Below are 56,191 nucleotides of genomic sequence, written 5' to 3' on the forward strand. Positions count from 1 at the left end.
AGGTCTCAATCCCCACAATTATCTCGCCGACGTCATCGCCAGAATCAACGACCACAAGGTCAATCGTCTGCACGAACTGTTGCCGTGGAATTGGCAGCCTATGGCAACACTTCACAAACAGGCAGCTTGATCAAGGGCGGTCTCAAGCGGCCGGTTACTCACGCGGAGGCCCCGCCATAAATCATTCCCGCCGCGACGGTCAAGGGCGGGGCGACCCGGCGTTGCTGACTTCTTGATCGTTGATCTCGTGTGGAAACAGGACATGTCATTACCTTCCACCATTAAAGGGGCGCCTTACGGGTCGTGTACGAGCGATGCGTCAGCCGAAAAAATCGATCGGACATGGCAATGTTTATGTTTTTATATCGAAATAATATCTGTCAATTTCCAATTGTGACATTCCCCATAGACTCCGGTTAAGTGGTTATGCGGGATGGTCTTGATATTGTTGCATTCTGTTGGTTCTCGCGCTGAACTCGGCGCAGGACGTGCTCGACGGGAGACGCAACAAAAGTCTATTGAACCGAATTCGGATCGTTCCGATATTGGTGTAATGCTCCGTCGGGCCGAACATGCGACGGCGAGCGCTCCGACGAGGATCGGCCGGGAGAAAGGACGAAGACCGCGACATCGACCGTGAAGATGGAGAGGATTGCGGCCGCCGAATGGCGGATCGGGACGAGATCGAGGACGGCTCTGCCGATCGTCGCGTCGTTAAGCGCCGGGAGTCGGGAAAATTGCTTCACATCGCTCCCTTCCGCCGCTCAATGTGTCAAAAACTGATAGGCGCGGCGAATATCGAAGAAATCGCGTGCCTCGAAGGCAATCGCGCAGGGACCGGCCGGGCGCGCGCCGGGATACCATTGGACGCGATAGGCATCCGCCGCCGAGCAGAACGTGATGACGATCTCATACATGTCGCGTCGCTGCGGCAGACAGGACGCGAAGGGGTGCGAGAGCGCCTCGGTGACGCCGTCGCGGATCGCGCGCGTCGCATCGACGGGCGCGCGCGAAAGGGTGGCTGGGCCGAAGCCGGTCAACGTCCCGACGGTGCCGATCCCCGGGACGAGGGTCGACGCATCGGCGCAAATGGTGGCGTCGCCGCTGAGGAAGACGGACGGCACGCCGTAGGATTCGGCGCAAAGCGCGTTGAGCGTGAACTCCGAAGCGGGCGCGCCGTTGAGCGTCACCAGCGCGATCCGCCGCGAGGTCGTGTGGGCGAGAGGGTTGCCCGCATCGCCCGCCCTGGCGTGGTAGCCCGTATAGAGTGCGGCGGTGAAGCTCTCGTCGAGGCCGAACATCATGCCGTCTGGATGGCCTGACCAGCCGCGCAGGATCGTCACATAGGCGGGCAGTCGATCGAGGAGGATGTTGCGCCCGCTTTCATGCGCGTCCTTCACCAGGATCTCGGACGCGCCCGCCTGATGCGCGCCTTCGCAGGCGGCGACGACCTCGTCAGTCATCAGAGCGCGGAAGGCAGGATAGTCGGCATGGAGGCGGTCCACCTCCGGCCATGCGGCTATTCCGGCGGTGCCTTCCATGTCGGCGCTGATGAAAATCTTCATGAGGGGACGCTTTCCTGTAACCAGTCGGCGAGGGAGGGGAAGAAGCGGTCGCGGCCCTGCATCGCCGGGGCGGCGCACAGCGCGTTCAGCACGGCTTCCTCCGTCGCCTCGGCAGCGGCGCGGAACGGCAGGTCGATCAGCGGCTCCGCGATCCGCGTGACGGTGACGAAGGGCGGGTCGGGATCGTGCGACACCCGGTCGGCGGTGGTAAAGCACAGCGCGATGTCGCCGCTGCCGTGTCCCCAGAACGAGCCGAGCCGCGCCAGCCCGGCGGCGGCACGCCGGGCCGTGCGGGCGAGCTGGCGGTCGTCCAGCGGCAGGTCTGTGCCCAGGATGACGATGACCGAGCCTTTCTCCCCCTCGCGGTCGCGGCGGACGGATGGCCGCCTGCCGCAGGGCAGGACGAGGTCGCCCGGCACGCCGAAATTGGCGAGCACGAGCGCACCAAGCGTGAAGGTCCGCGCGCCGAGCGTCAGCACGCGCGAGGCCGTCCCGATCCCCGCCTTGAACCCGAAGGCCGTCATCCCGGTCCCGGCTCCGACTGCCCCTTGCGCAACCGGGCCGCCTGACGCCGCGTCAAGCGCCGCAACCGCGTCCTCCCGCGTGACGGCGAAGGACTGGATGTCGTTGAGTGCGCCGTCATTGCATTCCAGGACGAGCGGATTGACGGTCGAGGTCGTCCGGCCGATGCTGGGATTCGCGGCGATGGCCCGGCGGATCAGCGCCTCGGCGCAGGCAGGCACGCCGAAGGTATTGGTCAGAAGGATCGGCGTCTCGATCGTGCCGAGTTCGCGAAGCTGGAGCAATCCGACGGATTTGCCGAATCCGTTGATGACGTCCACGCTTGCGCGAATCTTTTCGCGGAACGGGTCGCCAGGGGCGGCCATGATCGCCGTCACACCCGTCGCCGTGCCGTCGCCGCGCAGGGTGCGGTGCCCGACCGCGACGCCCGGCACGTCGGTGAGCGCGTTGAGCGGGCCGGGGGGGAGATGATCCGCCGGAATGAGCGCGAAATCGCGTGCCGGGCGCGGCTGCGCGCTCACAGCCGCCCGGCCTTGACGAGGTCGCGCAGGAAGGCGCGTGTCTTCTCCTTCTGCGGGTCGCCGAAGATCGCGTCCGGCGTGCCCTCCTCGTGGACCTGCCCCTGCCACAGAAAGCAGACGCGATCCGAGACCTCGCGCGCGAAGCCCATCTCGTGCGTGGCGAGGATCATGGTCATGCCGTCCGCCGCCAGCGTGCGCACGATGTCGAGCACCTCAGCGACCAGTTCCGGGTCGAGCGCGGAGGTGATCTCGTCGAGCAGGAGCAGTTTCGGGTTCATCATCAGCGCACGAACGATGGCCACGCGTTGCTGCTGTCCGCCCGAGAGACGGTCCGGATGCTCGGCCGCCTTGTGGGCGAGCCCCACGCGCTTGAGCAGCGTCATGGCGCGTGCTTCCGCCTCGTCGCGCCGCTGTCCGAGCAGGGCCATGGGGGCGAGTGTCGCGTTGCGCAGCACGGTCATGTGCGGGAAGAGGTTGTAGGCCTGGAAGACGATGCCGATCTCGCGCCGGAGCCGGTCGAGATCGACGCCCTTGCCGGTGATCCGCTCGCCATGGACGCGGATTTCGCCCGAGTCGGTGTCCTCCAGCCGGTTGATGCAGCGCAGGAGCGAGGATTTCCCGCAGCCGGACGGGCCGATGAGACAGACGACCTCGTGCTCGTCCACCTGGAGGGACAGGCCGGAGAGAACCTCCAGCGCCCCGTAGCGTTTGGTGATCCGGTCGATTTCGAGAAGCGCCATCATGCGCCTCCCGCCGCGCGTCGGCCTGCCATGTCGCGGGTCAGCCGGTCGACGAGCCGTGCCTGCGGGATGGTGAGCGCCACGAAGAGGATGGCGACCGTCGTGACGGCGGACAGGTTGAAATCGTTGGCCGCGATGATCTTCGACTGGTTGAAGGCGTCGATCGTGCCGATGACGGAGACGAGTGCGGTGTCCTTCTGGAGGCTGATGCAGTCGTTCATCAGCGGCGGCGCGATAGTGCGCAGCGCCAGCGGGATGACGACGTGGCGCAGCGTCATGGCATGGCTGAAGCCCAGCGAGCGGGCGGCGGAGACGAGGCTGTGATGCACGCTCTCGATGCCCGCGCGATAGACCTCGGATGTATAGGCGCCATAGGTCAGCGTCAGCGCGATGACCGCGTAGGCCGTCGAGGAAAGAGAGGAAAGGACCGGCAGGTTGGTCAGCGGCAGGCCGAAGCCGATGAGATAGAGTGTGATGACGGCGGGCAGGCCGCGGAACAGGTCGCAATAGGCCGTCGCCATCACGCGCAGGGGGCGTCCGGCCTCGCCCGGCAGCGTGCGCGCGATGGCGACGACGAGCGCCCAGACGAGGATCAGCCCGAAGGAGAGGACGAAGATCGCGATATTGACCGTGAAGGCGGAGAGGATCGCGCCTGCCGAACGGCGGATCAGGCCGAGATCGAAGAAGGTCCGGCTCACCGCCGCGTCGTTGAGCGCCAGGAGCCAGGCGAGCCCCAGGAGGATCGCCAGCGCGCTGCTCCAGGCCAGCGCGTTCCACGCGCGCAGCGAGGCGCGCGCGCCGAATTCCCGCGCCTCATGGATTTCCGCCGCCTTCTTCCCTGCGCGGGAGAAGAGGACCGCGAGAACCCCCAGCCGCGCGACGAAGACGCAGGCCGCCAGAAGAGGCAGGGCGGCAAGCGCGACGAGGACGGGGGCGATGCCCTGCGCCATGGCGTAACCGCCGATCCGCCAGGCCGTGAGCGCGGTCAGACCGCCCATCCCCAGCGCGGCGAGGAGCGCCAGGACGGAGCGCGCGCGATGGAGGCGCGCGGGAGTCGGGCCGCCGGTTTCTGCCGCCGTCATCGCCATAGGGGGATCTCCGTCGGGTCGATGCCATGCCAGCTCGGCGCAAGATAGGCGGTCTCCAGCGCGGCCAGCGTGCCGTCGTCGCGCATGGCGTCGAGGAGCCGGTCGATCTCCGGCGCCTCGGCCGAGCCGAGCGGCAGGATGGCGGCCAGCGGACGGCCGTCCGCGAACCGCCCGGCGACGACGAAGCGCCCGTGCGCGGCCCCTACCTGTCCGAGGATGACCGAAAGGCTCGTGACGACGGCATCCACATTGCCCGCCGCGAGCGCCGTGAACATCGTGCCCGTGTCGTCGAAGGCCGAGAGCCGCCGGATATGCAACGTGTCGCGCAGCCAATCCGGGACGTTCGCCTCGATCTGCGTCGCAACGCGCATCGAGCGGAGGCGCGTCGGATCGGCCGGTCTACCCGCGCGCACGGCGACGCCGTAGCTGTCGCGCGCATAGGGCACCGAGAAGGTGACGACGTCGCGCTTGCGGTGCCGGACAGACAGCAGCGCGAGCGCGAGGTCGTAGCCGCGGTTCCGCCCGGCGATCAGCGAATCGAGCGTCGTATTGCGCAGTACGACGCGGTCGAGCCCCAGCCGGTAGGCGAGATTCACCGCCATGCAGAATTCGCGGCCGGATCGGATCGTCTCAGGCGTTTCGCCGTCGAACTCGCCGACGGCGGGGAGGTTGACGAGCACGGTCAGCTGGCCGGGGATCGCGGGCTCGATATGGCCGGTCGCGCGATGCCCGAAGAGAGCGCACCGGCCGTATCCATCGGCGGCGCTGGCCGGATGGAGGGTGAGCGCCGCACAAAGGGAGGCAAGAAGAAAGGGAGTTCGCGCAGCTCTCATCGGTCGTCAGTGCCCAGCACGGCGTCCAGATAATAGCGCTGGAGATGGCGCGTCAGCCGCCCCGGATTCCCGTCGCCGATAATGGTGTCTGCGATCCGCACGACGGGCGTGATCAGCGAGCCGGCGCTCGTCAGGAACGCCTCCGCCGCGTCCGCCGCCTCCTGCGGGGTAAAAGCGCGCTCGACGAAGACCAGGCCGTGGCGTGCGCAGAGGTCCAGCACGGCCCGGCGCGTGCAGCCCGGCAGTGTCGCGCGCGAGTTCGGCCGGGTGACGACCGCGCCGTCGCGCGTGATGAGAAAGGCGGTCGAGGACGCGCCCTCGGTGATCATGCCGTCCTCGACGAACCAGACCTCCGCGCAGCCTGCGTCGCGCGCCTCCCGCTTCGCCAGAACCTGGCCGAGCAGCATCGTCGTCTTGATATCGCGGCGTGCCCAGCGCGGCTCCGGCAGCAGCGCCACGGCAATTCCGTCCCGATGCGCAGGCGTATCGCGTATCGCGCGCCGCTGTGTGAACGCGAAAAAATCGGGCAAAAGAGTGTCGGCATATCGGTAATCGCGATCCGCTGCCCCTCTGGAAATCTGGAGATAGACGGTGCCCTCCATCAGCGCGTTGCGCGTGATGAGGCCGTTCTGGATCGCCGCGATCTCGGCGCGGGGGCAGGGCAGAGGGATGTCCAGCGCCGCAAGCGAGCGTTCGAGGCGGTCGAGATGCAGGGAATTGTCGATCATGCGACCGTCAATGACGGCCGTTACCTCGTAGACCGCGTCGCCGAACAGCGTGCCGCGGTCGAAAATGCTGAGGCGTGCGTCCTGCTCCGGGACATAATTGCCCCCGCAATAGACGAACCGCGCCGTTTCCGTTGTCATGTGCCGGGTTCACCTTCATGCGGGGGAGAGTCTTCGTAGGGCATCGTCGCACACCATCCTGTAACGAGTATCTCCCGGACTGACTCGTTGACCTGATAATACTGTCAGCGATGCTTTACGCTCGCACCGGACGAGTCAATTCCAAAAAAGACATGTGCCGTTAGCCATGGGTTATTGCCGTTTCGCCGCCTGGCGCGGCGGAAGAGCCGAGATAACCGCAGGTTAAGCGAGAGCCATATAAACGATCTTGGACCGCTCTCGTAACGTGGCCTAACGTTTCGTCTCTGGGACGAACTTGCCACGGGAGTTTACGAATATGGCGTCGCTTGCGACAAAGAACCGTCTTCGCGCGGTAAGAAAACTCGGGCTCGTTTCGGCGGTTTCCCTTTTCGCGCTGAGTCTCGCTCCGTCCGCCGCGCTCGCCGCCGCCGATCCGGTGAAGAAGACGAATGCTGTGTCCCCTCCGGACAAGAAGAAGAAAAAAAACACCCGCAAGGCGGTCCCGCTCACCGCAGAGAGCATCAGCGTCGTGGGTATGGGATCGACGCGTCAGGTCCAGGCGCTTGGCAAGGAACAGTTCTCGACCTACGTCGCGGGCACCAATCCGATGAAGATGCTCAATCAGTTGCCGGGCGTCACGTTCATGAGCAGCGATCCGCTGGGCATCGATATCTGGTCGTGGGATCTGTATATACGCGGTTTCGAGGTTGGAGAACTCGCCAGCACGATCGACGGCATTCCCGCCATGGACGTGCAGAATTTCGTCTCCCAGTCCAATCTCGGTCATGTATCGGTGTCTCAGGGCGCGGGCGGCGTGGATGTGCCGTCCGTCACGAATCTCGGCGGGCATATCGGATGGTCCACCGATACGCCCAAGGATCGATACGGCGGCACGATCTCGCAGACCTTCGGCAGTTATGCGGCCTATGACACGTTCGTGCGGTTCGACAGCGGGCAGATTGGCAAGCACGGAACGAAGTTCTTCGTTTCGTACGATCGTGCGTCGGAAGGGCAGTGGGTCGGCGGCGGGTCCGAGTTCAGGGAGGTCGTGAACGCGAAGCTCGACCAGCCGATCGACGAGCATTCCCATCTGAAGGCATTTTTCGCCTGGGCCTATAACAGCAGCGATCCTTATCCCGATCTTTCCATGAATATTCTCAATACGCTCGGCCAACGCATCACGTACTACAAGCCGAACTATGCCGCAGCCTATCGCGCGGCGCTCGCGGCCCAGGGCCTGCCCGGAGGCAGCTATCCGGCAGGCTATGATTTGCTGCAAGATCCGGCGGATGCGTCCTATTATGACGGTCCGAACCGCTTCAGCAACTACATGGCCTACGTCAAATACAATAACCAGCTCACCAACCGCCTGAACCTGGATGCGTCGTTCTACGGGTTGGGACGTGCCCATCATGGTTTATGGGCGACCCCTTACATGGAGGCACCCAACGGTTCGCCTCTCACCGAGCAGGACTTCGTGAATATGGGGCAGGAAGGCGGTCTGACGGCGAGTTTGAAATACAGGCTTGCGAAGCATCTCATCGAAGGCGGCGTGTGGTATGACCATACGAATGACGACTACACCAAAAGATATTACGAGGAGCCGGTACTGGGAGAGGGAGCGCCACTGAACTCCCTCAACCCGCTTCCGTCCTCGGCCTATTATGGCTCGCCATACAATATCGGCTATCACTTCGACACGCTTCAGATCCATCTTCAGGACACGTACAAGCCGGTCAGGAATCTGACCATCAATGCCGGTTTCCGGTCGATTATCTATTCCGGAACGTCGCATATCATTGAGAACGATCCGACTTATACGGGTCAGTCCTCTCTGCCGCACGGCACGCTGCATTATAATTCCGCATTTCTGCCGCAGGTGGGCATCACGTATCGGATCGACCATAACAACGAGCTGTTCTTCGATTTTTCGAAGAACCTGTCCGTCTTCGGTCCGGGGAGCTACAATTCGTCCTCGCCGTGGGGCGCGGCCGACTGGGCGACGTTCAACTATATCAGGAACAATATCCAACCTGAATCCGATTATGTCTACGAGGTGGGATACCGCTATTCCTCGCCATGGGTGCGCGGTCTGGTGGATCTTTACCATACGGACTATCGCAACCGCGTCGGGTCCATCACCGTCGGCTCGATCGTGGATTCGGAATCGGTCCTGGCCAATCTCGGCTCGGTTCAGATGTATGGTGTGGACACCTCCCTGACCGTGACGCCGGTCACGGGGCTCGATATCACCAACTCATTCAGTTACAACAGCTCGAAATACGACAACGACGTCACGACTGATGGCGTCACCTATGCCTTGAAAGGCAAGAGTGAAGTCAATTACCCGCATTACATGTATAAATCGACTGCACTCTACACGTGGAAAGAGATCTCGGCGAATATCAGCGCGGCTTATACCTCGGCCCGTCCGCTCAGCTATGTGAACGACGTGATAGTGCCCGGATATTGGCTCGTCAACACGGGGGCGTCGTACCGGGTGCCGAAGAAGATCGGCCCCGGTCATCTGACCATCTCATTCACCGTCTATAATCTTTTGAACGATAAATATATCGGTCAACTGGGAGAAAACGGGAATCCGATGTCGGGGGATTACCAGTCCTTCAATATGGGAGCGCCTCGGACCTTTTACGGCAGCCTCTCCTATCATTTCTGATCGCGACGCCCCCGACCCTCATGAAAGCAATGCGTTCTGCGATGCGGGAGGATGGAGCATGAGACGGGCGCGCTTCTCCGGGAACTGGCAGGGAGCGTAGCCGGGACAGCGCCAGCATTCCGGCGCACGGGCCTTGCAGACATAGCGCCCGTGCAGGATCAGCCAGTGATGGGCGGGGCGCAGCATGTCGGGCGGGATACGCGCGACCAGCCCGTCCTCCACTTCCCGCGTGGTCCTGCCAGGGGCGAGGCCGGTGCGGTTGCCGATGCGGAAGATATGCGTATCCACCGCCATGGCGCTCTCGCCGAAGGCGACGTTGAGCACCACATTCGCGGTCTTGCGCCCAACGCCGGGCAGGGCTTCGAGGCTGGCGCGGTCGGAGGGGACGTCGCCGCCATGGTGGTCCAGAAGCTGCCGGCAGAGCAGGAACACATTATGGGCCTTGGCGCGCCAGAGGCCGATGGTGCGGATATGGGCTGCGATGCCCGCCTCGCCGAGACGCAGCATGGCGGCGGGGTCCGGCGCCTCGGCGAAGAGTCCGGCCGTGACCTTGTTGACGGATTTGTCCGTCGCCTGGGCGGAAAGGACGACGGCGACGAGCAGGGTAAAAGGGTTGGCGAAGTCGAGTTCGCTTCTGGCGTCCGGATTGGCTTCGGCAAGCGCGGTGATGAAGCGTCGGGCTTCCGGTTTCGTCATCGGGCGCCGGGCGGTCGGGATGGTCATGAACGGTTCTCCTGCGGCGGGAACGTAGCGCGGCGTGCCCGAGTCTCCTATCGGGTTCCTGTCCTCGTCTCCTCTCCTCCCCGTTCCGGCGGTTGCGTGGGGGGCGGGGAGCGGTCATATGAGGTGACGGTCGTTGTCCTGGTTCGACTGTCGGCCCGGCATGCGGGGTTCCGCCCTTCGGAATCCCTGACTTTGAAACAAGTGAGGTCCGGGAGCCCGAAAAGTCGAACCGGGACGCGACTGAGGTACTGCCTCTGTTGACCCCCTGATGAGCCACGAGCGCCGGTGAGGCGTCGTGCCGGAGCCGTTTTTGCGTGTCGGACGAAGACGAATCGAGTGAAGTGACTTCTGCCGCCGGGGCAAGGAACCGCAAGAGAGAGGTTTCGTTCACCGGGATTCTGGCCTTCGTCGCGCGATGCTGGGTGGAGCATCCGGGGCCGTTCGCGCGCACGCTGCTCGGCGTGGCGATGGCGACGGCGATGGACATCGTGATGCCGCTTCTGGCCGGGCGTCTGGTGCGGGACGTGTCGCGCCATGCGGGCGGCGTGCCGCATGATGCCGCGCAGGCGGCGGTGCTGCACGACGCGGCGCTGAGTGTGGCGGGGCTGATCGCGCTGGGGCTGGGCGGGCTGCTGGGCCGGCGACTGTCCTTCATCGGCATCACGCATCTCACCTTGCGGATCATGAACGATGTCGCGTCCCGCGCCTTTGCGCGGGTGCAGCGGTTTTCGACCGACTGGCACGCGAACAGCTTCGCGGGGTCGACCGTCCGCAAGCTGACGCGCGGCATCTGGGCGATCGACATGATCAACGACACGATGCTGCTGCTGATCGTGCCGGAGATCATCGTGCTCGGCGGGACGACGCTGGTTCTCGCGCTGCATTCGCTGCTGATGGGGGCGGTGCTGGCGGTCTCCGTGGTGCTGTTCGTCTGGCTCTCGATCACGCTGACCCTGCGCTATGTCGCGCCCTCCGCGCGAGCGTCGAATCGCTGGGACACGAAGATGGGCGCGGCGATGGCGGACGCGATCACCTGCAACGCGGTGGTCAAGGCGTTCGGCGCGGAGGCGCGGGAGGATCGCCGCCTGGCGCGCACGCTGCGGATCTGGGGTCTGCGGACCGAGCGGAGCTGGGTCCGCGGCACGAATAGCGGCAATCTTCAGAATTTCGCCTCACTGGTCATGCGGATGCTGCTCATCGCGCTCTCCGTCTGGCTGTGGTGGGAAGGCAAGGCGGGGCCCGGCGATGTGGCCTATGTGCTGACGATGGTGTTCCTCGTGCAGGGCTATTTGCGCGATCTGGGACAGCAGGTCAGCCAGTTGCAGCGCGCGATCAACGAGGCCGAGGAGCTGGTGGCGATCTTCAGGCACGAGCCGGAGGTTCTGGATCGTCCCGACGCCGTCCCGGCCCGGTTCACCCATGGCGCGATCCGTTTCGAGCATGTGCGCTTCCAGTATCCGGGCCAGAAGACGCCGCTCTATCAGGATCTGGAGCTGGACATCACGCCGGGTTCGCGCGTGGCGCTGGTCGGGCCGAGCGGATCGGGCAAGACGACGCTGACCAAGCTGTTGCAGCGGCTCTATGACGTGAGCGGCGGGCGCATCACGATCGACGGGGTGGATGTCCGGTCGGTGACGCAGGACTCGCTGCGCGCGCACATCGCCATCGTGCCGCAGGAGCCGCTGCTGTTCCATCGGTCGCTGGCGGAGAACATCGCCTATGGCCGCCCCGGCGCGACGCAGTCGGAGATCGCGGAGGCGGCCCGTCAGGCCAATGCGGCGGGGTTCATCGAGCGTTTGCCCGACGGCTATGCGACGCTGGTGGGCGAGCGGGGGGTGAAGCTCTCCGGCGGCGAGCGCCAGCGCGTGGCGATCGCCCGGGCGTTTCTGGCCGATGCGCCGATCCTGATTTTCGACGAGGCGACATCGAGCCTCGATTCGGAATCGGAGGCGCTGGTGCAGGACGCGATGCATCGCCTGATGATGGGGCGCACCGTCATCGTCATCGCGCATCGTCTGGCGACGGTGATGGAACTGGATCGCATCCTCGTCTTCAGCCATGGCGAAGTGCGCGAGGATGGCTCTCACGCGGAACTCGTCCGGCAGGAGGGCGGGATCTACCGGCGGTTGTTCGAGTTGCAGTCGCTGGATGGGTGAGCGTCTTCGGGCGAGCGCCGATCGAGCGTGAGTTGCAGGAAGGCGAGATCGAGCCAGCGGCCGAATTTCATGCCGACCTCCTTCAGCAGCCCGGTCCGCTCGAAGCCCAGCGCCTCGTGCAGACGGAGGGAGGCCATGTTGCCGGCCTCGATTCCGCCGACCATGACGTGCATCTTCTGGGCGCGGGCACGGTCGATGAGGGCGCGCATGAGCAGCGTGCCGACGCCTTTTCCCTGTTGGGCCGGATCGACATAGACGGAGTGTTCCACCGTGTGGCGATAGCCCTCGTGGGGGCGCCAGGGGCCGTAGGTGGCGTAGCCGAGGATGGTCTCGCGCGGATCGACGGCGACCAGCACCGGCCAGCCCGCGCCTTGCCGCTGGACAAGCCAGGCCAGGCGATCTTCGCGGTCCGCAAGGGTTTCGTTCCAGATCGCCGTGGTATGGGCGACGGCATGGTTGTAGATCGCCGTGATGGCGTCGATATCGTTCGGTCGGGCGTCCCGGATGATCATGCGTGCTCCTTCCGCCGGGAGATTGACGCTTCTCCGGCCGCACCGCTAGAGGGGGCTTCTTTTTTTGGAAAAGCGGCGCCTCCTTGAGGGATGCTGTCGTCAAACAGGCAAGGAAATAGTGTCGCCATGGAAGCGCTTTGATGCCGGAAGAGTATAACGCCCATGGGCAGCCGGTCGGCGCGCCAATGCCGGGCTGGACGCCGCGCCCGCTGCCGGGGCCGGTGACGCTGGACGGGCGCTATTGCCGTCTGGAGCCGCTGGATGCGGCGCGACATGCGGCGGATCTCTTTGCGGCCTATGCCACGGCGCCGGATGACCGGGGCTGGACCTATCTCGCCTATGGGCCGTTCGCGGACGAAGCGGCGTTTCGCGCTCATGCGGAGGCGATGGCGGCCAGCACCGATCCGCGTCATTTCGCGGTGATCGCGCTCGGGACGGGCAAGGCGGTCGGCACGCTGTCGCTGATGCGGCAGGATGCGGCGAACGGGGTGGTCGAGGTGGGCTGGGTGACGTTCTCGCCGCTGCTCCAGCGCAGCCCGGCCTCCACCGAGGCGCAGTTCCTGCTGATGCGTTACGCCTTCGATACGTTGGGGTGTCGGCGCTACGAGTGGAAATGCGACAGCCTCAACGGTCCGTCACGCAAGGCGGCGCTGCGGCTGGGATTCCGCTTCGAGGGGATATTCCGGCAGGCGGTGGTCTATAAGGGGCGCAATCGCGATACGGCATGGTATTCGATCGTCGATGGCGAATGGCCGAGGCTGCGCCGGGCGTTCGAGAACTGGCTGGAGCCGGGGAATTTCGACGCGGACGGGCGACAGCATCACCCGCTGGCGGCGTTCCGGGGAGCCTGAGCCCGATGGGGAACGCGGAAGGAGGGCTTTTTCCCTATCCCGTTCTGTATCGGAGCCCGCGATTCGTCGTCATCGACAAGCCGGGCGGGCTGCCGGTCCATCCTGGGCCGCGCACGGGCAGGACGCTGGAGGACGCGCTTCCCGCGCTGACCCGCCGCAAGGACGGTCCCTGGCTGGTCCACCGGCTGGACGCCGACACGTCCGGCTGCGTGCTCGTGGCGTTGCGGAAACAGGCATTGATCGCCGCGCAGCAGGCGTTCCAGTCCCGCGCGGCGTCCAAGACTTACTGGGCCATCGTCAGCGGCCGCCCGCAAGGGGAGGAAGGAGACGTCACCCTCACGCTCGGCCGCAGGGAGTCGCCGCGCGGATGGCGGATCGTTCCAGACCCGGAAGGGAAACCCGCCCGCACGCAATGGCGACTCCTGGGCACGGACGGCGCGCTGAGCTGGCTGGAACTCACGCTGCATACGGGCCGCACCCATCAGGCGCGGGTGCATTGCGCGGCGCTCGGCACGCCGATTCTGGGGGATCCCGTCTATAATCCGCATCCGGGCGACGGGCCGCTGCGGCTTCTCGCCCGGCATTTGAAGGTAACGGTCGATGACGAAACGATCGAGGCCGTGGCGCCGCCGCCCGCATCCATGGCGCGGATTTTAAACGTCTTTCGATAAGACCGATATCAGAACATTGCCAAATCGTTGCATAACCGCCACACTGTGCCTCCAATCGCCTCCGACCTCAGGCTTTGTTCTTGCGATATAAAAACGAATCGCGATCATGACGAAATAAATTTTCAATCGGGGAATGGAACTTGAACGGACAATTTCGTCGTCGCCTCATGAACGCTACAATTCTTGCGTTGCCATTCGCTTTTCTTGTGGCCGGCCCTTCCGGCCGGGCTGAGGCGGCAACGCCGAAGCACAAGAGCGCTCGCAGCAAATCGGCCTCCGGCCAGACGGCGGCTTCGCCCACGGCTGCGCCGGCGAAGTCCACTGCGACGCCGGCCGCGCCCACCCGGGCCGCTCGTGCCCGCGTTCTCAACGCGTCCCAGGCGGAGGACGTGATCGTCACCGGCACGCATAGCGTCAACCGGCATGCGCGGCAGAGCATCTCGCCCGTCACCGTCCTCTCGGCAGCCACCCTCCAGCGGTCCGGCTCCATGAACCTCGCCCAGCAGATCACGCAGACCTACGCGTCGATCAACGTCGAAGCTGTCGGCGCGGACGCGGCGGCCCTGGTTTCCGCCATTCATATGCGCGGTCTCAGTTCCAACGAGGTTCTGGTCCTCGTCGACGGCAAGCGCCGTCATACCACGGCGAACTTCACGGCGGATTCGGGCCCGAATTTCGGCGCGACCGGCGTGGACCTGAACATGCTTCCCGCCAACATGATCGACCATATCGAGGTGCTGGAAGACGGCGCCGCGGCCATGTATGGGTCCGATGCCATCGCGGGCGTGGTGAACATCATCACCAAGAAGCAGGATCACGGCGTCCACATGAGCGCGCAGACCGGCGCGAACGCTTATAACGGCGACGGCTGGCAGTATCAGCTCAACGCCGATGGCGGCATGAAGCTGGGGAATAACGGATTCCTTCATCTCTTCGGCCAGATCTACCATACGGATCACTATGTGACGCCGAATCTCGCGGACCATCGTCTGCTTCCCTCGCAGCCGCCGCAGGCGAGCAGTTCGAGCTTCAGCCAGCCGGGGCTGAACATTCCGGTCACGTCCAACCAGATCACCAGCACGCCGGAAGAGACGCGCGAGAATTTCGGCCTCGACTGGGAGAAGCCGCTCAACGAGCACGTCGCATTTTATGGCAACATCACTTACACGCATCGTCACTCGGAAGCCTACGAAAACTATCGCGTGCCGAATGTCGGCGGCGGCGTCGCGGAGAGCATCTTTCCCTACGGCTTCTCTCCGCTCGAAACCATCGAGGAAAACGACTACGCGGGTCTCGTCGGCGCCAAGGGAGACAATGTGCTGGGCTTCCAGTGGGATGTGTCCTCGGTCTATGGCGCGGATTTCGACAAGGTCGGCAACAAGAACACCGTGAACACGGGCATGCTCCAGCCCACCTGTTCGACCAGTCCCAGCAGCTCGTATTATTCCTCCGCCGGGTGCGGCTTCAGCCCGACCTCCGCCCGCGCCGAGAGCTACAACATGGCACAGTGGACGACGAACGCGGATTTCCGCCGTCGTTTCAATATTGCCGACGTCGTTCCCATGACGCTCGCCTTCGGCGCGGAGCATCGTCTGGAATCCTATCAGATCTGGCCCGGCATCCAGCCTTCCTACGTTCTGGGCGGCACGCAGGGTTATGCCGGTCTGGCGCCGCAGAACGCGGGCAAGTGGCAGCGTAATGTCTGGGGTGTGTATCTCGACGGCGACTTCCATTTCACCAAGAAATGGGAGACGGATTTCGCGGGCCGCTTCGAACATTATACGGATGTCGGCAACAATGAGATCGGCAAGATTTCCACGCGCTATGATCTGACGAGCCGTATCGCCTTCCGTGGCACGATCAGCACGGGTTTCCGCGCCCCGACGCTGGCGGAAGAGCATTTCAGCGCCATGAACGTCTCGCCGACCGGCGCGTCGGGCCTGCTGGCGGCCAGCTCCGCCGCCGCCGCCTCGCTCGGCGCGAAGGCCCTGAAGCCCGAGCGCTCGACGAGCATCTCCGGCGGCGTTATCGTGGAACCCGTTCGCGGCTGGCATGTCGAGGCTGACGCGTATCAGATCAATATCCGCGACCGCATCGTGCAGGGCGGCACCGTCAACGGCCAGACCGCGATTGACGCCATCGAGGATCTCGGTTTCCAGCTGCCGGCGAATTCTTATAACCAGAATAGCGTCAGTGCTTATTATCTCGCCAACGGGGCCAGCACGCGGACTCAAGGTGTGGACATCAAGTCCGATTACACCTTCCACATGCATAAATATGGAAACCTGCTCCTCAATCTCCAGATTGCCTTGAACCGCACACGTCTGCACCATAACGGCATGTGGGATGATGCCGGCACTATGACGCCTTATCTGAACGCGGAGAATATCGGCTATATCACCACCGCCTATCCGCGCAGCAAGATCATCCTGAACGCCTATTACACGATCGGAAATTGGGACATCAATCTGCGTCAGACCCGCTGGGGCGAGACAAAGGACATGCTCCAGTACAGCGACTGGGGGCCGGCGAATCTTCAGTATTCCGTTACGAATTTCTATCAGTTCGTGAATACGCCGCGCTGGACGACGGATTTGATCGTCGGATATCGCTTCAACGATCACTGGCACCTCGCGGTCGGCGCCAACAATATTTTCAACGTCCGTCCGCGCAAGGTGCCGCAATCCGTCAACTATCTCGGCGCCAACCCGTATGACCAGACCTCGGAGCAGGTCCCCATCTATGGCGGTTACTATTTCGGCCGCATCAACGCGGATTTCTGATCGTGACGGCCGGGGCGATTGCCCCGGCCTGTTTTTTCCTCACAGGGCGCCGAGGAACCCGTCGACATCCGCCTGTTCCGTCGCGTAGTGCGTGACCAGCCGGATCAGCACGCCGTTCACCCCCGGAGGGGTCGTCCAGCGGTGAAAAACGAAGCCTGACGTCTCCAGCCTGGAGACGACGGCTTCTGGCAGCACCACGAACACTTCATTGCTCTCGACGGGGAAGGGCAGGATCGCGCCGGGCAGGCGGCGCAGGCCATGGGCGAGCCGTTGCGCCATGGCGTTGGCCTGGCGGCCGTGGCGGAGCCAGAGATCCGCCTCCAGCAGGGCGAGAAGCTGGGCGCTCAGGAAGCGCTGCTTCGACCACAGATGGCCACCGCGCTTCACCCGACGGAGGAAATCTTCGGCCCGCGCCGTGTCGAAGAACAGCACCGCCTCCGCCGCCATGGCGCCGTTCTTGGTGCCGCCGAAGCTCAGCACGTCGATCCCCGCATGCCAGGATGCCTCCGCCGCCGTGCAGCCGAGATGCGCCACCGCGTTGGCGAAGCGCGCGCCGTCCATATGCACGGCCAGACCGGCCTCATGGGCGATCGCCGCGAGTGCGGCGACCTGCGCGATCGGGTAGACCGTGCCCCATTCCGTGGTCTGGGTCAGGCTCACCGCGCGCGCCGGGCTGGCGTGGACGCCGCCCTCGCGATTGGCCGCGATCGCCTCGCGCAGCGCGTCGGGGGTGATGCGGCCATCCGCGGAGGGGAGGGGCAGCAGCTTCGCGCCATGGGTGAAGAATTCCGGCGCGCCGGCCTCGTCGCAGGCGATATGCGCGCTCTGGTCGCACAGCACGGCGCCATAAGGCGGCACGAGCGCCGAGAGCGCCAGCGCGTTGGCCGCCGTCCCGGTCGTGACCGGGAAGCAGAGCAGATCCGTTCCGAAAATCTCGCGGAAGCGCACCTCCAGCCGGGCGGTTTCGTCGTCCTCGCCATAGGACGCGGCCGGGCCGCCATTCGCGCCGATCAGCGCCGCCATCACCTCCGGGCAGGCGGGCGCCGTGTTGTCACTGGCGAAGTTCTTGCGTATTGCCTCGCTCACGATATGTTCCTCCGCTTCGCAGTCCGCTCCGGACGATCCTGCCCACACCATCACCTTGTCCGCACGGGGTCCAATGACAGATTCGCCATCCGATGTCGGGAACATCATAGACGGCAAGGCGATCGCCCGCCGCCTGACCGATCGCGTGAAGGCGGAGGTCGAGGCCCTGCATGACGCGACGGGCGCGACGCCCGGCCTGGCCGTCGTGCTGGTGGGCAACGATCCGGCCAGCGAGGTGTATGTCCGCAACAAGGCGTTGCAGACCCATCGCGCGGGGATGCGGTCCTTCATGCACATGCTCCCGGCCTCGACGCCGCAGGAGGAGGTGCTGGATCTCATCCGCCTGCTGAACGACAATCCGCAGATTCACGGCATTCTCGTCCAGCTTCCGCTGCCCGCCCATATGGACCCGGTGGTCGTCACCAACGCCATCCGCCCCGAGAAGGACGTGGACGGGCTCGGCGCGGTCAATGCCGGGCGGCTCAGCCTCGGCATCGACGGGATCGTGCCGTGTACGCCGCTGGGCTGCCTGATGCTGATCCGGGAGACGCTGCCGGATCTGCGGGGACTTCATGCCGTGGTGATCGGCGCATCCAATCTGGTCGGCAAGCCGATGGCCCAGCTTCTGCTGCGCGAGGGCTGCACCGTGTCCATCGGCCATATCCACACGCGCGACCCGAAGGGGCTGGCGCGGCAGGGCGACATCCTCGTCGTGGCGACGGGCCGGAGCGAGTTGGTGCGCGGAGACTGGATCAAGCCCGGCGCGACGGTCATCGACGTGGGGATCAGCCGCGTGCCGACCAGTGACGGCAAGACGAAGCTGGTCGGGGATGTCGTGTTCGAGGAGGCCCGCAAGGTGGCGCGGCACATCACGCCCGTTCCGGGCGGGGTCGGGCCCATGACGATCGCCTGCCTGCTGCACAACACGCTTCAGGCGGCGCGTCCGCTGCTCGAGGCCGCGTCATGAGCGGGCGTCTCGCCGTCGAGCTCGTGCCGCGCAGCCGCGAGGGGTTGCTGGCGGATGCGGCGCTCGTGCGCGGGATTCTGCCGGAGATGTCGGTCATCAACGTGCCCGACCTTCTGCGCCTGCCGATCCGCTCCTGGGAGGCGGCGGCGTTGCTGGAAGGGCGCGCGGGGAGCGTCATCCCGCATATCCGCGCCGTCGATGTCGATCCCGAGCGGCCGCTGCACGGCGCGGACGATCCGGCGTTGCGCGAGGTGCTGGTGATCGCGGGCGATCCGCCGCCCGACCCGACGCATCGCACCTGGCCGCAGAGCAGTGCTGAGATCATCGCCCGATATCGCCGTGAATTGCCGCATCTGACCGTCTATGCGGCGTTCGACCCGTATCGCCGGTCACCGCGCGAGGAACTGGAGGAAATCGCGCGCAAGCGGGATGCCGGGGCGGCGGGGTTTTTCACCCAGCCGCTTTTCGACCGCCGGATGCTCGATCTCTGCATGAACTGGCTGCATGACGACACTGTGTTCTGGGGGCTTTCCCCGGTCATCGGACCGAAATCCCGCGCCTATTGGGAGCGCGTGAACCGCATCGTCTTTCCGCGCGATTTCGACCCGAGCCTGGACGCGAATATCGCATTCGCCGCCGAGGTGCTGACGCTGGCGGCCGAGCGCGGCGACAGCGCCTATCTCATGCCTCTGCGGGTCGATCTGGCGGCGTATCTGACGCCGCTGAAGGGGATTTACCGAAGCCCGGCCTGAGACTCCACGGGCTGAGCCGCCCGTCAGGGAGATCGAGCCCCCGGAGTCTCAGGCCCGGTTGGAATGCGTCGAAACGCCGCGTGCCGCCGGGAATTTGCATGATCGCCTGTATCATGCACCCGCATTGCGTCCGGCCCGTTGTCGGAAGACGTTGCCATCGCGGGGGAAATGGGCCATAGACGGCCGACGTCAACCCTCAGTGATGTGTTGCAAAATTGGCAAGGCTGCTGGATTTTCCGTTTCGGCGTATGTCCTTGCGGCATATCGTCCTGTTCGGCGCCGCGATGGGTTTCTCCCTGCCGACCCTGTCGGCCGGCGCGACGCCCCGTCATGCCCAGCAGCATGCGCCCCGAAATGCCGGTTCTCGCGCCGCAGGGACTCGCACAACAGGATCTCGCACCGTCAGGCAGTCGGCTTCGGCCGCCGAGACGATCGAGGTGGCGGGCACGCGCCGCGCCTTTGCGTTCCAGGCGGAGCAACATCGTCCGGACGCGGCGACGCTCCTGACCGGAGAACAATTGCGGGAACGGGGCATACTCACTCTGCGGGCCCTCGAATATGTCGCTCCCAATCTGACCATCCAGAGCATCAACGGCACGGCCTCGACGAATTTTTACCTGCGCGGTCTCGGCTTCAACGATTTCACGCAGAGCAACATGGGGCCGGTGCTGGCCTATTACGACGATGTGCCCTACGCCTACTCCACCATGGCGACGGGGATGATGTTCGACCTCGCCAACGTGACGGTCATGCCGGGGCCGGTCGGCACCGAGCATGGACAATCCGACACGGGGGGGGAAATCCTCTTCCACACGAACGACCCGACGGACAGTTTCCATGCCGGGGCGAGCGAGGATATGGCCTCATACGCGCGCAGCCGGAGCGAGGCCTATGTCTCGGGTCCGCTGGCGCGGGGGCTGAGCTTCCGCATCGCCGGTCAGGTGCAGAAGGGCGGCGGCTGGCAGACGGACCCGTTGAACGGCGCGCATCTCGGCGACGCCGATCTCTGGGCGCTCCGGGCCAAGCTGAAATGGCAGCTTGATTCGCGCACGACGGTCATGCTGACCGGCCATGTGGTGCAGGATGACAGCGAGGTCGTCGGCGGGATTCCGATCCATCGTCTGATCGGGTCCGCGCCGCTGCCGACTGTCGGCTGGACCCAGACGGAATGGTCGCTCCGGCCGCAATTCGCGTCGCTGATCGGGCGCAAGGCCGGGCTGAAGCCCAGCGAACATGACTGGTTCTGGGGCGCGGACCTCAATATCGCCCATGATTTCGGCTTCGCGACGCTGAGATCCATCAGCGCGTTCGAGACCATGCGCGAGCAGGAATACACCGATCAGGACGCGACCGCTCAGGCTCAGGCGGACACGTACCGCACGATCGACTCGAACGCGTTCACGCAGGAACTGCGTCTGTCGAACAGCGATGCCGCCGCGCGCTTCCAATGGGCGATCGGCGCTTTCTACCAGCGCACCCGCATGAACCAGCGTTTCTTCTTCGACTACACGGATTATCTCCCGGCGCGCGGCTACATGCAGGCGTCGACCTTCGGGCTGAACGAGGAGGCGACGTCCGAATTCGCGCATGTCAGCTATCGTCTGCCGCATGACGTCAAGCTGTTCGGCGGCCTGCTGCATGAGATCGACGATCGCGGGATCACCGGAATGCAATCGGAGATTTTCGGCGGCCGGACGAAGAATTTCCATGGCGAGAACACGGCGGCGGCGCAGTTCGCCGGGCAGGTCGGCGTGTCGTGGCAGGCGACGCAGAACGTGCTCGTCTATTACAAGATGAGCAAGGGCTTCAAACCGGGCGGCTTCACGGCCAACAACACCCAGATCCAGGCCCAGCTCAATCCGTTCAAGCCGGAGAGCGTCCTGACCTACGAACTCGGCTTCAAGAGCGATCTGATCCACAACGTGCTGCGGGTCAACGGTGCGGCGTTCTATAACGATTTCCACAACCAGCAGATTCTCGGCACGATCCTGATTCCCGATTTCGGCCCGCTGAGCCAGTTGACGAACGTGCCGAAATCGGAAAGCTGGGGGTTCGAGGGGACGGTGGATCTGCACGTCCTCCGCCATGTCTTCCTCACGCAGAATTTCGGCTGGCAGCGCGGGACATTCCAGGATTTTCCGACGGTCAACCGCGCCGCGACCAATGCCTATTACGCGGCCCATCATGTCTGGAAAGCGATCAACGACAATTTCGCGGGCGTCAATAATGGCCAGCCGAAACTGACCCTCAACGGGCAGGTGGAGTGGCGGCAGGCGATCAGTCAATCCTACGGGATCGAATTCGGGCCGAACTGGGTCTATCGCGACGCGCAGGCCCTGACGCCGGGCGGCACGGGATTCTATCGTCTGCCGCCCTATTTCCTGCTCGGCGCGCATGTGACGCTGCATCCGGTCTCGGAGAAATGGCAGATCACGCTGTATGCGAGCAACATTCTCAACCGCCATTATTACACGACCGGCGGTCAGGCCACGACGACCTATTTCTACATTCCCGGCGCGCCGCGCTTCATTGGCGGCAGGATTTCGTACGGCTTCTGAGGGGCGTGAAAAGCGTCGTTATACTTCATGACGGTGACGAACGGGCTTCCCTCTCGGTTTTTGTCGGGAGGGTGGCAGGTTCTGCCCGGGCAAACCGGATCAGGGAGCGGGGCGAGAGTGTCTGACGATGGGGGCGGGCCGTCATTTTCCTGCGCCGGAGGACGAAACGCCGGTTTCCCGGCCCGGTCCGTCATGGCCCGGATGCGGGCGTTCGGCCTGCGCCATCCTCTTGCGCTGATCTGCGCTCTGGCGTTGGCGCTCAGGCTCGCGCTGCTGCTCTTCGTGCCGTTCGTCTGGCGCGTGGACGAGATCTTCCAATATGCCGAGCCGGCGCATCGTCTGTTGACCGGTGACGGGGTGGTGACGTGGGAATGGCGCTCCGGTCTGAGGTCCTGGCTGCTTCCCGGCGTGATCGCCGGGCTGATGCGGCTGGCCTTCGCCCTCGGGCTGGGTCATTCCCTGCTCTTCGCGCAGGGGGGCCTGTGTCTGCTGTCGCTGGGGCTGGTCGCCGCCGCGTGGTCGTTCGGCAGGGCGGCCGTCGGAACACGGGGCGCGTGGATCTGCGCCATGACGATGGCGGTCTGGCCGGACCCTGTCATTTTCGCCTCGCGGACGCTTACCGAGGCGCAGGGAGGGCTGGCGCTGGATGTCGGAGCGCTTCTGGGCGCGACGTTTCTGGAACGGCGGCGCCTCCCGTCCGGTTTGCAGGCCCTTCTCATCGGACTCCTGCTCTCGCTCGGCATGGTGATCCGGCTGCAATTCGCGCCGGGGACGGCCGTGGGGCTGCTGTTTTGTCTCATCGCGTGGCGGGGGAGCCCAGCGGCGACGATCGGGCTTGTCCTCGGGGCGGCCATTCCCGTGCTGGGGCAGGGCATTCTGGATGCGCTGACGCTCGGGGCGCCGTTTCGTTCGGTCTGGACGAATTTCGCTATCAATTACCTCGCTCATCGCGCCGATGCCTATGGCGTGCGGTCTGGCGGTTTCTATCTCGGCCAGATGGCGGCGTTCTGGGGCGCGGCCTGTCTCCCCGTGGGGCTGGGGTGTTACTGGGCTTTCAGGACGCAACTCCGCCCTGGCCGTTTGCTGCTGGCGGGCGTGGCGGCGGCGATCCTGCTGTCCCATTCCGTGATTCCCCACAAGGAAGCCAGCTTCATCTATCCGGCGCTTCCCCTCATTCTCGTGCTTGCGGGAACGGGTCTGGCGCAGAGATGGGGCGGGGACGTGCGTCTCGCGGCGGCGATCCTGTGCAGCGCGGGGCTGGTGTTCGTCAGCGGCTATTGGCCGCATCTGCATCACCGTCGCGGGCCCTACGAAGCCAGCCGCATGCTTTATGCTCATCGCGACGCCTGCGGTTTCGGGCAGTACGGTCCGGCTTTCGCGCAATGGAGCATGACGGGCGGCTACACCCAGCTCGACCGGTCCGCCCCGTTCTATTATCTGACGACGCCGCAACAGGTTGCCGCGTCGGAACGCGCGTTCAATTACCTGCTTGCGCAGGATGTGACGCTTCCCTCGATGCCGCGCGACTTCGCCGTCCTCTCCTGCGCGCAGCATTTCTGCGTGTTGCGCCGGCCGGGCCTGTGTGACGGACAGGGCGTCGAGACTCTCAACGCCCTTCTGCGCCGCACCGGAGAGTGATCAGCCTGGATTGGGACCGCGCACCGCCTGGGCCAGGTCATCGGGGCGAATCCAGTGTTTCCATGCGGCCAGAATGGCGTCCGGCGTCATGGTGTAGAAAGCCTGGGCCTGCCGGTCGGCCTCGTCCAGCGGCAGGCCGAGCGACGCGTAGGAGAGATATCCGTCGGCGAGCGCATCGAAGCTCGCGCGGCTCATCGGCATGCCGCGCAGGAGCGACGCCTTGGCGCTGGTGAGTTCATCATCGCTGACCGGCTTCCCCTGCATGGCCTGCAATTCCGCCACGGCGGCCGCGCGCGCGGCCGCGACCTTGTCGGGGTCGGAACCGAAGCTGACGAGGAAGGTGCTGCGGCTGCGCGACCATTGCACGCCGCTTCCCGCCGAATAGGCATAACCCGTCCGCACGCGCAGATCCTGCATCAGGCGGGAGGAAAAGCCGCTGCCGAGAATCTCGTTGCCCATTTCCAGCGCATAACGGTCGGGATTTTTCACGCCCCCGCCTATGGTCTGCAACAGCAGCACCTGGTCCTGAAGACGTCCGGCGTCCGGCACCACGGTCTTGCTCGCCCGGTTCGGCGGACGCGGCGGCAGATCGACCACGGGCGTCGGCCCCTCGGCCTTCCACGCGCCGAACTCCTGCGTGATGAGCGCGCGCGCATGTTCCGGCGTCGTGTCGCCGATCACGATGATGGTCGTGAGATCGGGGCGATAGGCGGCATGATAAAACGCCTTCACGTCATCGAGCGTAAGATGCGTGAGGCTGGCGGGTGTGGTCTCGCGCAGGGTCGGATCGCCGGGCGGATTGAGCGCGCGCAGCACGGCGCGGCGGAAGCGATAGGCGGGGGATTGCATGATCCCCGGGCGTTCCGCCACGGCTTGCGCCTTCAGCACCGCGAAGGCGTTCGCGGGGAAAGCGGGATGGAGTTCGTTATCGGCCAGAATCGCCACGGCCTGATCGAAGACCGGGGTCAGCGCGCTGGCGCCGAAGGTGAAGCCCGCCGCGGCCTCGGCGGCGATGGCGTCCAGGTCGGCGGCGAGCTTCAGCCTGTCGCGGATCGTGCTGCCGTACATGAACAAGCCGCCCGTCAGTTCGGCGACGCCCTCATGCCCGGGCGGCTGCTCCAGAACGTCCTCGTGCCGGATGCGACCGTAGAGCTTGACCGTGTGGCTCACATGCTCCGGCAGCACCAGCAGATGCAGGCCGTTCGGCAGCGTGAAGGCGGCGGGCCGGGGCGCTGTGGGCGGCAGGGCGATCGTCGCCAGCTCCGCCCGCGCCCATTCGGGAAGCGTGACCGGATGGCTCGGCGGCGTGATGAACGTCTCGCCGGCCTTGCCCTGCATCGCGGCGGGATTGGGCGACTCGGTGGGGGTGAGAATGCCGGTCAGCGCATGGGCGGGGTCGAGCAGTGTCCGCGCAAGGGCGTTGACCTTCTCCGGCGTCACGGCGCGGAAGGCGTCCACCAGCGCCGCAGGCGATGAGACGTTGTTGAGCGCCAGGGCGTTGGCCCAGCTTTCCGTCAGATCGGAAATGCTGTCCGCATCGAATTCGAGCGAGGCGATCTCCTTGCGCTTTGCGGCCTCGACCAGCTCCGCAGGCACCCCATGCGCGCGAATCTCCGCCAGCACGCCGCGCACGTTTTCGAGAAGGACGCCGGAATCCGCGCCTTTCGGGAAGACGGCGAGCACGACGGCGCTTCCCGCCTGTGCGTGCGGGCTGTAGTCCACCTCGGTCTGCAACGCCTTGCCCTGTGGCACGAGGGCGAAGAGCGCGCCGCGTTGGCTACCCAGCACATCCGCCAGGATCTGGGCCGCCGCATAGTCGGGATCGGCCGCGCCGGGCATCGGGAAGGCGACGGTGACGAAGCCGACGCCGAGATCGCTGTCCAGCCTGATGGTCTTCGCCTCGACGGGGGCGGGATGGATGACGGGCCGCGGCGGGATCTGCCCGGCCGGCAGAGCGCCGAACTGCGCCTGCACCTGCGCGAGGGTCGCCTTGGGATCGACGTCGCCGACGATCAGCAGGATGGCGTTGTTCGGCTCGTACCACGCGTCGTAGAATCGCCGCAGCAGCGCGGCGTCGGTCTTGTCGAAGGAGGGGCGGGTGCCGAGCGCGTCGTGCTCGTACGGCGTTCCGGCGAAGAGCGTCTTGCTCTGCTCGACCAGATAGCGCTCCACGGGGGAGGACAGGTCGCGCGAGACTTCCTGCTCTATGGCGCCGCGCTCGTGCTGCCAGTCCTTTTCCGTCAGCAGCGCCCCGCGCATCCGGTCCGCCTCGATATGCAGCAGGAGTCCGAGATTTTGCGCTGGCGCCTCGAAATAGAACTGGGTGGTGTCCTCGGTGGTGAAGGCGTTGTTGTTGTCGCCGATCCGCGCGCTGAGCGTGGAGAGCTGGTCACGTCCCAGTTCCTTCGCGCCGTTGAACATCATGTGTTCGAGGGCATGGGCGGTGCCGGGGAAACCCTTCGGCGCGTTGGCGGAACCGGCGAGATAGATCATCTGCGTCTGCACGACCGGCGCCAGCGGATCGGGCACGATCACCACGCGCAATCCGTTCGGCAGGGTGGCGCGCACCGCCTGCGCCATCGCGCCCGGCGCCTTCGCCGTTTCGGCATGGGCGGGAGGAGCAAGGAGAGCCAGAAGCGTCCCCAGCGCGACCGTGGCGGGAAGCGACCCGCGCGGAGCCCTGCGAAGGCGGCAGCGGAAGGGCAGGGGCATCGGCATCTCCAGTGTTAGAATATATCAGGTCTGATCTAAGACCCTGTTTCCGGCTCTGTCCATGCGTGCGGCCGCACAAAAACAGATGCGCGAAACGCGCCGTCGCGCTACATGCGGGAACCATGTCCATCCTCAACCGCATCCATCAGGCCGATGCCTGGTTGCTCGACACCGTCTTCCAGCCGATTGCCGACCGACTGCCGGAGCGCCTGCCCGCCGTGGAACTCGGGCTGAGCTTCCAGCTCGGGGCCATCCTGTTCTACGGCGCGTCGATCGGGTTGATGATGGTCGTCGGCCATATGTCGTTCGGCGATTCCGTCTTCAACGTGCTGGTCTGGTGTGTCGGCCTCGCGTTTTTCGTCGGCATCAGCCGCGTGCGCTCGCTGGTGCGGCCCGGCCAGCCCAACCCGCTGCGCCCCATGCTGGCGGGCATGCGGCCGCTCTCGATTCCCTTCATGATCATCGCCGCCGTTCAGGGGGCGAACGCGCCGCCGGCGCTGATGATGTCGTCATGGTTCATGACGCTGTCCGACGTGGTGTTCGTGCTGGGACTCTATCTCATTTCCTGCCAGCCGCGGCCGCCCTCCCGCCAGGCGACGCGGGAGAAACGCGTGAAGCTGACGGCGCTGGAGGGCGGGCTCGGCCGGGGCTGAGCGCGCCGCGATGCGGATTCTGCATTGCATCGACACGCAGGAGGTCGCGGGAACGGAGCGCCATGTCGCGGAGCTGGCCGCGTTCCAGGCGCGCGGTCATGAGGTGACGGTGCTGATCGGGCGGCGCACCGCCGATCCATTCACGGGCGAGGATATCATCTCCCGCCTCTGCGCTCCGGTCGAGACGCTGCGTGCCGGGCGGTCCGGCTATGGGGCGGCGCTCGCGGCGCTCACCCGGCGGCGGCGTTTCGATATCGTCCACACCCATCTCGGCCGCGCCAGCTTCCGTGCCCGATGGCTCGCCGCCCGTCGTCCCGCGCTGATCGCGACGCTGCATAACCGCTACGCGCCCCGCGCCTATGGCGGTCATGACGGGCTGATCTGCATCGCGCGCTGGCAGGCCGAGCGCGTAACGGGAAAGCACCTCGCGGTGATCGGGAACTGGACGCAGGCCGGGCCGCCCGAACCCGTACGCCGGGCCGCGCTCCGGGCGGAGTTCGGAATCGGGGCGGATGAGTTCCTGATCGGCGCGGCGGGGCGCTTCGTGCCGGAAAAGCGGTTCGACCTGTTGATCGAGGCCTTTCGCCACGCGGGCTTGCCCGGCGCGCGCCTCATCCTGTTCGGGGCAGGACCGGAGGAGTCGCGGCTGCGGGGTCTCGCCGATTCCGGCGTGATCTTCGGTGGTTATCGCGCGGATCTCCCCGGCGATCTGGCCGGGCTGGACGGCTTCGTCCTGCCCTCGCGCCGCGAACCGTTCGGCCTGGTGCTGCTGGAGGCGATGGCGGCGCGTCTGCCCGTCTGCGCAACGGGGGCGGGCGGGGTGACGGATATTCTCGCCGAGGCCCCGGATTGTCTCGTGCCGCCGGAGGATGTCGGCGCGCTGGCGGAGGGGCTGAGGCGTTTGCGGCGGCAGGGAGCGCGCGACTGGGCGCTCGACCGCTGGCGCCTGCCCGTTCGGGCAGCGGAAATCGAGACGTTCTATCGTTCCGTCGTCGCCATGCGGAGGCGTTGAGTTCCGCCGATCCAACGGTCGCCGCCGTGTCGGCTATGGGCGAAGAAGAATCCCGCCATCGCGCCTGCCAGGGCCATGGGAAGATCCCAGAGCGACGGTCCGGCGACCACGATGGCGAAGAGCGGCACCGCCACGGCCCCGCCCGCGAGGCCGTGCGCCGTCTCGCGCGGTGTGGGGCCGAAGCGACGTTCCGCGCCGCAATGGGGGCAGAGTTCCGCTGTTCGCCGCATGGCCTGACGGCAGACGGGGCAGAGCATGATATCGTCCATGACGGGTCGAGGCGTGGGCTGGGGACGCAAGAACGGACTCCTGGCGGGGCTGATCGCTTCAGGCTGAGGCGTGAAGCAGCCCCTCAAACACTCATCCGGCACTCATCCGGATGTCAGATGAAACCATAAGGATCGGCTATCGGCCGGTCGTCGAGCAGCGCCATGATCGGGCGGATGATGCGGATGAACCACCAGACGCCCCAGAGGCCGAGGATGAGGAAGCCCACCCCCACGACTGCCAGGATCACGCCGAGGAAAAGCAGAGCGATGCCGATCCAGAAGCTGCGGATGGCGTAGATGAAATGGCTCTCATATGGCGTGCCGCGGGCCTCGCCGATTTTCAGATAGGCCACGATCACGCCGGGAATATGCGTGATGGCCGTGAAGAAGGAGGCAGCATAGAGCAGATGCGTGATCCACACCCATTGCCGCAAGGTCAGGCCGCTCTCACGCCGGATCGGCGGCAGGTTGGAGCCGAATGCGTTGCTCATGGGAGGAACTCCGGTGGGAGAGACGTATCCACGCTCACGATAGCACCCGCGGGCCTGAATGGTCTCGTTCTTTCTTGAAGGAATGAACCGCAGGGGGTTTTTCGACTTTGCCCCGGCGCGTCCCGGTTCATCGCTTCAGCCACGCGGCACGCTCGCCGAGACGGCGGACCCAGTCCGGCGCGAGGCCGGGCACGGCGGCGAGCGCCTCCATCTCCGCGACCGAAGGTGTTTCCGCGTGTTGCAGCCGCCAGAAGCTGTCGATGGAAAATCGGTCGGTGTGACGTTCGACGAGGCTGATCCGGTCGCCCGGCCGGACGAGCCCGGGCGCAAGGACGCGGTAGTACCAGCCGGTGATCCGGGCGTGCAGAAAGAATCGCGCCATCGCGTCTTCATCGAAACGATGATTGATCTTCCAGCACGGCGTGCGCGGCTGGCTGACCTGCAACAGGGCGCTGCCCGCCGCGAATACGTCGCCGATATGCACGTTCCGTTCCGTCAGGCCGGAGGTGGAGAAATTCTCTCCCATGGCGCCGGGGTGCAATGCCGCCGCCGTCTCGGGAAATTGAGCGGCGAGGACGGCGTAATGCTCGACCGGATAATGATGCACCGCCTTTTCCGTGCCGCCATGAACGCGACGGTCCGCCTGCTGGTCGCCCTCCAGACCCTCGGGGCCGATGACGACGGGCGTCACGATCAGACGCTTGTAGATGCCGCTGGGTTGGCCTTCGCGCGGCAAGGCGCCGATACCGCCGGCGAAGACGTGGCCGATGATGGCGGACAATGTCATGCGGCGCCTCACTTCGTCGGGTTCTGTTCTCCCAGATCGTGCTCACCCTGGGCGATTCTGGCCTCAACGTCCATCCGCCACGGCGCGTCCTTCGGCGCGGCGTCGAGCGCGCGGCGATAGAGGGAGAGCGTGTCGGCGCTGATCCGCCCTTCATTGGCCCGCTGGAGTTCGGCGACCCGCAAGGCCAGAACGGGCTCGAATTTCGCAGCGAGCGCCAGATGGTAGTCACGCACCGCCGCGTCGGTCTGGCCGCGCGCTTCTTCCACCTGGCCGAGCAGCGCATGACCCTGCGCATAGGCGGGATCGGCCGGCGTCATGTGCTGGACGGCGCCTTGCAGCCGGTCGAGCAGCGCCGCCATCTTCGGGTCCACCGATTCGGCGGTGCCTTGACGTCCAGGCTGGGGCGGCAGGGTGGGATGGCCGTTGACGAGATACAGCCCGAGCGCGCCGACCGGGATCAGCAGGATCACCGTCGCGATGCGCCCGCGCCCGCTGCCCGCCAGCGCGGACGTGCCGATCCGGTCCGCCGCGAGGAGGCGGCGCTGCACCTCGATCCGCGCGCTTTCGAATTCCTCCGGCGCCACGAGGCCCAGAGCGCGGTCGCGCGCGAGTTCCTCCAGTTGTCCCCGATAGAGAGCCAGCGCCGAGGCGCGTTCGTCCACGAGATCCTTCGAGGGCGTCGCCGCGACCCGCTTGCGCAGGCCCCAGAGCAGCGGCAGCAGCGCGAGCACGCCGATCAGCGTCAGGCCAAGCCAGGTCATATGTCAGTCGTTTCCGGTCGAGGGCGAAAGTTCGGCGAGGCGGCGGCGCTCCTCCTCGCTCAGGGGAGGCACGGCTTTCGGACGGCGCAGGAGGACGGCGCCCGCGATCGCCAGCCCGGCGATCAGCGCGAGGGCGGGCATGCCCCAGAGCATCACCGTCGCGGCCGAAAGGCGCGGCTTGAGGCGGATGAACTCGCCATAGCGCCGTGTCATCCAGTCGATGATCTGCTGGTCGCTTTCGCCCTTCGCGACATGCTCGCGCACCACGTGACGCAGATCGCGGGCGAGATCGGCGCTGCTGTCCTCGATGGATTCGTTCTGGCAGACGAGGCAGCGCAACTGTGCGCCGATCGCCTCCGCCCGCTGCTCCTGCCGGGCGTCGGGCAGCATCTCGGACGGGTCGTCCACCGCGAAAGCGGGGGCGGCGAGGCAGAACATGCCCGCCGCCATCCAGGCAAGACGCGCGCGCCTCATTTTACCGCACTCTGTGTCATGGCGTCCCGTACGACAGGCGCGATCTGCGTTTCATATGTTCGTTGGGTGAGTTCCGACGCGCCGTGCCAGGCGATGCGGCCACCGGGCAGGATGAGGAACGTTTCCGGCACGCCGGTCACGCCCCAGTCGATCGCCGTCATGCCGCTGAGATCGAGCGCGGCCCGCGTGAAGGGCGAGCCGTCCCGCGCCACGAAGCGCGCGGCGTTGTCCGGCTTGTCCTTGTAGGCGATGCCCCAGACCGGAATATGGGCGGCGATCTCGCGCAGGGCGGGCATCTCGGCGACGCAGGGAATGCACCAGGAGGCGAAGAAATTCAGCAGGACCGGCCGGGTCTGGGCGCGGAGATCGGCGGCGCCGAAGCCGTTCCCCTGATCCGGCAGACCGGGCAGGCTGAAATCGGGCAGGGGACGGTCGAGCATCGGCGTGTGAATGGCGCGCGGGTCAAACCCTCCGCTCCCCATGCCGCTGAGCATCTTCCAGAATCCCGCGCCGATTCCGGCAGCGGCGAGGACGGGCAGCGTCATCAGCATGCGCCGCCGTGTCACGTTCTCGCTCATTCCGCGGCGACTCCCCGCACCTGCGCCGTCCGCCGTGCCGCGCCAACGCGCAGCCTGCGGTCGGAAAGGGAGAGGAAACCGCCGATCGCCATGATCAGGCCACCCAGCCACATCCAGGGCGCTAGTGGATTGACATGCAGCCGCAGCACATAGGTTGCGGCGGATCCGGCGCCGTGGCGATCCCCGATCACGCTGTAAAGATCCCAAAGCAGGTTGGTGCGGATCGACACTTCGGTCGTCGTCTGGCTCTGTGCGGCGAAATCGCGCTTCGAAGGATGCATGACCGTCACAAGCCGCCCGTGACGGCGCACGGCGATATCGGCGATCAGCGAGGTGTAGTTCGGCCCCTTCGCCTCATGCACGCCGAGCAGGGTCCATTGATATCCGCCCAGCGTCTCCGTATGGCCCGGCCTGACTTCCACGATGGCATGTTGCGCCTGCGCCATGCCGCAGAGCCCGAGCACCGTGACGCCCGCGCCGATATGGGCCAGCGTCGCGCCGAAGGCCGAGCGCGGGAGCGAACGGGCGCGGGCGAGGGTGTGGGCGGCGTTGAAATGGGACAGGCCCAGCCGGCCCGCCAGATCGGTCAGGCTCGCGGCGATCACCCAGACCGCCCCGACGGCGCAGAGGATCGGCATGAGTCCGGAGAGCGTCCAGCACGCCACGCCCAGCGCGATGACGGCGCAGGCCGCCGCGAGGCGCAGACGCCGCAGGACGGGCCGCGCGTGCGCGCGTTTCCACGGCAGCATCGTGCCCAGCGCCATGGCGGCCAGAAGCGGGATCGTCAGCGGGATCGTCGCCGCGTCGAAGAAGGGCTTGCCGACCGAGATGGTGCGGTTGAACAGAAGCTGCATGAAGGGCGGATACATCGTCCCCGTCAGCACCACGGCGCAGATCGAGCAGAGCAGGATGTTGTTCAGCACCAGTGCGCCCTCGCGCGAGAAGGGCGCGAACAGCCCGCCCGAGACGAGGGCGGGGGCGCGCCAGGCGAAGAGCAGCAGGGAGCCGCCGATGACCACCGCCAGCAGGCCGAGGATGAACACGCCGCGCGCCGGGTCGTTGGCGAAGGCGTGGACCGAGTTCAGGATGCCGGACCGCACGAGGAAGGTGCCGGAAAGCGAGAAGGAGAAGGTCGCGATCGCCAGCAGCACGGTCCAGATCTTCAGCGCCTCGCGCTTCTCCACCACGATGGACGAGTGGACGAGCGCGGTTCCCGTGAGCCAGGGGATGAGCGAGGCGTTCTCGACCGGGTCCCAGAACCAGTATCCGCCCCAGCCGAGCACGTAGTAGGACCACCACGATCCCAGCGCGATGCCGCAGGTGAGGAAGCTCCAGGCCGCCACGGCCCAGGGCCGCACCCAGCGAGCCCAGGCCGCGTCCACCCGTCCCTCGATCAGCGCCGCGACGGCGAAGGCGAAGGGGACGGCGAAACCGACATAGCCGGTGTAGAGAATGGGCGGATGGAAGGCGAGGCCGGGGTCCTGGAGAAGCGGGTTCATGCCGCGGCCGTCCGTCGGGGCGGGCCAGACGCGGGCGAACGGGTCCGATGTCAGCAGGCAGAAGAGCTGGAACCCCGCCGAGACGCCGCCGAGGATCGCGATCACGCGGGCGCGCAGGATCGCGGGCAGCCCGCGCCCGAAGAGCGCCACCGCCGCGCCGCACAGGCCGAGGATGAGCGTCCAGAGCAGGATCGAGCCCTCGTGGTTTCCCCAGGTTCCGGTGATCTTGTAGAGCAGGGGCTTGGCGATGGCGGAATTGTCCGCGACGTTCTGCACCGAGAAATCGTCATGTGTCGCCGACCAGACGAGGCAGAAGAAGGACAGGGCCAGGGCGATGAACTGCGACACCGCCAGCAGGGGCGCGAGCGCGAGCAGCCGCCGGTCGTGGCGGGAGGCGCCGTAGAGCGGCAGGACGAATTGCGCCAGGGCGACGACGCAGGCGAGCGCCAGGGCGAAATGCCCCTCTTCAGGACCGATCATGAATTCAGCTTCCGTTGCGCGGGGTCTTGGCGTCGATGGCAGCCCGGGCTTCGTCGCGCGTCATGGTGTCCCAGCTCGCCGCGCTGGGCGGCTTGCCGAAGCGCGGGTCCCATTTGCCGCTCTTGCGCAGCGCCTCGGCCACTTCCTTCGGCATATAGGTCTCGTCGTGCTTGGCGAGCACTTCCGAGGCACGGAACGTCCCGTCCTTCCGCATCGTGCCGAGCGCCACCACGCTCTGCCCCTCGCGGAAGAGGTCCGGCAGGATGCCCGCGAAGCGGACCGTTACGGCGGCCTGGCCGTCCGTCACCTCGAAGATGTTGACGGGCGTCGTGCCCTCGGTCTCGCGGTGCAGCGATCCCGCAACGACCATGCCGCCCAGCCGCACCGTGCGGTCCGGTCCCGGATCATGCGCCCTGATCTGCGACGGGGCCATGAAGAACACGATGTTCGAGGAAAAGGCGTTCAGCACCAGCGCCGTCGCCACGCCGAGGCAGAGCACGCTGGCCACGACCAGCCAGAGGCGGCGGGTCTTGCGCGTCATGCCGCGCCGCGCGCCGCCGGATTTTCCGGAGTCGAATATATTGGAGGCGCTCATCGGGTTGAGGTCTTCCGCAGGGCTTCGAGTTGCGCCAGCCGCGTCCGGGCGCGGCGGAGGCGGAGGACGGCCTGGACGGTCAGCACGAGGACCGCCACAGCCGTCACCCCGTACGAGGCGGCAATGAAAGGAAGATGGGTCATGCGGCCTCCTCCCGCTCGGCGATGCGCCGCGTCATCATCTGCCGCGCGCGGCTTTCGAGGATCGCCGCCGTCAGCCGTGCCGAGACCAGCGCGCCGAAGCCGCAGGAGAATCCGATCATGCACACCATCAGGGGTGCCAGCATGGACATGGACATGGTCGGCGCGCCGGTCAGGGTGATGCTGTCGGGCTGATGCAGCGTGTTCCACCAGTTGACGCTGAACTTGATGATGGGAAGATCGACCGAACCCGCGATCGCGAGGATGGCGGCGGCGCGATAGCCGCGCTGCGGATCGTCGAAGGCGCGGATCAGCGCGATATGGCCGAGATAAAGGAAGAACAGCACCAGCATGGAGGTCAGTCGCGCGTCCCAGACCCACCATGCCCCCCACATCGGCTTGCCCCAGAGGGAGCCGGTCGCGAGGCAGAGGGCCGTCGCGGTCGCGCCGACCGGCCCGATCTCCACGGCCGCCAGATCGGCGAGGGGGTGTTTCCACACGAGGGTCAGCACGCCACAGATGGCCAGCGCGAAATATCCCGCCGAGGCCAGGATCGCCATCGGCACGTGGATATACATGATGCGGACCGTATCGCCCTGCTGCCAGTCGGCCGGCGAGAAGAACAGGCCCCAGATGATCCCCGCCACGAGCGCCACGGCGCTGATCCAGCCGAGCAGCGGCGTCAGCCAGCGGGCGAGGCGCAGGAAGCGGCCGGGATTGGCGAAGCGATGGAGCAGACCGCCCCGCTGGGGGGGGCTGACGGCGCTTTGGGGCAAGGCGCTCAACTTGAATGCGTCTCCAGCGTGACGGTTTCGGACCGGTGAGGGCGAGGGCGTCTATATACGCGCGTTGGCTGTTCCCCGCAAAAAATTCGGCAGGCACGCGCGGCTTCGTGACGCCATAGGCTGACGGCCCTGCTTATGCTAGTGTCCCGCCTCTGAAAACCGCAAGCGAATATCGGAGCAAGGCGCCTCCCCAAGACATTGATTTGTTTTTGATTTGCCCGCTCTCCCGGCTCCGGGAGCCGAAGGATTCGGGGGTGGGGCGTAAAAGGGAGCGAAAGTCTTGCCGGAGGCGTCACTTCTCATGGCATTTTGGTTGATCAAATCCGAGCCCGAAAGTTTTTCCTGGGAGCGGCAGGTCGCGCACGGCACCGAGCCCTGGACCGGGGTGCGGAACTATCAGGCGCGCAACAATCTTGCCGCCATGCGTCCCGGCGACCGGGCCTTCTTCTATCATTCGGTCAGCGAGAAGCGCATCGTCGGGATCGTCGAGGTGGTCCGCGCGGCCTATCCGGACCCCACCGCGCCGGAGGGTTCGGGGTGGGTATGCCCGGATGTGCGGACGGTGGGGCCGATGCCGCATCCCGTCTCGCTGGCGGAGATCAAGGCGGAACCGGCTCTGGCCGATTTCGCGCTGATCCGGCAGTCCCGGCTTTCCGTGGTGCCGGTGACGGCGGCGCAATGGGCGCGTCTGTGCGCCATGGGCGGCTGGTCCGGGAGCGAAGGGGGAGGAGAGGCGTGATTTGCCGCCCCGGTTGCACGGGGTGTCGCCCGATTCGGGCGCATGATGCGCATGGGCGGATCGCTCGCCCTCATCCTCGCGGACGCGTGTCATAAAACTATCATGCGCTTGCCCCTGTCATGGCACCGTCCGCCGGGGTTACAGAGGGGCCAGTCCAAACGGCGGCGAGGCGCATCTGCGCGCCTGCCCGTTCATATGAGGATCAGCAGAGACCATGCGTCTGTCCCGCGTTCTTGCCCTGACAACCTGTGCGCTGACCGCTTTGGCCGGCGCTTCCTCCGCTCAGGCGGCCTCCATCACCGGCGCGGGCTCCAGCTTCGCCGCTCCGCTTTATGACGCCTGGGCCGCCAGCGTGAAGAAGGCGGGCGGCCCCGAGGTCAACTACCAGTCCGTCGGTTCGGGTGCAGGTCAGAACCAGATCATCGCCCGCACGGTCGATTTCGGTGCATCGGACGCGCCGGTGGCCGGAGCGAAGCTCGCCGCCAACAAGCTCTATCAGTTTCCGACTGCGATGGGCGGCATCGTCGTGATCGTCAACATCCCTGGCGTCAAGTCGGGCGTGTTGAAGCTCAACGGCGCGACGCTTGCGGGGCTTTATGACGGGTCGATCACCGAATGGGACGATCCGCGGATCGAGGCGCTGAACCCCGGCCTGAAGCTCCCGGATTCCGATGTCGCTCCGGTTCACCGCGCGGACGCCTCGGGCACGACCTTCGTGTTCACCTCCTATCTTTCGAAGGTTTCACCCAACTGGAAGCAGAAGTTCGGCGCGAGCACGTCGATCTCATGGGCTGGCGGCGCTGGGGCGCGCGGCAATGACGGCGTGGCGGCAAGTGTCAAGGCGACCGAGGGTGGCATCGGCTATGTCGAGTATGCCTACGCCAACCGCAACCACCTGACCGTCACCGAGCTCGAGGATCATGACGGCGAGTATGTGAAGCCGGATATCGGCAGCTTCACCGCCGCCGCCAAGGGCGCCGACTGGGCGCACGCCGATCACTATGCGGTGGATCTGCTCGACGGTCCGGGCAAGGGTGCGTGGCCGATCGTCGCGGCGACCTTCGTTCTGGTGCCGACCAATCCGACCAACGCCACCCAGGCTCGGGCCGTGAAGGATTTCTTCACCTTCGGTCTGGAAAAGGGCGACTCCGACGCGCTGGCGCTCGACTATGTGATGCTTCCGGCGTCCGTGAAGTCGGAGATTCTGGCCGGCTGGCCGAAGTAAAACGCCTCCCGCCGCGAGGCGGGAGACGCTCCGGCTCGGTCTGGCCGGGCCGGCTGACGATCAATGAAGGCGGCATGTTCCGGGTCGATGTGATCCGGGGCATGCCGCTTTTGTTTTGACGACAGTTCTGGCAGAGCGACGGGACACTGCAATAAGGCAGCGTATCCGGATTACTTTTCCCGCGCGTCATAGTGTTTGCGCGCGTCAGCCATCGCGTCCCAATGCGCCGTTATCCATCCTGCGAACGTTTCAAGCGCCGGCACCAGACTGACACCCATGGCGCTCAGCTCGTATTCCACGCGTGGCGGGACTTCAGCGTGATAATGCCGAACGACAAGGCCGTTTCGCTCAAGCATCCTCAGCGTCACGGTCAGCATGCGCTGTGAAATTCCATTTACCTCCCGACGAATATGGGAGAACCGCATTCGGCCTTCAGTCGAGCGCGCAAGTTGCAGAACAACAAGAACTGTCCATTTGTCGCCCAGACTGGTCAAGATCGCCTGGTGACTGCAAGACGCCGTGGCAGGGGGCATGAGTTCTCTCCAAGTAACCGACGCATGGAAAAGTGCCGTCTTGCGGCGCTTTTCTGCCGGTATAGCATCATAACCATCGAGAGTTATGAAACAGAACCACAGCTATGCAGATTGCCATTATCGGTGCCGGGCATGTCGGAGAAACATTGGCGACGATGCTCACGCGCGCAGGATACGCGGTTAAAGTCGCCAATTCCCGCGGACCGGCCAGCTTGTCTGATTTCGCTCGACGGACGGGAGCCACCGTCGCCGATCTCGGTACCTTATCGGCGGGAGTCGACGTATTGATCATTGCCATCCCTCTTTGCAAAATACCCGAGATACCGCCTTCGGTCATAGCCGAGCTTCCGCCCGACGCCGTCGTCGTGGACGCCAACAACTATTACCCTGCGCGGGACGGACGTTTGCAGGCGATCGATAACGGGCAGAATGAATCTGTCTGGGTCTCGGAGCAACTGGGCAAACCCGTCGTCAAGGCGTTCAACAACATCATCGCCGGGCGGCTGGGAAGTCAGGGGCGGCCGCGCGGAAGCGCCGAGCGCATCGCCTTGCCGGTCGCGGGCGACGATGCGGCCGCGCGCAAGGTCGTGATGGAGATCGTCGAGAGTCTCGGATTTGATGCGTACGATGCCGGGGATATTGACGCGTCGTGGCGCCAGCAGCCCGGAACGCCCGCCTATTGCACGGACCCGAATCCAGCTGAACTGCCGCGCCTTTTGGCCAGGGCCGATCGGCTGGCCGCAACCCGCAATCGAGATCAGGGCGCCAGATTGATGGCGAAATTGCCCGCCGACTATCCTGCGGAAGAACTGGTGCGTGTCGCAAGGTTTTTTGTCGGGCTTGACAAGTGGCGCGTGCGGAGCTGGGTCTCGGTACTGAAGCTGATGACCGTCGCCCTGCGTGGCCCTACGCCGCCCGATCGCGTTTCAGCAGTCTCCACCCGATGACGAGGATCAGGACGATCAGGGGAATGAACGCGACGGTATAGGTGCCTTCCGGGTAGTCGAACGCCATCATCACCACGACGAAGGCGAGGAATCCCAGAGTCGCCCAGTTGCTCACCGGCGCCCAGGGCATGGGAAAGCCGGTGGGCGGGATCTGTCCGTCATTGATCGCCTTGCGTAGCCGCAACTGGCAGATGAGGATGAACATCCAGGTGGCGATGATGCCGATCGCCGACATGTTCAACACCATTTCGAACACGCGGGACGGGATCAGATAGTTCAGCCCCACCCCCACGAGATAGATGGCGACCGTCGTCAGGATGCCGACATAGGGTACGGACTGGCGGTTCAGCTTCGCCAGCGGCTTCGGCCCCGATCCGCCGAGGGCCAGCGCCCGCAGGATGCGGCCGGTGGCGTAGAGGCCGGAATTCAGGCTGGACAGCGCGGCCGTCAGCACGACGATGTTCATGGCATGGTCGATGCCCTTGATGCCCAGCGCCTGGAAGAAGGTGACGAAGGGGCTGGTCCCGGCGCGATAGGCGCTCCAGGGCAGCAGGCAGACCAGCAGGACGACCGAACCGACATAGAACAGCGCGATTCGCCAGATCACGCTGTTGATGGCGCGTGGCAGGATGTCGCGCGTATCGGCGCATTCGCCCGCGGCGGTGCCGATCAGCTCAATGCCCGAATAGGCGAAAACGACACCCTGAAGCAGCATGAGGGCCGGAATCAGCCCGTGTGGGAAGAGGCCGCCATGTTGGGTGATCAGCCCGATGCCCGTGGCATGGCCTGCGATCGGCATCCGCGAACCCAGGATGAGCGTGGCGACGATGAGAAAAAGCGCCAGAGCCACGACCTTGATGAGCGAGAACCAGAACTCCATCTCGCCGAAATATTTCACCCCGATGAGGTTCATGCTGCCGACGATACAAAGTGCGATGAGCGCGAAGACCCATTGGGGCACTGTCGCGAACACGCCCCAGAAATGCATGTAGAGCGCCACGGCGGTAATATCGACGATGCCGGTCATGGCCCAGTTCAAAAATGACATCCAGCCCGCGGCATAGGCCCATTTCTCGCCGAGAAACTCGCGCGCGTAGGACACGAAGCTGCCTGCCGTCGGGCGGTACATCACCAGTTCCCCCAGCGCACGGAGGATCATGAAGGAGAATGCGCCGCAGACCATGTAGATCAGGGCGAGGGCGGGGCCCGCGAGTTGCAGCCGGGCGCCTGCTCCGAGAAAGAGGCCGGTGCCGATTGCGCCGCCGATGGCGATCATCTGGATCTGCCGGCGGCCGAGATCCTTGTGATAGCCCTCCTCGCTGATCTCGGCGTGAACAGCGGTGTCTGCCGCGCTGGAAGATGTGGCCAAGTCTGTAATCCTGCGATCGATGAGTGACGTGTCGCTCATGGTAGGCGCGGGAGCCGAGCTTGCAAACAGGCCTTATTCTCCCGGTGGAATGATCACGCATGCGATTCCGCGTGCCGTCAATGTCCGGCAGGCATTCCCCGCCGTCATCCGGTCCATCCCGGTCAATCTGGCGCGCCAGAGCGGGTTGCCTCCCGCGCTGGCGGTCTGCTGCACGACGAGCCGTGTCGCGAGCAACTGGGACGAATCCGTCTGTTGCGCTGTCCCGGCCGCCTGTCGCGCCCGGTCAGGCGAACCGAAGGCGCCCACCTGCACGGCATAGCCGCCGCCTGACGGCGGAGGGCTGTAGATTGCGGGTTGGAGAGCAGGAGAAGGAGGGTCCCGATCCGCCGGGTCGCTCTCGGGGCATGAGGCGACCGTGTCGTAAGCGGCGTTGGTGTTGCAGCCATGTGGCGTCGCATTCAGCGCCGACATTTCCGCCGCGACGCTCGTGGCGGCTGGCGCGGCCGGGGCAGGGATTGGAGGCGCGGCGGCGACCTCGGACTGTTCCGCGAGCGCCTCCGGGGCGGAGGCGTAAGCCGCCAAGGGTCCGCTCAGCGATGCGCTCGTTCCCAGGGCGGGGGCGATGGACGCGACATAATTGATCGTCTCATTGGGCAATGGCCTGCCCGTTTCCAGATAATCATCCACGCGCGCCGGGCCGGCATTGTAGGCGGCGAGGCATCCCGGCGCACCATAACGATCGTACATCTGCCGGAGATAAGCCGTTCCTGCCAGGATGTTGTCATGTGGATCATAAGGATCGCTCCCGAGACCGTACTGCGTCTGCATGTCAGCATAGGTATCGGGCATGAGTTGCATCAGCCCCATGGCCCCGGCGTCAGAGGTGGTCGGCTGCCCGTTCAGATAGGCGTGCCCTCCTGATTCCTGCTGTATGACCGCGCGAATCCAGGGGTCGGGCAGGCCGAAACGCGTCGATGCCTCCGAGATATAAGGTCCCCACGGATCGTCAGGCGGCCCAGGGGCGCGATAGGCCTCCGCTGATCCTCCATACCGCGGACCGCTCGAACAGGCGCCGAGGCTGAGAAGCAGGACAAACGCCATCGCTCTGATGATGCGGCCTTGAAGGGCGGAAGGACACCACATGCACATGTTCCGAAGTGTAGACGGTGAATGCTTGACGAATCATTAAAATCGACGATTTCGGCAGCGATGCGGCAATCGACGTCGCGTAAACCTCTCTTTAACTTTTTTCGCGCAATCTCGGCTTCGTAGACGGTTGAAAGGCACGAAGCCGATGGAAGGCGATGAAACGAACCGCGCGAAACGGGGGAAGATGACCGTTCTGGCGGTGCTCGCCCTTGTTCTTGCACTGGGCGGCGGGGGAGGGGCCTATTACTGGACGCATCACGCCCGTTCCGTAGTAAAACCTGCGGCGGTCGTGATCTCGCCTTTCAATCTCGCCATCCCCACCATTATGGCGACCCTCGATTCAGAGGGCGGGCATGCGACTTTCGTTCGCGTCGCCTCGCAGATCCAGCTTGCGGATCAGCGAGACGCGGCTGCCGCCCGCACCCATATCCCGCAGATCGAAGATCTCTACCAGACCTACCTGCACGATACCCGGCCAGAGGAACTGGCGGGAAGCGGTCTCTATCGGTTGCGGGAGGCATTGCTGGCGCAGATCAGCAATGCGCTTGCGCCCATACAGGTCAGGGACCTGTTTTTCACGGAGGTGCTGGTCCAATGAGTGAGAGCATCAATGTGGTGGATCTCGCGACGGCGGACGCCGCACGGGCCTCGCGCAAAGGGCCGACCATTCGGCGGCGGGGAGGAGCTGAACTGCTTCTGGAGCATGCCGCGCCTTCCTACGAGCGACTGCCGATGCTCGATGTGGTCTGCGATCGGTTCGTGCGCGTGCTCATGACGACACTGCGCGGGGTCTTGAACGACAATGTCGTCGTCGCTGCGTCGAGCGTCACGTCGGACCGGTTCGCGGACAGGTTCGAGGTCTTGCCGGATAATGGGATGTACGCGGTCTTCAAGGCGGAAGAATGGGAAAATTATGGGCTGCTCGTGTTCGACGCGCCGCTGATCTGCATGGTGATCGATTCCCTGCTCGGCGGCGGTGGTCTCCGCAAGCAGGCAAGCCGCGTGGAACGACGCCATACGATGATCGATCGCGCACTCATCGAGCCGCTCGTGCATTCCGTTCTCGCTGATCTGGGGCAGGCATTCGGGCCGCTCTGCGCCGTCACCTTCCGGTTCGAGCGTCTGGAGCTGAGTGATCGTTTCGTTCACATTGCCCGCGCGACGGATGGCGTGGTGGGAGCGAGCTTTACCGCGCAGGTCGGGGAAAGCCGGGGCACGATGACGCTCATCCTGCCGCACGCGACTCTCGAACCCGTCCGAGACGTGCTTCTTCAGCAGTTCATGGGAGAGAAGTTCGGTCATGATGCCACCTGGGAGCATCATCTGTCCCGTGAAATCTGGAAGACGAATCTCGAGATGGAGGTCGTCATCGAAGATGACGGACTGACTCTCGGCGACATTCTGCCCCTGCGGCCGGGAGATCAACTCGTCTTGCGTCAAGGGGGTGCCTCATCGGCACGGCTGCGATGTGGCGACCGGATGCTCTATCAGGGACGCCTGGGGCAGTTGCGGGGACGGTTGGCGTTCAAGGTCGAGAAACGCGCCGACGAGGAGCGGCCGCCTTTCGATCTGGAGGGAGATCTCTTGCCGACGGAACAAGATCATGGATGACATTCAGCTCGGAATCGAGGTGGCGCTCGCTCTCCTTCTGGTGACGACGATCTTCTACAGCCTGCATCTCGGAAGGGCTCTGGCCGTCTTGCGACGGGATCGCGCGGAACTCGGCAATCTGATCGTCAGTCTTGAACGGAGCTGCGGCGAAGCCAGGACGGGCATTGAGCAACTTCGGCAGGCGACCGAAATATCCACGCGGCAACTAGGTAAATCCGTCGAGAGCGGAAAGGCGCTTCGCGCGGAGTTGGAGGAACTTTGTCGTCTCGGGGAGGAGTTGGTGGCTCGTGTTCAGGCGCGGGGCAGCGTGCAGAGGAATCCGGGGGATGACATGGTGCCTGCCCAGGGCGACGAGCGACCTCAGCCTTCTTATGACCCTCGGGGCAAGGGAGCCAAAAGCGAGGCGGAGCGTGAATTGCTGCGTGCCCTCCGGATGCAGAGGATCTGAGAAGTGCGCTGGCGTTTCCGGTTTCGTCTCGGGTTGGCAAAGGTCGTGCCGATCGCGACGTCGTTCATGGTCGTGGCTTTGGCGTTCGATATTGTTGATATCGTGAGATCGGTCTCCGGCAAACCTCAAGCATCGGTAGTCGGAAATTTTCTCATCGAAAGAGCAAATGCCGATGCTCAGATGTCGTCGGCACCGGGCGACGCACCGCCAGTCGCCGGGGAGACTCTCTCCGGCCCGACGACGCCAGTTACGACAGGGCGAGGACAGGGAAGCGAAAAATGCGCGGGAGGCGGCGTTTGCAACGGCAAGGCGCCGCCCCGTCCGGCTGAGCCGGGCATGCAGGAACTGGTGACGGACATCGTCAAACAACGGGAGGTCATCTCGGCTGAATCGAAGGCGATGGCTGAACAGAAGCGCCTCATCGATGCGGCAACACTGGTCCTTGACCGGAAGTTGAAGGTCGGCGTGGCAGGGAATGCGGCGTCAGGAGGCCCTTCGAAGCCGATTCTGACGCCTCAGGACGCGGCCCGGCTGACCGCGATCTACGAGGCGATGAGACCAGCCGACGCGGCGGCCATTTTCGATATTCTCGACCTCCATGTCGGCGTGGCGCTTCTTGGAAACATGCCGCCGCGTCGCGCTTCGGCGATCATGGCGCAGATGTCGCCGCAACGCGCCATTCTGGCGACTCAGATGCTTGCGCGTCGACAGCCGCTTCTCATCCCGGTGAGTCATGATGGCGGTTAAGAAGACTGTTTCGGCGGTTTTGACCTGCATGGCTTTGATCGGGGGGCACGGGCAGGCAAGGACAGTGAGCCGGACATGGGTAGTTCTCCCGTACGTTCCATTCAGACTCCCGGCTGCGCCTCCTGCGGCGGGTGCCGTAGCCGCGTTGCCTCACGGCTGGAATCTTGTGGGGAATATGAACGAATATCTTGGCGTTTCCCCTCCGCCTCCGGTCATGACGCCCGCGCGCGCGAGCGACGCCAATCCGTCCGGCAAGGGAGTTGCCCAGTCGCCCGCTCCTGACCTGCCTCCGACCCTCGCGCAGGAATCCGTTCCTGCTGGAGTTGACGCGGCGGCGCAGACGATTCTTCTCAATGACGGAGGCGTCTGGATTCCGCTGGACGGTAGTGTGGCTGTGGCGGCTTATCGCTCCGGGGACAACGTTATTCTGGTATCCTCCGGGCGGCATACTCTCGGCGCGTCATCCTCCGACGACGCCCAGACTGGCGTCGGATGGACGACGAAAATTCTCACTGACGCGACCGTCGTCTGTTTCCATTGGCCGAATGCACATGCGTTTTCGCTGCGTCCGCTGCAACTCGGCGCGAACTGGGGATGGCAACTGACCGATGACGGCAATCTCGATCAGACGCGGCTCATCGTGCCGTGGCAGATGGGTAATACGATCGTGTTTCCGGTTCCGGCGGACAGTATCGGAAGCCGACAGCCTGTCGTGCAGATCAATGATCCGTATTCGGGGCGGCGCGTCTTGCTGGGTCTGGTGGCGGGGCGTCAGAGCCACGTGGAGGAGGCTGTTGCCGGCATCGGCTTCTCCATCCGGACGAGTCTGATCGGAGTCGTCGTGGATGCCGATGACGATGCGATCGAGTTGCGGAAAGTGCAGGAGGGATTCGGGCTGGACGCAATCGGCAGCGAGGCGGTTCCGACCTCTCTTCCGAGCGTGCGCAAGGTGCTGAATTCGCCACAACTCATGTTGAGCAGGGCTTCCACGAATATTTTGGAGGAAAATTTCCGGCGGGCATGGACGACTGCGGCGCTGTCTGAACCGGCGAACCGCTTTGCGGCGCGGCTGCGGGCCTCGCGCGCAGCGCTGGCGCTTGGAGACAAGGTCAAGGCAAGCACGATCCTTACAACCGCATTGGAGGATGATCCGGGTGGCATCGTGACACGCGACGATGTCTTGTTGCGGTCTGCAGTCCGCACGCTTTCCGGCAAGCAGAGGTCGTCCGTGGACGAAGCGGACGAGAACACGCCGGAGCAGCAATTCTGGCGCGGTCTCGGCGAGATGGCGGATGAAACCCCGCCGCGCGGGAGTGATGACGGGCGGCGGAAGGTCGCATCCCTTCTTGCCGCCGGTCTTCAATCGTTGCTGAATTATCCTGAACCGCTTGCCAAAGCGTTGAATGGTCCTGTCGCGGAGTGGATCGCCCGTTATGGCGGCCATGAGGCGCGTGAAGCGCTCCGGCGATTTCCCGATACGGAGGATGTGCGACTGGCCTTGGCGCTCTCGAAGGCGCGGGATGCACCGGCGGGAAGTCTCGCCGCGCTTGATGGTGTTGCGCGGTCCGTCGATCCCGTTCGTGCGGCAAAGGCGCGAGAGGCCTATCTGTTGGCTGCTCTCAGGGCAGGGAAAATCGGCGAGAGGGATCTCATGGAAGAGCTAGACCCGTTGCGGCCGGGGGCGCGTCTCGCGGGACGGGAGCCTGAAGTTCTGCTGGAGGAACTGGATGCCGCGTCAGCGATCGGGGACTGGGCGAATGCGCGCGATCTTCTGCTCGCCTTGAAGCGGTATGAGCCGGCCTGGAGCATGGACGTCAATCACGCGAATGATGTTCTTATCGATCGGCTTCAGAAGGACGCGCGCGCATTGCCGCGCAAGACGCCGAAAGAGGCGGCATCTATCCTGATCGCCCTTCAGGCCGTTTCCGACGGAATGTCCACGGCGGATCCGCGGTGGCCGGCGCTTCGGCAGTCACTTGCGGATGGTTTCGATATGCTGGGACTGATGGCCCGCGAGGTCGATGTCCTGCGGGCGACTGCCGGCCGGATCACTGATGTCGGCCTGCGTCGTGCGATCAACGACCGGATCGCGGAAAACCTGATGCGGCTGGATCACACCAAGGAGGCTATGGCGCTTCTGACGACGAATTATCCTGAAGGGGACATACCGGCGGCACTGCGGGTGAAACTGGCGCGTATCGCTCTTGAAAAGGGGAATACCGATGTCGTGACGGAATGTCTCGGCGCCACCTCGGGTGATGAGGCAGAGCTTGTCAGGGCCGATCTCGCGGAGAGAAAGAATGATTGGCAAGGTGCCGTCAACGCGCTGTCGGCAATGGCCCAATTTTCAAGGCCCCCGTTGGGCCGGCTTGCTCCCGGCGATCAGGAACTCGTGGTGAGGCTGATCGCCGATGCGACGCGTGCGGGGGATGAGCCGTTGGCAACGCGTCTTGTCCAGGAAAATACGGCGCGCATTACCGAGGCCGGATTACGGCCGATCATGGCCGCCTTTGCACGTCAGATCACGCCGCCGGAAACGGCCGTTACGCGCCGATAATATCAGGAGATGAAATCAGCATGATGGTTTCGGATGACAACTGCGCATGAATTTGCCGGTTTCCACTGTCGACGGCGCGGCAGGCGTCTTCGATGACGAGGGTGGTGAATCCCAGGCGTGCGGCGTCGCGCGCCGTGGCGGCGACGCAATAATCCAGGGCAAGACCGCCGATCAATACGCGGCGGATGCCGAGTGCATGCAGGAGCCCGTCGAGGCCGGTGGAAAACTGACCGGAATTATCGAAGAATCCCGAATAGGAGTCGCGATCCGCCCTGACCCCCTTGCGGATGATATGAGTGATCGGACCCGTATCGAGAGCATCGGCAAAGGCGGCGCCCGCGCTTCCCCGGATGCAGTGGGCAGGCCAGGCGCCCCCTTGGGCGTGAAAGGAGAGGTGGTTGGCCGGGTGCCAGTCCTGGGTTGCGACAACGCAGCCGAAATCCAGCTTGGCCAGGCGATTCAATGGAGCGATGACGGCGTCTCCGTTGTCTATCGCCAGTGCGCCGCCGGGCAGGAAGTCGTTTTGCACGTCAACGATGATGAGCGCATCGTCTCGTCCTGGAATTATCCTGGTCTCTGGCCTCGTCTCTGTATCAACTCCGATCATCATGCGGCTTTCCTCGCGGGCGCGTTTCCACATTCACCTGTCGAGGATGACGCGTTGGAGCGCCTGGGACATGCGCGGTCCCGCCGGATCGGTGAGCGGCGTGAACCAGTTCGACAACATGCCGTCGCGCGAGAAGATGTATTTGTAGAAATTCCAGCGCGGACGCGCCAGGAAACCGCCCTGCTCCGAAAGCCACCGGAACAGGGGAATCGCATCATGTCCCTTGACGTGGGATTTCGCGGCCATCGGAAAACTGACGCCATAATTGCGATGACATGTCTCGCTGATCGCAGCTGCGTCTCCCGGCTCCTGATTGCCGAAATCATTGCTGGGCACACCGATCACCACCAGCCCTTCGGACGCGAATTCGGTCCAGATATGTTGCAATGCTTCATATTGCGGCGTGAAGCCGCATTTCGATGCGGTGTTGGCGATGACGATCGGGCGGCCCCGATACTGTTCGAGCGCGATCGTGGAGTCGCCGGTGAGCGTCGGAAGGGAAAAATCGTAAATCGTCGGCATGTTGGTCTGACCTCTGGACTACAAATCCTGCATAGGCGTTCCGCTGGCGGTCGCCAAGGAGTCCGTGCCGGCCTCTGGACAGAACGGAAGCGCATCGACACAGTCCCTCCTGCTTTGGACAGGGGGGCGGGAGATGATCTGGCGCGGCATGCTGGGTATCGTGGTGCTGCTGGCGATCGGCGTTCTGTTCTCGGCCGATCGCCGCGCGATCGACAGGCGGCTGGTGGTGGTCGCGCTGGCGATCCAGTTCGGAATCGGGGTGCTGGCGCTCTTCGTGCCCTGGGGGCGGGCGGTCTTCGCCATGCTGGCGTCCAGCGTGGAGACCGTGCTGAATTACGGGCAGGTCGGCGCGGCCTTCCTGTTCGGCGGCCTGGTCGGTCCACGGATGGAGACCTTGTTCGGCGGAGGCGCCTATGTGTTCGCGTTCCGGGTGCTTCCCGCCATCGTCTACGTGTCCGCGCTCATGGCGATCCTCTATCACTGGGGGGTCATGCAGGCCGTGGCCCGGTGGATCGGCGGCGGATTGTGCCGGGTGCTCGGTGCAAGCACGCTCGAATCCTTCTCCGCGGTGCTGACGATCTTCCTGGGGCAGAGCGAGATGCCTGTGGCGCTGGCGCCGTATCTCGCCGAGATGAGCGAGACGGAACTGTTCACGGTCATGTGCTCCGGCACCGCGTCGGTCGCAGGGTCGGTGCTGGCGGCCTATGCGGCGCTGGGCGTGCCGATGACCTACCTGCTGGCGGCGTCGTTCATGGCCATTCCGGGCGGGCTGCTTTTCGCGAAGATCCTCTGGCCGACGCCGCGTGCCGCGACCGGGGCGATGCCGCGCGCCGAGCTTCATGCGACCAATCTGTTCGACGCCATCGCCGAAGGCGCGATGAGCGGCGCGCGGGTGGCTGTGGCGGTCGGGGCGATGCTGGTGGCGTTTGTCGGGTTGATCGCGCTGATCGACGGCGCCTTGCAGGGGATCGGCGCGCGTATCGGCGTCGCGGGGTTGAGCCTCAACCATGTCCTGGGCGTCGCGCTGGCTCCGGTGGCGTGGCTGATCGGCATACCGGCGGCCGAGGCGGTGCGGGCGGGGGGATTTCTGGGGCAGAAACTCGCTTTCAACGAATTCGTCGCCTATGTCGGGCTTTCGCCCGTTATTCACGCTCATGCGCTGTCGTCGCGCACCATCGGGATCGTCTCCTTCGCATTATGCGGATTCTCCAATTTCTCCAGCGTCGGGATTCTCATCGGCGCGTTCGGCAGCATCGTGCCGGAACGCCGTGCCTTCATCGCCCGCGCCGCCCTCCGATGCGTGCTGGCGGGATCGCTTTCCAACGCCATGAGCGCGACGATCGCCGGGCTGTTTCTGGCTTGAGTCCGACGGCGGGATGGGGAAGGATGAATCGGCTCGTTATGGAATGGGATTGTTTCGTGAAACGTTTGTCACTGTCTGTCGCTATCGCTCTGTCGGCGTCCGTTGCGATCCTGCCCACATCGTCCCGCGCCGCGTCGCCGTCAACGCCTGAGGCCCCGGCCGAGAAAGGGGCGGCGGCGTTTCTCTCCAGGCCGCAAAGAGTGTCGAGCGAGGGCAGCGTCACGGTGCGCGGGCATACCGTCGCCTATACGGCTGAGGCGGGGACGCTGGTGATCCATCCCGATGGATGGGACGCCGCCAATCCGGCTGCTCCCGCTCCGGATATGGCGGGCGGGGAGGACCACATGCCGCTCGATGCGAAGGCGGCGATGTTCTACGTCGCGTATTTCAAGAAGGGTGCGGCGGCGGAAACGCGCCCCATCACCTTCGTCTATAATGGCGGACCGGGCTCGGCGACGATCTGGCTGCATATGGGGGCGTTCGGCCCGAAGCGCGTGGTCACGGCGGATGACGTCCACACTCCCGCCGCGCCGTATGACGTCGTCAACAACGACGATTCTCTGCTCGATGTCACCGATCTCGTCTTCATCGATGCGCCGGGCACGGGGTTCGGGCGGGTGATCGGCAAGGACGGGGCGAAGGCGTTCTATGGAACGGACCCGGACGCTGCGGCCTTCACTGATTTCATCGCGGAATTCCTGGCGCGGCATGGGCGGTTCAACTCGCCGAAATACCTCTTCGGCGAAAGCTACGGCACGACGCGGTCGGCCATCGTGGCGGATCGTCTGTCGTCACATAAGGGGATCGACCTCAACGGGGTGATCCTGCTGTCGCAGATCCTGGACTACGCGAATTCGCCCGACAGGCCGCAGATGAATCCGAGCGTTGACCAGCCTTACGTGCTGGCTCTGCCGAGCTATGCGGCGACGGCATGGTATCATCACAAACTGCCGGACCAGCCCGAGGCGCTCGAACCGTTCCTCCGCGAGGTCGAGCAGTTCGCGCAGGGCGGCTATACGCGCGCCCTGCAAGAGGGGACGACCATCAGCGACGCCGATTTCGAGACCGTCGCGCAGACGCTGCACCGTTATACCGGCCTGCCGGTGGAGTATCTCAAGCGCGCCGATCTGCGGGTGAATGGCGGGGAATTCGAGAAGACGCTGATGGCCGACAAGGCGCTGGACACGGGGCGTCTCGACAGCCGTTTCTCCGGCCCGAGTCTCGATCCGCTGGGGCAGCGTCCGTTCTATGATCCGCAATCGGCGGCGATGGAATCCGCCTATGTCGCGGCGTTCAACGATTATGTCCGTCGGGTGCTGCATTTCGGCAACGATCCCGCATTCGATGACGGGTATGAGGAATACAAGGTCAGCGCGGGCAATATCGGGCGCTGGACTTTCCCGCACAAACAGCCCGACCAGACGGGCCAGGCACGCGGCGAGCCGAACGTGCTGCCGGATCTCGCGGATGCGATGAAACGCAATCCGGCGCTTCAGGTCATGCTGAACCAGGGGTATTTCGATCTCGGCACCCCCTATTTCGAGGGTATCTACGAGATGCGTCACCTGCCGATTCCACGCGATCTCGCGAAGAATATCGAGATCAGGCAGTACAAATCGGGGCATATGGTTTACGCTCATCCGCAGGCGCTGCACGAGTTGCACGACAACGTGGCGGCGTTTATCGAACGTACGCATAAATAATGTGAAGCGCGTCGTTCCTGGGGTTCCCCGCGCCGCGCGGATGCTTTAGAACACCCGCCGCATTTCCGGCGCGGCATCTTCCGCGCGCTGAGTCTGGAGACGATCCCATGTCCGCAACCGTGTCTCTTCCCATGCCGGTGATCGACGAGCCGCTGAGCGGGCTCGAACCGTATGAGGGGCATCCCGGCCAGTACAGGCTCGCGAAGCCGGGAAAGGAATACGGGCATCTTCACGCAGGCGAAGTGCTCTCCGTCCATCACTGGACGGACCGGCTCTTCAGCTTCACCTGCACGCGCGATCCGGGTCTGCGCTTCGAGAACGGCCAGTTCGCGATGATCGGGATCGAGGTCGAGGGCAAGCCGCTGCTGCGCGCCTATTCACTGGCCTCGGCCAATTACGAGGAGCATCTGGAGTTTCTCTCCATCGCCGTCCCCGAAGGTCCGCTGACCTCGCGCCTGCGCCATGTGAAGGTGGGCGACACCGTTCTGGTCGGGCGCAAGCCGACGGGCACGCTGCTGCTTGACAATCTCCGTCCGGGGCGCAACCTCTATTTCCTCGCCACCGGCACGGGGCTCGCACCGTTCATGAGCCTCATCAAGGACCCCGAGGCGTATGAGCGCTACGAGAACGTCGTGCTCAGCCATACGGTCCGTGTCTCGGGAGAGCTGGCCTATGCCAATCATATCCGCCACGAACTGCCGCGGCATGAGTTCCTCGGCGAGATTCTCAGCGGGAAGCTGCGCTATTATCCGGCGGTGACGCGCGAGGCGTTCGAGGTGACGGACCGTATCACCACCCTGATCGAGAACGGCAGGATCTTCGAGGATCTGGAAATTCCGAAGCTCGATCCCGAGCATGACCGGGTGATGATCTGCGGCTCGCCGGAAATGCTGGCCGACACGGAGAAACTGCTGCTTTCCATGGGTTTCGAGGAAGGCAACATGAACACTCGCGGGTCTTACGTGGTCGAGAAGGCTTTCGCGGAACGCTGAAGACCGGAGGGACACCTCATGGAGGAGTTTGACCTTTTCGTCATCGGCGCGGGCTCCGGCGGCGTGCGATGCGCGCGGATCGCGGCCCGGAGCGGGGCGCGAGTCGGCATCGTCGAGGCGCGGCACTGGGGCGGCACCTGCGTCAATCTCGGCTGTGTGCCCAAGAAGCTGATGGTCTATGCCAGCGAGTATGGCGGCATGGCGGAGGACGCCCGCGCCTTCGGCTGGGACATGAGCGCGGGCGCGCATGACTGGTCGAAGCTGATCGCGGCCAAGGATCGTGAGATCGCACGGCTGAACGGCATCTATGTCTCCCTGCTGGAAACGGCCGGGGTGACGCTCATGAGCGGGCATGCGCGCTTCCTCGACGCCCATACGCTGGAGATCGGCGCATCGCCTCTCGCGCCGGGAGAGACGCCGCGGAGAGTCCGGGCCAAGGCGATCGTCATCGCCACCGGCTCGCAGGCCGTGCGGCCCGGAATTCCGGGCGCGGAGCTGGGGATCGTTTCGGACGACGCGTTCCATCTGCCCGCGCGGCCCGAGCGTATCGCGATCATCGGCGCCGGCTATATCGGGGTTGAATTCGCGGGGATTTTCGCCGGGCTGGGGTCGCATGTCGATCTGGTGTACCGGCAGGACCTGCCCTTGCGCGGCTTCGATGAAGAGCTTCGCGCCAGCTTGGCCGAGGCGTTGCCCGGCTACGGCATCGCTTTGCGCTCCGGCCATTCGCCGCGCGGGGTGGAGAAGCTGCCGGGAGGGGCGTTGCGCCTCGATCTCGGCGCGGGGGAGACTCTGGAGACCGATTGCGTCTTTTTCGCCACCGGACGCGCGCCCAATCTCTCGCGGCTCGATGTCGAGGCGGCGGGGGTCACGGTCGAGAAGGGGCGGGTCGTCGTGGACGATGCGTTCCGCACCTCCGTCCCGCATATCTACGCCATCGGCGACGTGACGGACCGCTACAACCTCACGCCGACGGCGATCGCGGAGGGGCATATGCTGGCCGAGCGTCTGTTCGGAGGCGGGACGCGGGACTGGTCCTTCGCGACGACGCCCAAGGCGGTGTTCTTTTCCGAGCCGCTCTCCAGCGTCGGGCTGACGGAAGAGGAGGCCGCGCGGGAGACGGATCTGGACATCTACACCGCCCGCTTTCGTCCGCTGCGCCAGACGCTGACCGGGCGCGATCGCAAGACCTTCATGAAGCTCGTCGTCTGCGCGCGGACGCAGGTGGTGCTGGGCGCGCATATGATGGGCGACGCCGCGCCGGAACTGATGCAGGGACTCGCCATCGCGGTGACGGCGCGGCTGACGAAGCGGGATTTCGACCGCACCATCGGCATTCATCCGACGACGGCCGAGGAAATCGTCACGATGCGGAGTCCGGCGCGCCATGTGAAGCAGCGCGCCGAAGGGGGCTGATCAGGCGGTCTCGGCCAGGAAGGCGAGCAGGTCGGCGTTGACCATCGCGTGATGCGTGGCGAAAAGCCCGTGCGGCGCGTCCTCATAGGGGATGTAGCGCGCATGGGGGATCAGCTTCGCCGCCCGTTCCCCGGCGATCTTGGCCGGGACGGACGAATCCCATGTCCCGTGAATGATGAGGGTCGGCATCGTGAAGGCGGCGGTGTCGGCGGTGAAATCCGTCATGCCCCAGGCATCGACGCAATCCAGCGTCGCCATCGGGCTCGCCATGATCGCGAGGGCGAAGTGCCAGTCCAAAAGCGCTTCGCTCACCGGACCGCCCAGCAGGGACATCCCGTAGAAATCGCGGGCGAAGCTGCGCAGGAAATGGAAGCGGTCCTTGCGGATCTGCTTCTTGAGCCCGGCCAGTGTCTCCAGATCGAAACCTTCCGGATTGTCGGGCGACTTCAGGATGCCGGGCACCACCGAAGCGAGCAGTACCGCGCCCGCGATTTTCGAGGCGCCATGGCGCGAGAGATAGCGCGCGATTTCCCCCCCGCCCATGGAGAAGCCCACCAGGGTGACGGCGTCGAGCGCCAGCGCGTCGATAATGGCGGCGAGGTCGTCAGCCAGCGTATCGTAATCATACCCCGTGACCGGATGGCCCGACTGGCCGAAACCCCGCCGGTCATAGGTGATGACGCGATATCCGGCTTCGACCAGCGCCAGTGTCTGATATTCCCACATGTCGCCGCTCAGCGGCCATCCATGGATGAGCAGAACCGGCCGGCCGCTGCCCATGTCCTTGACATGCAGATTGATCCCGTCCCGTGTGGTCACGAAAGCCATGATCGAAACTCCGTTGCGGATTCCCGCGTGTTGATGGAACCTGGGCGGCCGACGGCATAAGCCCGTATCCTTCAGTGCGGCGCGATCCATCCATTGCCGTTGGTGTCGCCCAGCGTGCCCGTCTGGACCGGGCTGGCGCTCTGATAGGCCGAGCCGAACTGGGTGAGGTCGGTGCCGGTGATCGGATCGCGCTGGATGTTCGCCTCATGATCCGGATCGGGGCCGTGCTTGAAATCGACGTTCGGCGCCTCCTGGTAGCCGGGAGGGAGGGAATGTCGGCCATGCGCCGTCACCTGCTCCCCGTTGCCGCGATATTCCAGGCCAGGCTTCGATGCGGCACCCTGCGGAGGCTGGGGGGATGATGTCTGCGCCTGAGCGAGTGCCATGCCCGGCAGGCCGAGGGCCGCCAGGGATAGAAGCAGGGGAAGGCGGAGCGTCGCCATGGGGCAATCCTTTTCGTGAACGCTCCGTTTTGTCGCCAAAAGGGGGAGCCGGGTCGGAGCGAGGCGCGCGTGTACGCCTCCTTACGGTATAATTGCGGCGGACGGCGTTTGGTTCAAGAGAACGGTGCATGAAGTTCGGGACATGACGTGCGGAGGGAGGAAAAATGGCTGATCTGTTCGCCGGTCTGCGCGAATGGGAGGCGATCGCGCCCGGAGCGGTTCTGCTGCCCGGCGCCGTGCTGGATCGCGCCGACCGTCTCTTGCGGGAGGTGGAGCGGATCGCGGCCCTGTCTCCGTTCCGCATCCTCACGACGCCCGGCGGCGGCCGCATGTCGGCGGCGATGACCAGCGCCGGGCCGCTGGGCTGGCATTCGGACCGGCGGGGCTATCGCTACGTGACGGCGGACCCGCTGACGGAACGCCCCTGGCCGCCCATGCCGCCGCTCTTCGCGGAGATCGCGCGGGACTGTGCCGCCTCGGCGGGATATGACGGGTTTCGCCCGCAGATCGCGCTCATCAACCGATACGTTCCCGGAGCGAGGATGGGACTGCATCAGGATCGGGACGAGGCGGCGCTGGAGGCGCCCATCGTTTCGATCTCTCTGGGCCTGCCCGCGCGCTTCCTCTTCGGCGGCCTGTCCCGGCACGAGCCGATCCGGCGCTTCGATCTGCTACACGGCGACGCCGTGGTCTGGGGCGGCCCGTCGCGTCTGGCCTTTCACGGCGTCGCGACGATCCGCGCGGGCGATCATCCGGCGACCGGGGCCTGCCGCATCAATCTGACGTTTCGCCGGGTCACATGACGTCGCGGCGGGGCAGGGAAGGTTTTTCGTGCCTCTTTGCGAAAAAGAACGAGGACGCATCCCGACACTCATCCCCTGCCTGCCCCGGGCGCATAACATCCTACTAGGCGCGGCGCGAAATTCCCGGCATAAACGCGGCCCGCTTCGTGCGGAAACAGAGGACAGGAAGCAGCAGACGCATGGCCACCCCGAACGACGCTGTAACGCATCCCGGCTGGACGCCGTCGAGCTGGCGGTCGTATCCGGCGCGCCAGATGCCGCATTATGAGGACGCCGCGACGCTCGAAGCCGTCGAGGAGCGGCTGCGGCGCTATCCGCCGCTGGTCTTCGCCGGAGAGACGCGGCGGCTGAAGGCGCATCTCGCCAAGGCGGCGCGGGGCGAGGCCTTCGTGTTGCAGGGCGGGGCGTGCGCGGAGAGTTTCGACGAGTTCACCGCCGATATCGTGCGCGACACGTTCCGCGTGCTGCTCCAGATGGCGGTGGTGCTGACCTTCGCCGCCAAGGTGCCGGTGGTGAAGATCGGGCGCATGGCCGGGCAATACGCCAAGCCCCGCTCCTCGGATACCGAGACGATCGGCGGCGTGACGCTGCCGAGCTATCGCGGCGACATCATCAACGGCGCGGCTTTCGAGGCGCAGGCGCGCGTTCCCGATCCGCGCCGGATGGAGACCGGGTATTTCCAGTCCGCTGGCGTGATGAACCTGCTGCGCGCCTTCGCCTCGGGCGGCTATGCGAATCTGCATCAGGTGCATCGCTGGAATCTCGGTTTCGTCGAGCGCTCGCCACTGGCGGAACGGTATCGCCTGCTCGCGGGGCGGATCGACGAGACGCTGTCCTTCATGTCCGCCTGCGGCCTCAGCCAGAGTGCGCCGCAGATCAACGACACGGAGTTCTACACCTCGCATGAAGCACTGCTGCTGCCTTATGAGCAGGCGTTGACGCGCGTGGACAGCCTGAGCGGCGAATGGTACGACTGCACGGCTCACTTCGTCTGGATCGGCGATCGCACGCGCCAGCCGGACGGCGCGCATGTCGAGTTCCTGCGCGGGGTGAACAATCCGATCGGCATCAAGGTCGGGCCGTCCACCCAGATCGGCGATCTGGAAAAGCTGCTGGAGACTCTCAATCCGCGTGACGAAGCGGGGCGGATTACGCTGATCTCGCGCATGGGGGCGGGCAAGGTGGGCGATCACCTGCCGCCGCTGCTCGACGCCGTACGCCGGACCGGGCGCATCGTGACCTGGCTGTGCGACCCGATGCACGGCAACACCATCGCGACGGCGGACAAGATCAAGACGCGCTCCTTCGACTCGATCCTGACGGAACTGCGCGGCTTCTTCGATGTTTTCGCCGAGGCCGGGCTGCGGCCGGGCGGGATTCATGTCGAGATGACGGGGCAGGACGTGACGGAATGTGTCGGCGGCGCGTGCCGCATCACCGAGGC

At 65.1% G+C, this 56,191-nt stretch carries 53 protein-coding genes (1 of these 53 cut by a window edge); 26 read left to right on the forward strand and 27 right to left on the reverse strand.

All coding sequences use genetic code 11. From position 1 onward, the window contains the following. A partial coding sequence (locus EDC31_RS09060) for a transposase domain-containing protein (RefSeq protein ID WP_132127010.1) occupies positions 1–130 on the forward strand: 130 nt, incomplete at its 5' end. 634 nt (positions 131–764) lie between these two features. Here the strand turns inward: EDC31_RS09060 and EDC31_RS09065 are convergent. Genes EDC31_RS09065 through EDC31_RS09090 form a run of 6 tightly spaced genes read right to left on the reverse strand, consistent with a single transcriptional unit; the run spans position 765 to position 6,135 of the window. After that, complete coding sequence (locus EDC31_RS09065) at positions 765–1,565, reverse strand: M55 family metallopeptidase (RefSeq protein ID WP_042056392.1); 801 nt, start codon at positions 1,563–1,565, stop codon at positions 765–767. After that, positions 1,562–2,608 (reverse strand): P1 family peptidase, encoded by a 1,047-nt coding sequence (locus tag EDC31_RS09070; RefSeq protein ID WP_042056389.1) that lies wholly within the window; start codon positions 2,606–2,608, stop codon positions 1,562–1,564. Before EDC31_RS09070 ends, EDC31_RS09065 begins: the two co-directional genes overlap by 4 nt. Next, the gene (locus EDC31_RS09075) at positions 2,605–3,351 is read right to left on the reverse strand and encodes an amino acid ABC transporter ATP-binding protein (protein WP_207912115.1); all 747 of its coding nucleotides are present in this window, start codon (positions 3,349–3,351) and stop codon (positions 2,605–2,607) included. Before EDC31_RS09075 ends, EDC31_RS09070 begins: the two co-directional genes overlap by 4 nt. After that, a complete protein-coding gene (locus EDC31_RS09080) occupies positions 3,348–4,436 on the reverse strand; it encodes an amino acid ABC transporter permease (RefSeq protein WP_042056383.1) in 1,089 nt (362 codons plus the stop codon). The genes EDC31_RS09075 and EDC31_RS09080 overlap by 4 nt, the downstream gene beginning before the upstream one ends. After that, a complete protein-coding gene (locus tag EDC31_RS09085; protein ID WP_042056382.1) occupies positions 4,427–5,269 on the reverse strand; it encodes a substrate-binding periplasmic protein in 843 nt (280 codons plus the stop codon). The genes EDC31_RS09080 and EDC31_RS09085 overlap by 10 nt, the downstream gene beginning before the upstream one ends. Beyond that, complete coding sequence (locus tag EDC31_RS09090) at positions 5,266–6,135, reverse strand: D-amino-acid transaminase (RefSeq protein WP_042056380.1); 870 nt, start codon at positions 6,133–6,135, stop codon at positions 5,266–5,268. The genes EDC31_RS09085 and EDC31_RS09090 overlap by 4 nt, the downstream gene beginning before the upstream one ends. Positions 6,136–6,451: 316 nt before the next feature. On the opposite strand from EDC31_RS09090, the gene EDC31_RS09095 reads away from it, so the two are divergent. After that, positions 6,452–8,812, forward strand: a complete 2,361-nt coding sequence (locus tag EDC31_RS09095; protein WP_042056378.1) for a TonB-dependent receptor — start codon at positions 6,452–6,454, stop codon at positions 8,810–8,812. A gap of 18 nt (positions 8,813–8,830) precedes the next feature. Here the strand turns inward: EDC31_RS09095 and nth are convergent, their stop codons facing one another. Next, on the reverse strand, positions 8,831–9,535 hold the full coding sequence (gene nth, locus EDC31_RS09100; RefSeq protein WP_408735052.1) for an endonuclease III: 705 nt from the start codon (positions 9,533–9,535) through the stop codon (positions 8,831–8,833). Positions 9,536–9,849: 314 nt separating this feature from the next. Between nth and EDC31_RS09105 the strand changes: the two genes are divergently transcribed. Further along, positions 9,850–11,691, forward strand: a complete 1,842-nt coding sequence (locus EDC31_RS09105) for an ABC transporter ATP-binding protein (RefSeq protein ID WP_408735051.1) — start codon at positions 9,850–9,852, stop codon at positions 11,689–11,691. Here the strand turns inward: EDC31_RS09105 and EDC31_RS09110 are convergent. Continuing rightward, positions 11,652–12,203: a GNAT family N-acetyltransferase gene (locus EDC31_RS09110; protein ID WP_042056376.1), complete on the reverse strand. Its 552-nt coding sequence runs from the start codon at positions 12,201–12,203 to the stop codon at positions 11,652–11,654. The genes EDC31_RS09105 and EDC31_RS09110 overlap by 40 nt on opposite strands. 140 nt (positions 12,204–12,343) lie before the next feature. Between EDC31_RS09110 and EDC31_RS09115 the strand changes: the two genes are divergently transcribed. The 3 genes from EDC31_RS09115 (at position 12,344) to EDC31_RS09130 (ending at position 16,508) form a co-directional block, all read left to right on the forward strand. Next, a complete protein-coding gene (locus tag EDC31_RS09115; protein WP_042056374.1) occupies positions 12,344–13,054 on the forward strand; it encodes a GNAT family N-acetyltransferase in 711 nt (236 codons plus the stop codon). A gap of 5 nt (positions 13,055–13,059) precedes the next feature. Next, the gene (locus EDC31_RS09120) at positions 13,060–13,725 is read left to right on the forward strand and encodes an RluA family pseudouridine synthase (RefSeq protein ID WP_042056369.1); all 666 of its coding nucleotides are present in this window, start codon (positions 13,060–13,062) and stop codon (positions 13,723–13,725) included. A gap of 167 nt (positions 13,726–13,892) precedes the next feature. Beyond that, positions 13,893–16,508: a TonB-dependent receptor plug domain-containing protein gene (locus EDC31_RS09130; RefSeq protein WP_186819988.1), complete on the forward strand. Its 2,616-nt coding sequence runs from the start codon at positions 13,893–13,895 to the stop codon at positions 16,506–16,508. A 39-nt stretch (positions 16,509–16,547) separates the two neighbouring features. Here EDC31_RS09130 and EDC31_RS09135 read toward each other — a convergent pair whose 3' ends face one another. Further along, complete coding sequence (locus EDC31_RS09135; protein ID WP_239641543.1) at positions 16,548–17,594, reverse strand: threonine aldolase family protein; 1,047 nt, start codon at positions 17,592–17,594, stop codon at positions 16,548–16,550. Between the two features lie 73 nt (positions 17,595–17,667). Between EDC31_RS09135 and folD the strand changes: the two genes are divergently transcribed. From folD to EDC31_RS09155, 4 genes are all read left to right on the forward strand, one after another. Further along, positions 17,668–18,561, forward strand: coding sequence for a bifunctional methylenetetrahydrofolate dehydrogenase/methenyltetrahydrofolate cyclohydrolase FolD (gene folD / locus EDC31_RS09140; RefSeq protein ID WP_042056364.1), 894 nt, complete (start codon positions 17,668–17,670; stop codon positions 18,559–18,561). Beyond that, positions 18,558–19,313 carry a methylenetetrahydrofolate reductase gene (locus EDC31_RS09145; protein WP_042056362.1) on the forward strand — a complete coding sequence of 252 codons (756 nt, stop codon included), beginning with the start codon at positions 18,558–18,560 and terminating at the stop codon, positions 19,311–19,313. The genes folD and EDC31_RS09145 overlap by 4 nt, the downstream gene beginning before the upstream one ends. A 248-nt stretch (positions 19,314–19,561) precedes the next feature. Further along, positions 19,562–21,871 (forward strand): TonB-dependent receptor, encoded by a 2,310-nt coding sequence (locus EDC31_RS09150; protein WP_042056359.1) that lies wholly within the window; start codon positions 19,562–19,564, stop codon positions 21,869–21,871. A 117-nt stretch (positions 21,872–21,988) separates the two neighbouring features. After that, positions 21,989–23,509 (forward strand): glycosyltransferase family protein, encoded by a 1,521-nt coding sequence (locus EDC31_RS09155; protein ID WP_158310294.1) that lies wholly within the window; start codon positions 21,989–21,991, stop codon positions 23,507–23,509. On the opposite strand, the gene EDC31_RS09160 is transcribed toward EDC31_RS09155, so the two are convergent. Beyond that, on the reverse strand, positions 23,510–26,221 hold the full coding sequence (locus EDC31_RS09160) for a M16 family metallopeptidase (RefSeq protein ID WP_042056352.1): 2,712 nt from the start codon (positions 26,219–26,221) through the stop codon (positions 23,510–23,512). It lies immediately after the preceding gene. A 122-nt stretch (positions 26,222–26,343) separates the two neighbouring features. Here EDC31_RS09160 and EDC31_RS09165 point away from each other — a divergent pair, with 122 nt between their 5' ends. Continuing rightward, the gene (locus EDC31_RS09165) at positions 26,344–26,874 is read left to right on the forward strand and encodes a hypothetical protein (RefSeq protein WP_042056350.1); all 531 of its coding nucleotides are present in this window, start codon (positions 26,344–26,346) and stop codon (positions 26,872–26,874) included. A 10-nt stretch (positions 26,875–26,884) separates the two neighbouring features. After that, positions 26,885–27,886 carry a glycosyltransferase gene (locus tag EDC31_RS09170; RefSeq protein ID WP_042056347.1) on the forward strand — a complete coding sequence of 334 codons (1,002 nt, stop codon included), beginning with the start codon at positions 26,885–26,887 and terminating at the stop codon, positions 27,884–27,886. Here the strand turns inward: EDC31_RS09170 and EDC31_RS09175 are convergent. The 10 genes from EDC31_RS09175 to EDC31_RS09220 all read right to left on the reverse strand — a co-directional run bounded on the left by EDC31_RS09175 (position 27,853) and on the right by EDC31_RS09220 (position 34,736). Beyond that, entirely contained in the window at positions 27,853–28,185 is a 333-nt protein-coding gene (locus EDC31_RS09175; RefSeq protein WP_239641542.1) for a hypothetical protein, read from the reverse strand. The genes EDC31_RS09170 and EDC31_RS09175 overlap by 34 nt on opposite strands. 83 nt (positions 28,186–28,268) lie before the next feature. Beyond that, positions 28,269–28,646 (reverse strand): DUF4870 family protein, encoded by a 378-nt coding sequence (locus tag EDC31_RS09180; protein WP_052511647.1) that lies wholly within the window; start codon positions 28,644–28,646, stop codon positions 28,269–28,271. Between the two features lie 127 nt (positions 28,647–28,773). Further along, a complete protein-coding gene (locus tag EDC31_RS09185; RefSeq protein ID WP_042056342.1) occupies positions 28,774–29,433 on the reverse strand; it encodes an MOSC domain-containing protein in 660 nt (219 codons plus the stop codon). 8 nt (positions 29,434–29,441) lie between these two features. Then, entirely contained in the window at positions 29,442–30,194 is a 753-nt protein-coding gene (gene ccmI, locus EDC31_RS09190; RefSeq protein WP_042056340.1) for a c-type cytochrome biogenesis protein CcmI, read from the reverse strand. Positions 30,195–30,197: 3 nt separating this feature from the next. Beyond that, positions 30,198–30,668: a cytochrome c-type biogenesis protein gene (locus tag EDC31_RS09195; RefSeq protein WP_042056338.1), complete on the reverse strand. Its 471-nt coding sequence runs from the start codon at positions 30,666–30,668 to the stop codon at positions 30,198–30,200. Then, complete coding sequence (locus EDC31_RS09200) at positions 30,665–31,246, reverse strand: DsbE family thiol:disulfide interchange protein (RefSeq protein WP_042056335.1); 582 nt, start codon at positions 31,244–31,246, stop codon at positions 30,665–30,667. Before EDC31_RS09200 ends, EDC31_RS09195 begins: the two co-directional genes overlap by 4 nt. Continuing rightward, entirely contained in the window at positions 31,243–33,225 is a 1,983-nt protein-coding gene (locus tag EDC31_RS09205) for a heme lyase CcmF/NrfE family subunit (RefSeq protein WP_042056332.1), read from the reverse strand. The genes EDC31_RS09200 and EDC31_RS09205 overlap by 4 nt, the downstream gene beginning before the upstream one ends. Before the next feature lie 4 nt (positions 33,226–33,229). Continuing rightward, positions 33,230–33,766, reverse strand: coding sequence for a cytochrome c maturation protein CcmE (ccmE, locus tag EDC31_RS09210; protein ID WP_042056419.1), 537 nt, complete (start codon positions 33,764–33,766; stop codon positions 33,230–33,232). Positions 33,767–33,816: 50 nt separating this feature from the next. Next, complete coding sequence (gene ccmD, locus EDC31_RS09215; RefSeq protein WP_081797418.1) at positions 33,817–33,963, reverse strand: heme exporter protein CcmD; 147 nt, start codon at positions 33,961–33,963, stop codon at positions 33,817–33,819. Continuing rightward, on the reverse strand, positions 33,960–34,736 hold the full coding sequence (locus EDC31_RS09220) for a heme ABC transporter permease (protein ID WP_042056417.1): 777 nt from the start codon (positions 34,734–34,736) through the stop codon (positions 33,960–33,962). The genes ccmD and EDC31_RS09220 overlap by 4 nt, the downstream gene beginning before the upstream one ends. A 310-nt stretch (positions 34,737–35,046) precedes the next feature. On the opposite strand from EDC31_RS09220, the gene EDC31_RS09225 reads away from it, so the two are divergent. Together EDC31_RS09225 and pstS are read left to right on the forward strand one after the other, a co-directional pair. After that, complete coding sequence (locus EDC31_RS09225) at positions 35,047–35,484, forward strand: EVE domain-containing protein (RefSeq protein ID WP_042056330.1); 438 nt, start codon at positions 35,047–35,049, stop codon at positions 35,482–35,484. A 214-nt stretch (positions 35,485–35,698) separates the two neighbouring features. Continuing rightward, positions 35,699–36,709: a phosphate ABC transporter substrate-binding protein PstS gene (pstS, locus tag EDC31_RS09230; RefSeq protein ID WP_042056327.1), complete on the forward strand. Its 1,011-nt coding sequence runs from the start codon at positions 35,699–35,701 to the stop codon at positions 36,707–36,709. A gap of 170 nt (positions 36,710–36,879) precedes the next feature. On the opposite strand, the gene EDC31_RS09235 is transcribed toward pstS, so the two are convergent. Beyond that, the gene (locus EDC31_RS09235) at positions 36,880–37,203 is read right to left on the reverse strand and encodes a winged helix-turn-helix transcriptional regulator (protein WP_204366637.1); all 324 of its coding nucleotides are present in this window, start codon (positions 37,201–37,203) and stop codon (positions 36,880–36,882) included. 143 nt (positions 37,204–37,346) lie between these two features. On the opposite strand from EDC31_RS09235, the gene EDC31_RS09240 reads away from it, so the two are divergent. Next, the gene (locus EDC31_RS09240) at positions 37,347–38,189 is read left to right on the forward strand and encodes an NADPH-dependent F420 reductase (protein ID WP_081797417.1); all 843 of its coding nucleotides are present in this window, start codon (positions 37,347–37,349) and stop codon (positions 38,187–38,189) included. Here the strand turns inward: EDC31_RS09240 and EDC31_RS09245 are convergent. Both EDC31_RS09245 and EDC31_RS09250 read right to left on the reverse strand, forming a co-directional pair. Beyond that, positions 38,149–39,597: an amino acid permease gene (locus tag EDC31_RS09245; RefSeq protein ID WP_042056324.1), complete on the reverse strand. Its 1,449-nt coding sequence runs from the start codon at positions 39,595–39,597 to the stop codon at positions 38,149–38,151. The genes EDC31_RS09240 and EDC31_RS09245 overlap by 41 nt on opposite strands. Before the next feature lie 33 nt (positions 39,598–39,630). Beyond that, positions 39,631–40,701, reverse strand: coding sequence for a lytic transglycosylase domain-containing protein (locus EDC31_RS09250; protein WP_052511643.1), 1,071 nt, complete (start codon positions 40,699–40,701; stop codon positions 39,631–39,633). A gap of 190 nt (positions 40,702–40,891) precedes the next feature. On the opposite strand from EDC31_RS09250, the gene EDC31_RS09255 reads away from it, so the two are divergent. The 5 genes from EDC31_RS09255 (at position 40,892) to EDC31_RS09275 (ending at position 46,070) form a co-directional block, all read left to right on the forward strand. Next, complete coding sequence (locus EDC31_RS09255) at positions 40,892–41,305, forward strand: flagellar basal body-associated FliL family protein (RefSeq protein WP_158310293.1); 414 nt, start codon at positions 40,892–40,894, stop codon at positions 41,303–41,305. Further along, positions 41,302–42,318, forward strand: a complete 1,017-nt coding sequence (locus tag EDC31_RS09260; RefSeq protein WP_052511641.1) for a FliM/FliN family flagellar motor switch protein — start codon at positions 41,302–41,304, stop codon at positions 42,316–42,318. The genes EDC31_RS09255 and EDC31_RS09260 overlap by 4 nt, the downstream gene beginning before the upstream one ends. After that, positions 42,311–42,766, forward strand: a complete 456-nt coding sequence (locus EDC31_RS09265; RefSeq protein WP_042056319.1) for a DUF6468 domain-containing protein — start codon at positions 42,311–42,313, stop codon at positions 42,764–42,766. The genes EDC31_RS09260 and EDC31_RS09265 overlap by 8 nt, the downstream gene beginning before the upstream one ends. A gap of 180 nt (positions 42,767–42,946) precedes the next feature. Next, complete coding sequence (locus tag EDC31_RS09270; RefSeq protein ID WP_132127012.1) at positions 42,947–43,513, forward strand: MotE family protein; 567 nt, start codon at positions 42,947–42,949, stop codon at positions 43,511–43,513. 175 nt (positions 43,514–43,688) lie between these two features. Further along, positions 43,689–46,070 (forward strand): hypothetical protein, encoded by a 2,382-nt coding sequence (locus EDC31_RS09275; RefSeq protein ID WP_042056316.1) that lies wholly within the window; start codon positions 43,689–43,691, stop codon positions 46,068–46,070. On the opposite strand, the gene EDC31_RS09280 is transcribed toward EDC31_RS09275, so the two are convergent. Together EDC31_RS09280 and EDC31_RS09285 are read right to left on the reverse strand one after the other, a co-directional pair. Further along, positions 46,057–46,680: a nicotinamidase gene (locus tag EDC31_RS09280; RefSeq protein WP_243697799.1), complete on the reverse strand. Its 624-nt coding sequence runs from the start codon at positions 46,678–46,680 to the stop codon at positions 46,057–46,059. The two genes, EDC31_RS09275 and EDC31_RS09280, sit on opposite strands and share 14 nt — an antisense overlap. Positions 46,681–46,710: 30 nt before the next feature. Beyond that, positions 46,711–47,199 carry a glutathione peroxidase gene (locus tag EDC31_RS09285; RefSeq protein ID WP_042056314.1) on the reverse strand — a complete coding sequence of 163 codons (489 nt, stop codon included), beginning with the start codon at positions 47,197–47,199 and terminating at the stop codon, positions 46,711–46,713. 133 nt (positions 47,200–47,332) lie between these two features. Here EDC31_RS09285 and EDC31_RS09290 point away from each other — a divergent pair, with 133 nt between their 5' ends. From EDC31_RS09290 to gorA, 4 genes are all read left to right on the forward strand, one after another. Continuing rightward, positions 47,333–48,562, forward strand: a complete 1,230-nt coding sequence (locus tag EDC31_RS09290) for a NupC/NupG family nucleoside CNT transporter (protein WP_042056312.1) — start codon at positions 47,333–47,335, stop codon at positions 48,560–48,562. A gap of 38 nt (positions 48,563–48,600) precedes the next feature. Further along, positions 48,601–50,265 carry a S10 family peptidase gene (locus EDC31_RS09295; protein ID WP_042056310.1) on the forward strand — a complete coding sequence of 555 codons (1,665 nt, stop codon included), beginning with the start codon at positions 48,601–48,603 and terminating at the stop codon, positions 50,263–50,265. A gap of 107 nt (positions 50,266–50,372) precedes the next feature. Then, on the forward strand, positions 50,373–51,257 hold the full coding sequence (locus EDC31_RS09300; protein WP_042056308.1) for a ferredoxin--NADP reductase: 885 nt from the start codon (positions 50,373–50,375) through the stop codon (positions 51,255–51,257). Positions 51,258–51,275: 18 nt separating this feature from the next. Next, entirely contained in the window at positions 51,276–52,673 is a 1,398-nt protein-coding gene (gene gorA, locus EDC31_RS09305) for a glutathione-disulfide reductase (protein ID WP_042056305.1), read from the forward strand. Here gorA and EDC31_RS09310 read toward each other — a convergent pair whose 3' ends face one another. After that, positions 52,674–53,501 (reverse strand): alpha/beta fold hydrolase, encoded by an 828-nt coding sequence (locus EDC31_RS09310; RefSeq protein WP_042056302.1) that lies wholly within the window; start codon positions 53,499–53,501, stop codon positions 52,674–52,676. Between the two features lie 71 nt (positions 53,502–53,572). Further along, a complete protein-coding gene (locus tag EDC31_RS09315) occupies positions 53,573–53,944 on the reverse strand; it encodes a hypothetical protein (RefSeq protein WP_042056300.1) in 372 nt (123 codons plus the stop codon). A 164-nt stretch (positions 53,945–54,108) separates the two neighbouring features. On the opposite strand from EDC31_RS09315, the gene alkB reads away from it, so the two are divergent. Together alkB and EDC31_RS09325 are read left to right on the forward strand one after the other, a co-directional pair. After that, positions 54,109–54,747, forward strand: coding sequence for a DNA oxidative demethylase AlkB (alkB, locus tag EDC31_RS09320; RefSeq protein WP_042056298.1), 639 nt, complete (start codon positions 54,109–54,111; stop codon positions 54,745–54,747). Between the two features lie 179 nt (positions 54,748–54,926). Next, positions 54,927–56,191, forward strand: the 5' portion of a protein-coding gene (locus tag EDC31_RS09325) for a class II 3-deoxy-7-phosphoheptulonate synthase (RefSeq protein WP_042056296.1). The gene runs 127 nt beyond the window's last position; 1,265 of the gene's 1,392 nt are visible here — the first part of the coding sequence; it begins with the start codon at positions 54,927–54,929; its stop codon lies off the right edge, out of view.

Origin of the sequence: Acidomonas methanolica (assembly GCF_004346035.1) — a bacterium.
Lineage (GTDB): Bacteria > Pseudomonadota > Alphaproteobacteria > Acetobacterales > Acetobacteraceae > Acidomonas > Acidomonas methanolica.

Excerpts from the sequence above, each read along its gene's own strand:
- EDC31_RS09300 (WP_042056308.1), top strand. The coding sequence starts at position 50,373 with ATGTCCGCAACCGTGTCTCTTCCCATGCCGGTGATCGACGAGCCGCTG.
- EDC31_RS09255 (WP_158310293.1), top strand. The coding sequence starts at position 40,892 with ATGACCGTTCTGGCGGTGCTCGCCCTTGTTCTTGCACTGGGCGGCGGG.
- EDC31_RS09090 (WP_042056380.1), bottom strand. The coding sequence starts at position 6,135 with ATGACAACGGAAACGGCGCGGTTCGTCTATTGCGGGGGCAATTATGTC.
- EDC31_RS09310 (WP_042056302.1), bottom strand. The coding sequence starts at position 53,501 with ATGGCTTTCGTGACCACACGGGACGGGATCAATCTGCATGTCAAGGAC.
- EDC31_RS09130 (WP_186819988.1), top strand. The coding sequence starts at position 13,893 with ATGAACGCTACAATTCTTGCGTTGCCATTCGCTTTTCTTGTGGCCGGC.
- EDC31_RS09275 (WP_042056316.1), top strand. The coding sequence starts at position 43,689 with ATGAACGAATATCTTGGCGTTTCCCCTCCGCCTCCGGTCATGACGCCC.
- EDC31_RS09185 (WP_042056342.1), bottom strand. The coding sequence starts at position 29,433 with ATGACATTGTCCGCCATCATCGGCCACGTCTTCGCCGGCGGTATCGGC.
- ccmI (WP_042056340.1), bottom strand. The coding sequence starts at position 30,194 with ATGACCTGGCTTGGCCTGACGCTGATCGGCGTGCTCGCGCTGCTGCCG.
- ccmE (WP_042056419.1), bottom strand. The coding sequence starts at position 33,766 with ATGACGCGCAAGACCCGCCGCCTCTGGCTGGTCGTGGCCAGCGTGCTC.
- EDC31_RS09225 (WP_042056330.1), top strand. The coding sequence starts at position 35,047 with ATGGCATTTTGGTTGATCAAATCCGAGCCCGAAAGTTTTTCCTGGGAG.
- EDC31_RS09265 (WP_042056319.1), top strand. The coding sequence starts at position 42,311 with ATGGATGACATTCAGCTCGGAATCGAGGTGGCGCTCGCTCTCCTTCTG.
- EDC31_RS09065 (WP_042056392.1), bottom strand. The coding sequence starts at position 1,565 with ATGAAGATTTTCATCAGCGCCGACATGGAAGGCACCGCCGGAATAGCC.
- EDC31_RS09120 (WP_042056369.1), top strand. The coding sequence starts at position 13,060 with ATGGGGAACGCGGAAGGAGGGCTTTTTCCCTATCCCGTTCTGTATCGG.
- EDC31_RS09145 (WP_042056362.1), top strand. The coding sequence starts at position 18,558 with ATGAGCGGGCGTCTCGCCGTCGAGCTCGTGCCGCGCAGCCGCGAGGGG.
- EDC31_RS09245 (WP_042056324.1), bottom strand. The coding sequence starts at position 39,597 with ATGAGCGACACGTCACTCATCGATCGCAGGATTACAGACTTGGCCACA.
- EDC31_RS09280 (WP_243697799.1), bottom strand. The coding sequence starts at position 46,680 with ATGATGATCGGAGTTGATACAGAGACGAGGCCAGAGACCAGGATAATT.
- EDC31_RS09095 (WP_042056378.1), top strand. The coding sequence starts at position 6,452 with ATGGCGTCGCTTGCGACAAAGAACCGTCTTCGCGCGGTAAGAAAACTC.
- EDC31_RS09195 (WP_042056338.1), bottom strand. The coding sequence starts at position 30,668 with ATGAGGCGCGCGCGTCTTGCCTGGATGGCGGCGGGCATGTTCTGCCTC.
- EDC31_RS09160 (WP_042056352.1), bottom strand. The coding sequence starts at position 26,221 with ATGCCCCTGCCCTTCCGCTGCCGCCTTCGCAGGGCTCCGCGCGGGTCG.
- pstS (WP_042056327.1), top strand. The coding sequence starts at position 35,699 with ATGCGTCTGTCCCGCGTTCTTGCCCTGACAACCTGTGCGCTGACCGCT.
- gorA (WP_042056305.1), top strand. The coding sequence starts at position 51,276 with ATGGAGGAGTTTGACCTTTTCGTCATCGGCGCGGGCTCCGGCGGCGTG.
- EDC31_RS09150 (WP_042056359.1), top strand. The coding sequence starts at position 19,562 with ATGTCCTTGCGGCATATCGTCCTGTTCGGCGCCGCGATGGGTTTCTCC.
- folD (WP_042056364.1), top strand. The coding sequence starts at position 17,668 with ATGACAGATTCGCCATCCGATGTCGGGAACATCATAGACGGCAAGGCG.
- ccmD (WP_081797418.1), bottom strand. The coding sequence starts at position 33,963 with ATGACCCATCTTCCTTTCATTGCCGCCTCGTACGGGGTGACGGCTGTG.
- EDC31_RS09290 (WP_042056312.1), top strand. The coding sequence starts at position 47,333 with ATGATCTGGCGCGGCATGCTGGGTATCGTGGTGCTGCTGGCGATCGGC.
- EDC31_RS09085 (WP_042056382.1), bottom strand. The coding sequence starts at position 5,269 with ATGAGAGCTGCGCGAACTCCCTTTCTTCTTGCCTCCCTTTGTGCGGCG.
- EDC31_RS09180 (WP_052511647.1), bottom strand. The coding sequence starts at position 28,646 with ATGAGCAACGCATTCGGCTCCAACCTGCCGCCGATCCGGCGTGAGAGC.
- EDC31_RS09270 (WP_132127012.1), top strand. The coding sequence starts at position 42,947 with ATGTCGTCGGCACCGGGCGACGCACCGCCAGTCGCCGGGGAGACTCTC.
- EDC31_RS09285 (WP_042056314.1), bottom strand. The coding sequence starts at position 47,199 with ATGCCGACGATTTACGATTTTTCCCTTCCGACGCTCACCGGCGACTCC.
- EDC31_RS09205 (WP_042056332.1), bottom strand. The coding sequence starts at position 33,225 with ATGATCGGTCCTGAAGAGGGGCATTTCGCCCTGGCGCTCGCCTGCGTC.
- EDC31_RS09200 (WP_042056335.1), bottom strand. The coding sequence starts at position 31,246 with ATGAGCGAGAACGTGACACGGCGGCGCATGCTGATGACGCTGCCCGTC.
- EDC31_RS09250 (WP_052511643.1), bottom strand. The coding sequence starts at position 40,701 with ATGTGGTGTCCTTCCGCCCTTCAAGGCCGCATCATCAGAGCGATGGCG.
- alkB (WP_042056298.1), top strand. The coding sequence starts at position 54,109 with ATGGCTGATCTGTTCGCCGGTCTGCGCGAATGGGAGGCGATCGCGCCC.
- EDC31_RS09115 (WP_042056374.1), top strand. The coding sequence starts at position 12,344 with ATGCCGGAAGAGTATAACGCCCATGGGCAGCCGGTCGGCGCGCCAATG.
- EDC31_RS09110 (WP_042056376.1), bottom strand. The coding sequence starts at position 12,203 with ATGATCATCCGGGACGCCCGACCGAACGATATCGACGCCATCACGGCG.
- EDC31_RS09075 (WP_207912115.1), bottom strand. The coding sequence starts at position 3,351 with ATGATGGCGCTTCTCGAAATCGACCGGATCACCAAACGCTACGGGGCG.
- nth (WP_408735052.1), bottom strand. The coding sequence starts at position 9,535 with ATGACCATCCCGACCGCCCGGCGCCCGATGACGAAACCGGAAGCCCGA.
- EDC31_RS09170 (WP_042056347.1), top strand. The coding sequence starts at position 26,885 with ATGCGGATTCTGCATTGCATCGACACGCAGGAGGTCGCGGGAACGGAG.
- EDC31_RS09080 (WP_042056383.1), bottom strand. The coding sequence starts at position 4,436 with ATGGCGATGACGGCGGCAGAAACCGGCGGCCCGACTCCCGCGCGCCTC.
- EDC31_RS09295 (WP_042056310.1), top strand. The coding sequence starts at position 48,601 with ATGGAATGGGATTGTTTCGTGAAACGTTTGTCACTGTCTGTCGCTATC.
- EDC31_RS09165 (WP_042056350.1), top strand. The coding sequence starts at position 26,344 with ATGTCCATCCTCAACCGCATCCATCAGGCCGATGCCTGGTTGCTCGAC.
- EDC31_RS09260 (WP_052511641.1), top strand. The coding sequence starts at position 41,302 with ATGAGTGAGAGCATCAATGTGGTGGATCTCGCGACGGCGGACGCCGCA.
- EDC31_RS09315 (WP_042056300.1), bottom strand. The coding sequence starts at position 53,944 with ATGGCGACGCTCCGCCTTCCCCTGCTTCTATCCCTGGCGGCCCTCGGC.
- EDC31_RS09240 (WP_081797417.1), top strand. The coding sequence starts at position 37,347 with ATGCAGATTGCCATTATCGGTGCCGGGCATGTCGGAGAAACATTGGCG.